This window comes from Microbulbifer pacificus (assembly GCF_002959965.1).
Lineage (GTDB): Bacteria > Pseudomonadota > Gammaproteobacteria > Pseudomonadales > Cellvibrionaceae > Microbulbifer > Microbulbifer pacificus_A.
On record NZ_PREV01000026.1, the window covers coordinates 295,858 to 353,528 of the forward strand.

Here is a 57,671-nt window from a genome sequence, read left to right on the forward strand (position 1 = left end):
CGACTTTTTTACATGGCTGCAGCGCATCACGCCCGGAACCAACAGCAGCGCGCAGCAGGAAGTACTGCCACGCAAGCTCTACCGCTATCTGTATAGAGACTACCTGCAACCCGCGGACCTCCCCCTGACACCCCGACACCACCACGTCATTTAAACGTTCACCGTACCTGCCCATACACCGCCCCGGAGCCAATAAGCCCCGGGAGTTGCCGGTTATCCACCCAAAACAAACTATTGCGCACAAAATAAATAATGGATACCCTTATTTTGCTCTTGCGTACAATATAATCTAAATGCAGCCATAACAATAAACGGGTGAACCACAATGCAATTACCTAAGAAACTTCTTCCCATCGCGATTGCCGCTGCGGCAAGTCACAGCGGATTACTTCACGCCCAGGCTCAGCAAACGCCCACTGGTGATGCGAGTCTGGAGGAAGTCGTGGTGACCGGCTCGCGAATCCAGCGCAGTACCTTTGATACCCCCTCGCCGACGTCTGTCATCGATAAAGAATCCATAAAAATGACCGGGGAACTGAATCTCAATGAGGTGCTATCCACCATGCCGCAGTTTGGCGAGGGATATGATGCGACCTCAGGTAGTTATTCATTCGGTAATTCAGGGTTGAATGCGCTGGATATGCGCGATCTGGGGGTAGTGCGTACATTGTCGCTGGTAAACGGACACCGCCCTGTGCAGATCACCACCGATGGAAATACCATGGTGACCGAGATCGGCATGATCCCCAGCGAACTGGTGGAGCGAGTGGAAGTGCTCACCGGAGGTGCCTCTGCGGTATACGGCGCAGACGCAGTGGCCGGTGTGGTCAATTTCATTCTGAAGGATAACTATGAGGGGATGTCCGTTCGCACGCAGATAGGAACCTCGCAGGAGGGCGGCGGCGAGACCGGGGGTATCACCTTTACGCTTGGTGAGAACTTTGCCAATAACCGCGGCAATGTGGCTTTTTCTCTGGATTACTTTGAACAAAAGCCTCTGCTGTTTCGCGAGCGCGACAGCGCCGCTGGACGCACGCGCTATATCCCGAACCCGGATAATACCGGTCCCGATGACGGCATTTCGGATTTCATCATCCACAACAACATTACCTACCCGGACTTCAACATCGATGGCAATGTGTTCGGTGTATGGAACGAAGAGTATGGAGACCTCGATTGGTATGGCATCGAGGGTAATGGCGTCCAACTCAGAACGCCATCATCGGCACTGTCACAGGGCTGGATGGCGACCGACGGCAGTGGCTTTGATCCAAACGCCTACAATTTTGCCCGCAGTCCATTCGAGCGTCTGAACGGCTACAGCCGTGTCACCTATGAACTTTCTGACACGACACAGCTATCTGCCGACCTGATGTATTCCAATACCAAGTCCTATGACGAAATCGACCCCGACTTTATCTGGGGTACCTGGGTCACCCAGGAAGGACTCGCCGCAAGTGGAATTACTGTTCCCGACGCGGTACAGCAGGTTCTCGCGAACTACGAAGACAATTGGCTGAAAATACCCTATACCTTCACCAGTGCCGGCCCGCGCTGGCACAAGAACGACCGCGAATATCTTGCCGTCAGCGCGACACTTGCTGGTGAATTCAGCAATGGCTGGCACTGGGACACCTATATCAACAGTGGCTACACGGATGCGGTACTCACACGCGGCAACAGCCTGCGTTACGACCGTATTGATACCAGCACATTTACCTTGATAGGCCCCTGTGTCGAAGAGGGAAACTGCCCCGAGTTCTCTCCATTTACCCAGGCATCCGCCGCGGTGAATGATTATCTGATGGTTCACGACGAAACCATCACAAACGTTACCCAACATTCTTTCGCGGCAAACCTTACTGGCGACCTGTTCAAGCTGCCGGCAGGCGTAGTGAAATTCGGCGCGGGATTCGAGTCCCGTTATGAAAACCTCGACTACCAGCCCTCGGAACTCTGGCAATCCGGACTGCTCAGCTCACAGCAAACCCCAATCGACGACAAAAGCCGCACGGTCCACGAAGTCTATAGTGAGTTGCTGGTACCATTACTGGCTGAACTCCCGCTTATGGAGTCTCTGGAATTTGAAACCGCCGTACGCGCCGCGGAATACTCTACCGAAGCGGCCAACTTTACCAGCTGGAAGACCGGCCTGAACTGGACGTTGAACGACAGTATACGGTTCAGAAGCGTTTACTCCCTGGCTGTACGCGCACCGCAACTGGGTGAAATGTTCCTCGGTACCAGTATCGGCTACACCGACCTGACAGACCCGTGTGACTCGGACCAAATCGATGGAGGGCCAGCGGACGGTCGCCGTATGGAGAACTGCGCCGCGCTCGGTATCACCGACGGCTGGGATTCCAATCTGAAAGGTCAGCGCGGCCGGGTAATTTCCGAGGGGAACGACGAACTGCGCGAGGAAGAGGCCACCACCTTTACCGCCGGGTTCGTATTCACCCCCTCCTTTACCGAAAGGCTGAATATTTCCGTCGACTACTACGATATTGACCTTTCGGACATGATCGTACGTTTCGGAGCCGGCAATACTCTCGCCCTGTGTGTCGATTCGGAAAGTATCAACAACAATTTCTGCAGCCAGGTCATCCGCTTGGCGAATGGCGATGTGGCATCCGTAAAAGACACATTCATCAATGCCGATGGTGCACGCAGAACAGGTATTGATATCGAAGCCGACTACCAGTTCAACCTGCAGGATACGCTCGGCCTTGCGGGCGACCTTCACTTCAATCTTGTGACCAACCGGCAGCTCGAAAGCTCCTACACATCCACCAACAATCTTACGGGTGAACTGGAAACAACCGATTATCTGGGAGAATTTGGCGTGCCCGAGTGGAAGGCCGATTTGACAACCACCTACTATGTCGATGACCTCACCCTGCGTCTCACCACCAAATACACACAGGGTGGTCCCATCGATCTGGACGGCCGAAAGGAGCGTTACGAGAACAGCGTTGTTGAGGACTCCCTCTACTTCAACTTATGGTCGGGATACCAGATTACACAGTCAACCCAGCTCTATCTTGGGGTGAACAACCTTACCGGTGAAACCTGGACCAACCACCCCTACACCTCTTACGGATCCGCGAATTACTCCCTGCTGGGTCGCTATCTGTACGCGGGGCTCAAACTGACATTCTGATCCCCGAGAAAACCGTTCTTCTGAGCCTGACCGTCACCCCTGATCTCACAGGATCTTGCCCTTAAAGGGAATTTTCAGAGATTGCTGGACCTCTCTGCTTACTGCGCCGCTCTGCGGCGCTTTTTTTCGGCTTGTTGGACCTTCCCGAGAAGGTCCGTTAAAAAAATCCCGGCTGCAGCCGGGACCTTGAATGTCGGTTAAAGGAGAGTGATACGAAATCCGAATTTATGATGTATCCCTGCTGAGGATGATGTTGCACAACATGCCCGGGGGAAATGAAGGGTAAACAATCTCCCCCGCGGATCTTATTGAAACCGCTTGATACTGAATGGCGAAAGATCAATTTCAGGGGCCTTGCCTTCTAGTTGATCCGCTACCAACTCCGCCGTGATTGCCGCCTGCGTCAGTCCGAGATGTTGGTGGCCAAAAGCGAAGGCCAGCCGGGGGTTCTCCGGAGCAATGCCCAAGACCGGGAGTGAATCCGGCAGTGAGGGACGGAATCCCATCCAACGGGTCGCCCCACGATTCTCAATGCCCGGTAACAGCGATTGCGCGTGCTTGAACAGGATATCTGCTCTGGCGTAATTCGGCTCAGCTTCAAGCCCCGCCAACTCAACGGTTCCAGCAAGACGTAATCCTTCCTCCATAGGTGTCATCACGAACGAACGCTCGAAGGACACCAATGGCCGTGTCAGTTCACAACCGGCGTTCGGCAACATCAGGTGATAACCACGCTCGGTATCCAACGGCACCCGGTACCCCAGCTGTTGCGCAAATTTCTTCGACCAGCTGCCGGTGGCGATGACCAGCCGCTGCGCGGAAATCTTTTTCCCACTCGAAAGGCGGATGTCGACCGAACCACTGGCATTTTCCAGGCCGACCACTTCATCGCGCAGGGTTTCTCCCCCTCCGCACATAAACGACTGGGCAAGGCACGTCACCAATCGATATGGATTAGTGGTATGCGCTGTACGGGGGAAATAGAGCCCCCCCGCAACCGCCGGTCCCAACGCCGGCTCCAGTGCCCGAATTTCGTCCGCGGCAAGTGACTGGATTTCGACACCATATCCCTTAAGCAGATCAACCGTCGACTGGTTCCTGTGCGCGGAGTCCGGACGCTCGTACACCGTCAAGGCTCCGCGCTTGGTCATCAGGTCCGTCAGACCGGTGCGGCCGAGCAAGCGGTCGTAGCTTTCGATGGAGCGACCATTGAGCGCACGCAAATGCTGACAGGATCGTTCTACATTCCCCGGTGCAGCCGCCATCGCAAATCGCATCAGCCACGGCAGGGCTTTGTGAAAGTAGCTCCAGCGGATGGATAGAGGCCCGAGAGGGTCCATCAACAGTTTGGGAACTGACAAAATAGTTTTCATGTTCGCCAGCGGCAACACAACGTCGGTGGCGAAATGTCCGGCATTTCCGTAGGAGCAGCCCCGCCCGGGAGATTCCCGGTCGATAAGAGTAACCTTGTGCCCCCGGTACTGCAGCTGCTCCGCCACGGCAACTCCGACAATTCCCGCACCGATGACCACCATCGGGCGAATCTCATTCAGCACGTTTGCTTCTTGCATACCCTGAACCTCTGGCGATTTTCGGTTTCCTATGCGACCGTTTCTGTACGGCCCATTGTCAAAGTCTCGCTACTCGCCTTTCGCGCCAGAAAGTCAAAAGCCTCTCTGGACTGGTTTTCAATTCGGTCTGCGTGCACCAGCAGACAGTCTTCCACACGTACACCACCGTATTTTTTAAACACGCCAATCTTTTCCCAGTTGACTTTGTAGCTGTGTTTGCTACGGGACAGCTCATCCAGCAGCATATCCATAAAATAGATGCCGGGCTCTATCGTCAACGCCTGCCCCACTTCAATATTTCTTGCCATCCTCAGGTAAGGCGCGCGCGGATCGCGAAGACGCGAACGCTCCCGCGGTGCCATCAGGTAGCCGCCCACATCGTGTACCTGCAGCCCGATGAAATGCCCCAAACCGCAGGGGAAAAAGATCCTGGTGATACCTTCGATCACCATGTCTTCCGGCGACATAGTGACAAAATCAAAGTCCCGCAGAATGCAGGCGATCAGGTAGTGTGCCCGCCAGTGTAGATCGGCAAAATTCTTCCCGATGGCAACTTCCGAAACCAGCGTTTGCTGCGCAACATCCACCGCGTTCAGCAAATCGGCATATTCACCGGCGCGGAATGCGTAGCTGCGGGTAATGTCACTTGCATATCCCAGATATCCCGCACCGGCATCGATAACCAGAGAATGGATTTCCGAGGCGGGCATCTTCTCGCGGTCAGCACCATGATAATGCAGCACTGAACTATGGGCGTTGACCGCGACGATATTGGCGTAAGGCAGTTCCGCTTCCTGAACACCAACCCCGGCCAGGTAAGCGTGGTGAATATCCAGTTCGGTCCCCCCCGCCAGGAATACGTCCCTCGCCGCCAGATGCCCTGCGGCACTCAGGGTGTTGGCGCGGCGCAGGCACTCCGCCTCATAGTCCGTTTTGTACGCGCGATGGTAGTGAAGTTCATCAATCAAAGCCGCCGGGTTCAGCTTCGACTTGGGAAGCTGCGGCAAGCAGGAGGCATCCTCCGCGATCAGTGCACAGTGATCAGTCTCCCCTTCGAGCGCATTAACAACCTCCTCAAATGAGATCGCAAGCTGGATGTCGAACGCGTCGGTCCAGTAACCCTGCGGGTCCGCAGGCGGCGTGTGCCAATAATCCTTCGGCTGAAAATAGATGAGGCGGGGCTTTTCCCCAAGCCGGAAGTCAATCGCGCACTGCGGATGCTCCAGCAGCGGCACCCAATGTTTGAAATGGGGGTTTACCTTGAAGGTGTAGTGATTGTCATCAAGAAATGGCAGCTGCGCCGCGCCGGAATAGATTACCAGCCGGGTATACCCGTGAAATGTCATCGCCCGGGTATGGCGGCGAATGATTTCCTCTATATGAAGTTGGTACAGGTTAGCCAGCGGCATCGGTCAATCTCCAAAATAATGTTGTGATGTCTCGCGGTCTTTCTCTCTGGGTTCCGATACCACGTTGAACTGACCAGAAAGCGAAATTCCGGTTGACAGGTCCCGAAAACTTTACTTATTGTACACAATAACAAATAAACACAAAGTGCTTTTTCTCAGAGCACCTTGAATCCCGTTAGCCCCTCTACACGATGATGAGGAAATCACATGCAAATCAATTGGAGCGGCGTGTTCCCCGCAGCCACCACCCAGTTCAACGCCGACGAAAGCCTGAACATTCCAGCCACCCTGAAGCATCTCGACGTTATGCTGGATGCGGGTATCAATGGCCTCGTGATGCTCGGCACGGTGGGAGAAAATTGCTCTCTCAGTCTGGAGGAGAAAATCGAGGTACTTGCCGCAACCGTCAAACATGTGAACGGGCGAGTGCCGGTGCTTACCGGCGTGTCTGAATACACCACCACCCAGGCCTGTGATTTCGCCCGCGCCGCCAAAGAGGCTGGGGTAGATGGCCTTATGGTGTTGCCACCCATGTCCTACAAAGCCGATGCGAACGAAATCGTCACGCACATTCGCGGTGTCGCCGCGGCAACCGAACTGCCGGTGATGGTTTACAACAATCCCGTATGCTATGGCGTAGATGTTTCTGCCGAAGCCGTGGCAGAACTCTCCAAAGTGAGCAATATCGTCGCCGTCAAAGAAGCGTCCAACGACCCGCGCCGCCTGACAGACATCGCCAATCTCGTGAGCGATGACTTTGTCCTGTTCTGCGGCGTGGACGATCTCGCGCTGGAAAGTGTTGCGCTTGGCGCCCACGGCTGGATCTCAGGACTGGTCAACGCCTTTCCTCAGGAAAACCGCCTGATGTGGGACCTGGCCACCAGCGGCAACTATGCAGAAGCACGCAAGGTATACCGCTGGTACACCCCCCTGCTTCACCTGGACACCAAACCCAAGCTGGTGCAGTACATCAAGCTCGCGGTACAGGAGTGTGGCTTCGGGAGCGAACTCTGCCGCAACCCGCGCCTGTCACTGACAGGTGCTGAGCGAGAGTCAGTGCTGAATATCATTCACACCGCAATTGCCACACGCCCGGTGATCAGGTAACACAATGACTGGAGAATTCGCCCTGTATATAGCCCCCGTACTGATTGCGGATGAGTGGCGACAAGCGGCCGAAACCGGCCGCTTCCAGCCAGACAACCCGTCCACGGCATCGCCTATCGATCGCACGTATCCGATTTCCAGCTGGCGCGACTGTGAAGCCGCGCTGGAAGCATCCTGCCGTGCCGCTAACGCTCTGAGAAGTATTCCGGCGGAGACCCGCGCACGTTTTCTGGAAACATTCGCCGATGCCATTGAAGCAAGCGCAGACGAACTATGTGCGCTGGCACATGAGGAAACCGGCTTGCCGCTGGCACCAAGATTGCGCGATGTTGAACTCCCTCGTACCACCGGGCAGCTCCGCGCAGCCGCCGAAGCGGCCCGCGAGGGATCCTGGGCACAAGCCACCATTGATAGCGCAGCCAATATCCGCAGTGTGCGGGGCCCCATAGGCCCGGTGGCCATCTTCGGTCCGAACAACTTTCCCCTGGCCTTCAACGGTCTGGCTGGCGGCGACTTTGCCGCAGCTATCGCTGCCGGCAACCCCGTCATCGCCAAGGCGCATACCGCACACCCTGGCACCTGCCACAAGCTGGCACAGCTGGCACTGCAGGCGCTGAACAACGTGGGATTGCCTCTGGCCACGGTACAGATGCTCTATGCCATCGGCCGCGAAGACGGCTACAGGCTCATGCAGGATCGGCGCCTGGGTGCCGCGGCATTTACCGGTTCCCGGCACGCGGGGTTAGCCCTGAAGCAGGCGGCAGACAAGGTCGGTATCCCGTTTTATGCGGAGTTATCCAGTATTAACCCGGTTGTGATGCTGCCCGGCGCCCTGCGCGAACGGGGTGCGGAACTTGCGCAGGAATTTGCCGGCAGTTGCCTGATGGGCAGTGGCCAGTTCTGTACAAACCCGGGGCTTGTCATTGTGCCGTCCAATGGCGAGGGTGAGCGGTTTATTGCCCGTTGCGGCGAACTGTTCGACGGCGCCAAGCCCGGCACCCTGCTGAGCGCGGGCACCATGCACGGGTTGCAACAGGCCATTACGCAGTTAACCGCGGCGGGGGCGATTCCTGTCACCACCAGCACAGCGGTGGACGAATCCCGCTTCTGTGTTCCCAATACCCTCCTGCGCGTGCCGGGGGAGAGTTTCCTGCGAGATCCTGCGGCCTTTCAGACCGAAGCATTCGGCAATGCAGCCCTACTGGTTACCAGCGAAAGCACCGAGCAGACAATGGCCATTCTGCGCAGCCTGGAGGGCAACCTCACCGGGTGCATGTACTCGTCCGTCAATGGCGACGACGATGCGGATTACGATTTGCTCGCGCCCGTGCTGCGTGAGAAGGTGGGTCGACTGCTGAATGACAAAATGCCCACCGGTGTTGCGGTATCCCCAGCGATGAACCACGGCGGCCCCTTCCCCGCTTCCGGTCATCCCGGGTTCACCGCCGTGGGGGTACCGGCCTCACTGATCCGCTTCAGCAAACTTGACTGCTATGACAACGTACGCCCCCAGCGCTTGCCGCCACTGCTACAGGACGCCAATCCTCTGGGAGCCTGGCGTTCCGTGGACGGAAACTGGACCAGAGCCCCACTCGGCTGACCCGGCCCACACAATGTGTGCGCGGATAATTTTTGAGTACAAACTATAAGAATGATTAGGAGAGCACTCGTGTACGGTAATCATGAGCATGGCTTAAAAGTGGTGGATTCCCACACGGGCGGTGAGCCCACCCGGGTTGTTGTCAGTGGCGGCCCCGACCTGGGGAATGGCAGTATGGCGGAACGGCTGGCGCTCTTTCAGGAGAAATTTGACTACCTGCGTACCGCGCTGATCCGGGAGCCCCGCGGTTCCGACGTGATGGTCGGCGCGTTGCTCTGCCCGCCGCAGAATCCGGACAATGCCGCCGGTGTAATATTTTTCAATAACGTCGGTTATTTGGGGATGTGCGGTCACGGCACCATCGGCCTCGCTGTCACTCTGGCCCGAATCGGGGCGATTGCCCCCGGCACTCACCGTATTGAAACGCCTGTAGGCGTCGTCACCTTTGTACTTCACAACAACCACCGTGTGAGCGTGGAAAATGTGCCGAGCTATCGCTACCGCAAGGGCGTGCCCGTGTACGTTGATGGGATCGGTGGTTTCAGCGGAGACATCGCATGGGGCGGCAACTGGTTTTTCCTGATCTCCGATCACCGACAACACATCAGTGCCGACAACACCGATCACCTTACTGACTTTTGCTGGCGGGTGCGTCAGGCGTTACGGGAGCAGAGGATTTTCGGCGAGCACGGCGAAGAAATAGACCATATCGAACTGTTCGCACCACCTTCAGACCCGGCCACGGCAGACAGTAAAAATTTTGTGCTGTGCCCGGGCAAGGCATACGACCGCTCACCCTGTGGTACAGGCACCAGTGCAAAACTGGCCTGTCTTCACAGTGATGGTGTCATAAAACCAGGCCAGATCTGGCGCCAGGAAAGCATTATCGGCAGTATTTTTGAGGGCTCCGTGCAACCTTCACCGGATGCGGGATCCGTGCAAAACAGGATTGTTCCCACGATTACCGGAAGTGCATATATCAGCGCGGAAACCAGCGTGATTTTTGATCCGGAAGATCCGTTTGCCCACGGTTTCTGAAGGTAAAAAGGCTTGCCCACGGGCAAGCCTTTTTACCTGCTTCCACCTCGGTTTCCTATCTACGCACGCGTTTTCTGCTGGAGATACTCGATCATTCGCGAAACCGCTTCGCGCTGATCCCGGATATGCAGGCTCAGGGCTTTGCGCGCACCTTTCCAGTCTTTTACCAGCAGGCATTCGACGATTTCACAATGCTCGCGCGCCATCTCCCGCTTTACCTTTTCATCAATGACCGCGTAATTGAACAACGCGTTGTAAAAAGGGCTGTAGCGCTTGAAAAACTCGGAAATATATCGATTTCCGCAGCGTTCAATCCAGTAGTCGTGCAGATCCAGATCCAGTTCAGATTTCGCGTTGCCCCGCGCGGGTTTGTTCGCCTTGAGTAACTTTTCCAGCTCATCGTCGGTGAAATGTCCGCGGGCCAGATCCAGTGCCTTCAGCTCCAGTATTTCGCGAATATCCAGATAGTCGTGCATATCCTGTTCGCTGAACGGGTGCACACGCCACCCGCAGCGGGGCACATGCTCAATCAAACCGGCACCTGCCAGGCGAGAAAAGATCTGCCGCACCACGGTACGGCCAGCCCCATATTGTTCGGCCGTGGCCTGCTCACGAAGGTATTCCGTATCCTGCTTCAAGCTGCGAGTAATCACATCCTGCCGAATGATGTCGTACAGCTTTCGATCGGTCGCATCTTCTTTCGGTGGCTCAAGCACCACTCCCTTGAGCACCTCTGGCTGCGCTTCCAGGCGCCCGTTGTCTTTGCGACGGATCACCCCTTCATCCACCAGCTCGTCCACGGCGTGGCGAACGGGTGTCAAACTGACTTTGTAGTGCTCAGACATGGCACCCAGAGTCAGTTTGTAAGGCAGGCGACCTTCCGCCTGAAGAACAGCCTTCACATCGGATTTGATAAATTCAGTAATCGTCATTTAACCAGCGCTATGGTTGCGGTCACCTCAACGCCTCCGGGCGCCAGGTGAAGCCGTATGCAGGTAAATTTTTTACACAGGGGACGCAGTATCGCTCATGTTAGAAAAGTTGAGCAAGAGTCCCCCTCGCCGATCATTCATTGCATCCAAAAGCAATTATTGTTATTGTCGCCAATAACAATAATTGACGCGCGCAGGACAGCAATGGAAGCGGATTTCTATTCTTCCCACAGGCAGGGCCTGACCCTGGAAATTCCGACGGGGCTTACTCGGGGGTGGACACGGCTCGACACCATTGACATGCATACAGGAGGAGAGCCTCTACGCGTTATTCTGGGCAACACCCTTCCACTGGAAGGGGATAGCGTTCTGGCCAAAAGGCGCTTTGCACAACGCCATCTCGATCACCTGCGGCGGAGACTAATGTGGGAACCGCGCGGGCATCGTGACATGTATGGGGCCATTGTGATTCCACCGAATGATGCCGGTGCCCACTTCGGAGCCCTGTTTCTGCATAACGAAGGCTTCAGCACCATGTGTGGTCACGCGGTGATTGCCCTGGCGAAACTTGCCGTTGAACTGGGCTGGGTTGAGCGCGAAAATTTCGACGCGGATGTATCTGTCACTGAAGCACCGGCACGTGAAGTGCCGGTAACCATTGATGCTCCATGTGGCCGGATTCACGCATTTGCGAAAGTGGATGAGTGCGGCCGCGTGACCTCCACACGATTCCAATGTGTTCCTTCCTTTGTCACCGCACGCGGGCAAACCATCGATGTGCCAGGGCTTGGGAAGATTCAGTATGACATTGCCTATGGCGGAGCCTTTTATGCTTATGTAGACGCCGCGCAACTGCCCTTTACACTGGAGCCTGCAAACACCGAACAAATAATCCGGGCGGGGCGCGCGATCAAATCCGCGCTGCTGAAAGATGGCCCACCGGTTCGGCACCCTGCGGAGTCCGACCTCGGGTTTTTGTACGGAACCATATTCATGGATATGGAGGCGCTCCGGAATCCGCCAGGTACGCAAGGTAAAAGCGCATCATCACTACGCAGCCGCAATGTCTGCGTATTTGCCGATGGAGAACTCGACCGGTCCCCAACGGGTTCTGGTGTTTCCGGCCGGATGGCTCTACATCTGGATCAGGGGCTGATCTCAGAGCAGCAGACGCTCATCGCCGAAAGTATCAGCGGCAGTTGCTTTCTTGGTAAAACCGTCCAGAGGCTCGAATACGCGGGCATTCCCGCCGTAGTACCCGAAATCACAGGTACGGCTTACATCACGGGTAAAAACCACTTTTATATCGATCCAGATGATCCACTGAAAGACGGATTTCTTCTGGGTTAACCACAATCAACCGGAATACTTCGAAAGAGTCCATGAAGTTTATTAACGCCGAAACCATTCGCAAGACCATACATTATCCGCAGCTGATCAACGCACTGCGGGAAGCTTTTCGCAGTCGGAATATTGAGGCACCCCAGCGGCACCATCACCATTTCCAATACTCCCGTGAACATCAACACGAAAATACCCTGCTGCTCATGCCCGCCTGGCAAGCCGACGGTTTTTTGGGCGTAAAAACCGTGATGGTCGCGCCGGACAATCGCGATCTTCCCTCCATTCAGGGACAATATGCACTTTTCGATGCTCGTACCGGAGAGCCACAGGCGATCATGGATGCGGCCAGTATCACCGCCATGCGCACAGCCGCGGCCTCCGCACTCGCGGCGGATTATCTCGCCCCCATCGGCGCCAGCACATTGCTGATGGTAGGGACCGGGACCCTGGCACCAGAGCTGATCCGAGCGCACGCATGCGTGCGCCCTATTGAGAAGGTACTTATCTGGGGCCGCTCGCGTGCCAAGGCGCAACAGCTCGCGGACGCTCTTGCGGGCATGCCATGGACGATATCCCTGTGTGATGACCTGCAGACAGGTATGGCCCAAGCCGATATCGTCAGCTGCGCCACCCTGAGTAAAACGCCACTGCTGTACGGCAAATGGCTCAACGCCGCCCAGCACATTGATCTCGTCGGCGCCTACCGGCCAGATATGAGAGAGGCGGATGATTTACTGATAAAACGTGCCGCCCTGTATGTCGACGTGATGCCACACGCACTCTCGGAAACCGGCGACCTCTGTTTGCCCCTGAAGAGCGGTGTTATTACAGAGGCTTCGGTACTTGGCGACCTTCCCTCCCTGTGTCAATCGCCAGCCCCCGTTGCCCGAAAAGGCGTAACCTGCTTCAAATCCGTCGGCCATGCCCTCGAAGACCTCGTTGCGGCATCCCTTGTTCACGCACAACTCAAAGAGGCCACAGTCTCCGTGGCCGTTTAACAAGATCACGATACCGGCTTGTACCCTTCTTCAGCAGAAGTCCGGCGGAGGCACGACGCTGCCCTGATAAATATGGTGGAACTGGATATACCGTCCCACACCCCTTCAGCGCTCAACGTTGGAGGAAGGCGAGAATGTCGTTATTGATTTCCTCCGCATGGGTGGTCGCCATACCGTGGGAGTATCCCTTGTACACCTTCAGGGTGGCATCCTTGAGGATTTCCGCAGACTTGATTGCGGAGGCTTTGATCGGTACCACCTGATCGTCGTCACCGTGCATTACCAGAGTGGGCACTTCGATTTTCTTCAGGTCTTCGGTGAAGTCGGTTTCCGAAAATGCCTTGATGCCGTGGTAGTGCGCCAGCGCGCTACCCATCATGCCCTGGCGCCACCAGTTGCGTATAGCGCCTTCGGATACCTCCGCGCCATCCCGGTTGAAGCCATAGAAGGGACCGCTGGCCACGTCCAGATAAAACTGTGCGCGATTGGCCGCCAGTTGCTTGCGAAAGTCATCGAATACTTCGAGTGGTGTGCCCTCCGGGTTACTGTCACTTTTCACCATGATGGGAGGCACCGCACCGATAATCACCAGTTTATCCACCCGGCCCTTGCCAAACCGCGCCACGTAACTCGCCGCTTCACCACCGCCGGTGGAGTGCCCCACATGCACCGCGTCGCTCAGCCCAAGATGCTCGGTGACCGCCGCGACGTCCATGGCGTAGTGATCCATATCGTGCCCGCTGTCGATCTGACTGGAACGTCCATGACCACGGCGATCATGTGCAATAACGCGAAATCCCCGCTGTACGAAAAACAGCATCTGCGCGTCCCAGTCATCGCCACTCAACGGCCAGCCGTGGTGAAACACAATGGGCTGTCCACTGCCCCAGTCCCTGTAAAAAATCTCTGCGCCATCCTTGGTGGTAATTGTCGGCATCGTGCACTCCTCGCAGCTCGCGATAGGGTTTTGGTAAGCGTTGGTCGGGAAGGAAGAATTGGCGGCCAGGCCCGGAGGGAATCCGGCTGACCCGATCTAGCCAGACTAGCAGACCCCGGAAACTCCGCCCGCGACGCCCCACCCCGTGTTTCCCGGAGAAAGCATTGGGACAAGAGTGGAGAGTAGCGTAATCTTGCTCCGTTCCCCCCTGAGCAGAGAGTGACTGAAGCGATGAGCAATGACGAGCTGAAAGCGATCCTCGAGTTGGACTGCGAAGCGCGCTATGAATACTTCCTGGATGCCGTTGGCGAAGAGCGGGAGGTGTGGATTCTGGTCAATAGCGAGGAGCATTTCCTCAAGCTGCACGCGGAGGATCTGGGGGAGTTCGAGTATCTGCCCCTGTGGCCGAGCGCCGCATTTGCCGAGAACTACGCCGCGGACGACAGCGATCTGAAGCCCCGCAGTATCCCCCTGCCCCAGTTCCTGAATCGCTGGCTCCCCGGGCTCCACAAGGATGGCATCGAGATCGGCGTGTTTCCCGGTGCGGACAAAAGCGTCTGGATGACCGGATCGGACGATCTCGGCCAGGACCTGCGCGACGAACTCGCGCGATTCTGAGCAAGCGGGCGCAACACCCGCTTGCTTTTTGTGTGAGGCGTCAGCGGGGCAATCAACCAACCGCGCGCTGTAGCATCTGCAGTGCGCTTTCGATAAAGGCCAGGCGCTCCTCCCCGTTCAGGGACTCCGGACGCACACCGATCTTGATGCCCAGGTAGTCCAGCGCTTGCGGGTTAGCGGCCTGCACGCAGCGGCGGAACTCCGTTTCATCGAGCATGGAAACAGGCTCAAAGAATCCCTCACCCGGTGCCCCCGCCGGTGGCATATGGGTATCCGCCCAGGCACCGTAGGGCCCCTCTGCACCGGAGACACCGGAGAACATCAGCCCGCGCAGCAGCCCGGCGGCGCGCGCCGCCTCGATATGTTGCACAGGCCCCTCCACACTGCGTGTTTCCAGCGCCGAGCGTCCCCAGTTGATGCACAGGCCCATGTCACCACCGGTTCTGCGGTTCACTTCGGCAATGGCTTCGATCTCAGCCCCAATGGTCAGAAAACCTTTGGATGGCGCCTGGCCCTCGATAAGGGTGTCGCAGTGCTCGATGACCAGCGCGGCGCCGTCCCAATCCCAGGACACCAATTCCTGCAGTGAAGCCAGCAGCGCCGCCCCATCCGGATGAACGCTCTCTGCCAGGCGCGGAGCGGTGTGAATCATCATCGCCTTTACCGCCTGGCGACCCAGATGGCGATTGAGCTTGAGAACCGCCTGTCGCGCGGACTCATAAAACGCCAGCGCCGCCTGACGCCCCGCTTCCGCGCTGGACGCAATACCAAAACTCGCGTCTTGCCCCAGGCGCCCCATTACCCCGGGGATGCCGGTAAATACGTAGTCCCAACCCGGATCGATATTGGCGAGAAACCAGTCGTCATCCTGCCCGTGCAACGTGCCGGTAAACGGGTGTTCGAGCCCGCGGATACCGGGAATGCCTTTGAGGCCATTGAAATACGCCGTCTGGACCTCTGCGTCCCAGGTAGATGTCACCGGCGCCGTCGCATAGGCACCCACGTAAAATCCCGTCATTGTGTTTCCTTTTTCGCTGTAGGAATGCAAGCCATTGGGGTTGCGGATTCTACCCCGCGGCACAGGCTCAGGCACCGGCCCACTTGCTGCGAAAAATAAAGAACACGGCCCCGAGAATACACAGCCCTGCCCACAGATAGTCCAGTTTCAGCGGCTCTTTCAGGTAGTACACCGCAAACGGCACGAAAACCGAGAGTGTGATCACCTCCTGCAGAATCTTGAGCTGCCCCACGTTCAGCGCCGAGTAGCCTACCCGGTTGGCAGGTACCTGGAACAGGTATTCAAACAGCGCTATACCCCAACTCAACAGCGCCGCGATGATCCAGGGTTTGTGACTCAGCTCCTTGAGGTGGGAGTACCAGGCGAAGGTCATGAATATATTACTGATCACCAGCAATGATGTCGCTGTCAGGATTGGATGCACGATTGGGTACCGAATGGAAACGGAGCAGAGTTGCTCCACAGGCGCGCTTTTTACACCGGAATCCGTCGCCGGCAAAGCGTATTCAGTGACCGCGCGGGTAGCGTGATTGGCGGCCGTCCTTTCCACGACATACAAATCTGGCACATGCGGCCAATCAATCCGGCGCCGCAAGACAAGTCTCATCGGGTGCAAACCTCTAGGATATTCCACAACGCCATCATGTGGGCTGGCTATGCTTGCCGCTGCGGCCTGCGAAAAACAATATAGAGAGAAGATCCATGAGTACACCTCACGCGCCTTCCGACCTTGCCAGTACCCACGCGGTACTCAATCAACCCAGGCCGCTGCAGGGCCACAACCTCTATGCCGGCGATGCCGCGCTCAGGGATGCTGTCGCCCGCAACGGCGGCCACTGGGGAGAGGACGACCTGCAGCGCTACGGCGAGATCTGCGGCCGGCCGGAGTGGATCGACCGGGGATTCCAGGCCAACCACTACAAACCGGAATTTGAACCCCACGACCGCGTGGGCAACCGCATCGACCAGGTCAACTACCACCCCGCCTACCACCAGTTGATGCAACTGGCGCTGAGCGAAGGCCTGCACTCCGCACCCTGGACAGACCCGAAGCCCGGCGCCCATGTCGTGCGCGCCGCCAAATACTACCTGCACAGCCAGGTGGAATCCGGCCACGGCTGCCCGATCACCATGACATTTGCCTCGGTACCCTCCATCAACCTGACACCTGCGCTGGCGAAGGAATGGCTGCCGAAAATCACCGATCGCGGCTACGACCCCAGCAACCGCCCGCACACGGAAAAGTCCGCACTCACCATCGGCATGGGCATGACGGAAAAACAGGGCGGCTCCGATGTGCGCGCCAACACCACCACCGCCACCCCGGTCGGTGATGGCAGCTACGAACTGGTCGGCCACAAGTGGTTCACTTCCGCCCCCATGTGCGACGCTTTCCTGATGCTGGCGCAGACCGAGGTGGGGTTGAGCTGTTTTCTGGTACCACGCTGGCGTCCGGACGGTACAAAAAATCCGATCCAGGTGCAGCGGCTCAAGAACAAGGCCGGCAACGTCTCCAATGCCTCCTCGGAAATCGAATTGCGCGGCGCGCTCGGCTGGCTGGTGGGCGAAGAGGGGCGCGGGGTACCGGCGATCATTGAAATGGTGTCCGCCACCCGCTTCGACTGCATGATCGGCTCCAGTGGCGGCCAGCGCCAGGCGGTGGTGCAGGCGATCTATCACACCAGCCAGCGCAGCGCTTTTGGCAAGAATCTGATCGACCAGCCGCTGATGCAGAATGTCCTCGCGGACCTGCAGCTGGAGGTGGAAGGCTCCGTCGCCATAACCATGCGCATGGCGCAGGCGATGGATCATCTCGACAACGAGCAACAGAAACTGCTGATGCGCCTCGGCACCGCAGTGGGCAAATACTGGATCTGCAAGCGCACCCCGCACCACGCGTACGAAGCCATGGAATGTCTCGGCGGCAACGGCGTGATTGAAAACTTCATTACCGCCCGCCTCTACCGCGATGCACCGATCAACGCCATCTGGGAGGGTTCCGGCAATATCCAGGCGTTAGATGTGCTGCGCGCCATCGCCAAAACCCCGGCCGTGCTCGGCAACTGGTTCGATGAACTGGAACAGAGCAAAGGCAGCGACCTGCGCTACGACCGCGCCATTGCGCAACTGAAAAACCAGCTCGCGAACATGGACGATATCGAATACCGCGCCCGACACATTGTCGACCAGCTGGCACTGACCATGCAGAGCCACCTGCTGATGCAGTCCGGCAACAGCGCGGTCGCCGAAGGGTTTATCACCTCGCGCCTGGGTGCCCAGGGCATCGGCAATACCGGCACCCTGCCGGTGGGCGTGGATGTAAAAGCCATTATCGAGCGCGGTAATCCGCTGAGCGTCTAAACACACCCTGTTTCTGTAGGAGCCTGCCTGCAGGCTCCTACAGAAAACGCCACGTCTCTCACCCCTCCGTTGACTGTCCGGCTTTGAAGGCCAATAGCGACAGATGTTGCACTCATGCGACAATGGTCGCATACTTGCCCCACAAGTCACAAGGCACGTCGCTATGAAACCGCAACCCTCGGCATCCGAGCTGGCAATCCTCAAGGCCCTCTGGCAGCAATCGCCCCTCAGCGCCCGCGAGATTCACCAGCAGATTGAAGAACACCTTGGATGGTCCTACTCCTCTACGCGCAAGACGCTGGACCGCATGCAGGACAAGGACCTGTTACAGGCGTTTGACGTGCACGGGTTGAAGGTTTTCGAAGCCAAGGCGGATAAGGTCCACACCCTGGCGGCGTATGCGAGGGATTTCGCGGAGCGTGTGCTGGAGATCAAGGGACCGGTGCCGGTTTCCTTCTTCGCCGGCAGTGAGCTGCTCAGCAAAGCCGAGTTGATGGAACTGGAAGCGCTACTGGCACAGGAAGGCGAAGCCAAAAAGGCGCAGGACCACGGCGATGATTGAGTGGCTTGCGCAACTGGCCCTGTCCAGCCTCATTTCCCTGGCCGTCGGCGCCCTCGCGTTGGCGACACTGGTACTGCTCTCACGCCGTCTGGACTGGCTCAATCGCTGGCGCGAGCCCTGGCTCGCCGCCGCGGTGCTGACCTTCGCCAGCTTTTGTCTGGGATTCCTGCCCACCGCGGGCAACGCGCCGGCCATTCAACTCAGCCTGCCGGCAATCACCGCGCCAACCCAGGCAGCCGTCCACGCAACACTTTCCACCACCGAAATCCAGGACACCGCCCTTTCCTGGTCCTGGGTGTTCATCGCCTGGGGCTGGATCTGGGCACTGGGCGCAGCCACCAGCCTGGGGCGCCTGGTATTGGGTCAGTGGCGACTGCTCGCGCTGGTGAGGCACGGTAAGCCAATCCCGGCCGAGGGGGAACTGGCGCGGCACCTGGGCGTGGAAGACGCGCCGAAAAAATTGAAACTGGTTCTGGTGCAGCAGCGCATCTCCCCTTTCGCCACCGCCCTGCCGACTCCGACACTGGTATTCAGCCAGTGGATGCTCGACAACCTGTCCCTCGAACAGATTCGCCTGGTCGTCCGCCACGAACTGGAACACCTGGCGCAACGGGATCCGCTGGCGGTGCTGGGCCTGCAATGGATGGCGGCCGTGCTGTGGTTCAACTGGCCGTTGAAAGCACTGGCGAGATTGGCGGTGAACGCCCTGGAACTGGGTTGTGACGAACAGGTACTCAGAAAAGAAAACCCGAAACGGCGGAGGGCCTATGCAGAAGCAATGCTGAAGACCCTCCGCCAAACCGCGACAGCTCACGGCAATGATCCTGTCGCGGCATTCTCAACGCAAAACCAAAGGAGTTTCACCATGAGAATCCGCCATATTCTGGACGGCAAACTGGGCGCCCGCAAGCGTTCCAACAGGGTACTGTGGGCCGCGACCCTCGGCGGCGCCCTGCTGTTGAGCCTGCAGCCGCAGCTGGCACTGGCCGACAAGGTCGCGGAGGTATTCATCCATCCTCTGCCCGACGCGAAAGTGACATCCAGTTTCGGTATGAGGCCCTGGCCGATCAAAGACGCCGAACACAATAAAAAACGCCTGCACAAGGGCGTCGATCTAAGCGCCCCCCGCGGCACCCAGGTACAGGTACCCAAGGCGGGCGTGGTCACCTTCTCCGGTACCAAAGGTGCCAGTGGTGAGGTGATAATAATCGACCATGGCAATGGTACGGAAACCCTCTATGCGCATCTGGACAAGCGCCTGGTAAACAAAGGGGAAAAAGTAGTGCAGGGCCAGGTCCTCGGTCTGGTGGGCAGCACCGGCAAGGCCACGGGACCGCATCTGCACTGGGAACTGCACCAGGACGGCGAGGTGATTGATCCCGCAAGCCAGGTACCCTTTCTTGCGCGGCAGCAGGTGATGGTGCTCGCAAAACACTAGCGCGCAGGTTGCTATGGTGCTGACAGGCAGTTCAGAAAAAAGCCCCGCCGAATGGCGGGGCAAACGAGGAACGATAGGGAGTTTCCAATGCCTGGTTTCTGGAGCCTCGGGGCTCCAGATCCGGACTCAGTAGAAGCTGTAACGCACGCCGAGCTGGCCGCGCACACCGTAGTACTCCACCTGCTTGGGACGGTCTTCACTGCCGATGTAATAGGTCAGAGGTTCGTCGGTGAGGTTGATGGCCTCCGCGAAAATCACCAGGCGATCATTGACGGTGTAATTGGCGCTCAGATCCAGGCTGGTGTATTTGCCATAGAACTGGTCCTCATCCGGATTCCCGCCGTGCTCTTCCACATATTCGCCCTTGTGGTTCTGAGCCAGACGCAGGGAGAAGTCGCCATCGTCGTAGTACATAGCGATGTTGTGCAGCAGGTCCGCCTGGCGGGAAATCGGCACGGTTCCATCGCGGCCTGGAATGGTCATTTCTGAATCCATTACGGTCACGTTGGCAGACACCCCGAGGTTGGCCAGCGCGCCGGGCAGGAAGTCGAGCTTGCGGATCAGGTTGAATTCCAGCCCGTGCAACCAGGCGTCATCACCATTTTCCGGGCGGTAAATATCCACACCGGATTTTCCGTTGTAGTTGCCTTCCTGTACTGCATCGAAAATCGGGTCGGTAATATCTTTGTAAAAATACCCGGCGGAAACCAGGCCCGCGTCACCAAAGTAGTGTTCGTAAATGGCGTCCACATTCCACGAGTAGGTGGGTTCAAGTTCGGCATTGCCGCCGAGGAATTCATTGTCGTGCTCCGCATAATAGCCACCGGGGTTCAGGTCGCCAAAGTTGGGGCGGGCAAACGTGCGGGTCAGGGCCAGGCGCAGGTTGCTGTCTTCTGTCAGGGCATATTTCAGATGCGCGGACGGCAACACCGAGAGGTAGTCTTTCTTGCCGTTGAACGGTTCCAGGTGACCCTCGCCGTTTTCGTCTTCCACATAGACCTGGCTGTCCACTTCGGTGGTAGTCTGCTCCAGGCGAAGGCCCGCCACTACCGTGGTGCGGTCATTCATGTGGTAGGTGGCCATACCGTAGCCAGCCAAATGCTGCTCGGCCAGCTCGAAGTTGCGGCCAAGCGCATTGCCGTTGCTAACCAGTGCAGACTCTCCCTCCACCAGGCGGAACTGATCGCGGTTCTCGTTCCAGAAACGCGTCAGATCCGACATGGACGCCACCTGGGAGAACTGCGAGGCGTAATCCACGTTCACATCATCCAGGTATTCATCGCGGCCGGGTTGATCCGACAGGGCAAAATCGGACAGTAGCACCGGGTTTTCGCCGGTCCACTCATAGAACTCGTCGGAAAATACGGACACGCGTTCCTTATCTCGATACTTCATACCCATTTTCAGTTCCAGTTCACTGGTAAGTTCACTGGTGAAATCAAATGAGGCAACCACCTTGTCTTTCTCGTTGAGATAGACCTTGTACAGCTCCACCCAGGACAGTGCAGCCTGGCTCGGGTCCATGACGAAGCCGTCTGGCAGGTGAGTGGAAATGGCATCGCCCGGATCGGTTCCGCCATCGATGGTGTTGTACGCCAGTCCATCGTCACCAAGACCTTCATAACCAACATTTTTCTGGTCAAAACGCACCACAAAATAGGAGCGGTCTTCGCCGTTGGGAATCGCACCATAGTGAAATTCGTTGTCGTAGCTGGCCAGGCTCCAGTCGAGTCTGGAGGTTTCACTCAGAGCATGTTCGCCGCCGAACTCGAAGCCTTTCATTTCCGTAATCAGTTCATTGCGAATATGTTGCAGCTCAATACGGTCCTTGTCGAAACGCAGGCGGTGCTTGTAGTGGGTTTCATTATCGGCCAGGGTGCCGTAGAGCCCACGCACAAAGACGCGGTCGTCATCGCTGAAGTTGTACTCCGCCCCCAGGTTCATGCCGAGTGTTTCGCGGTTACCGGTGTAGTCACGCAGTTCCAGACGGTAGATGCCATTGCCGTCGCGGCGAGGCTCATAGTTGTCGGTGGCCCAGTCGCGGCTCCAGCCGGTCATGTTGACGATATAACCGAATTTCCCGTCTTCGGTGCGATCGCCGAACAGCAGATTGAGTGACTTGATATCGCCATCGGCTTTGTCGGCGTAACCGCCAGCCACAGAGATATCCAGAGTACGGGACTCCGGCGCGGTGCGGGTTACGAAGTTGACGTTACCACCGATGGAATCCCCCTCCTGATCCGCGGTAACCGCCTTGGTCACTTCGATGCGTTCGATGAGTTCCGATGGAAAAAAATCGAATGCGGTAGCGCGGGAGGTGGTTTCCTCTTCCGCGGAGGGAAGACGGTGTCCGTTCAGGCTCGATGAACTCCATTCGGATGGCAGGCCGCGCACGGCCACAAAGCGCCCTTCGCCCTGATCGCGCTCGATGGAAACACCTGAAACGCGTTGCACCGCTTCCGCCGCATTGCGGTCGGGCAGCTTGCCAATACCATCGGCGGACACCACGTTTACGATCCGGTCGGATGCCCGCTGCAGACCCAGAGCGCGCAGTTCGGTATCAAACATACTGCCCAACACTATGATCTCTTCGATCGCACCTTCCGCCCCGGACTGTTCAGCCGCTTTTGTGACCATTTCCTGTGCGTGTACACCGTGTGCCGCCACCAATGCAATGGCCATCGGCAGTAATTTGAGACGAGTCATCCTCCACCCCTTTATTAGTCAGTTTCAATCAGATTCTGTATCCAGGAATTATTTCGCCCGTGCACATCTGGACTAGACCAGAATGCTAGAGCGATGTTGTGACGCTTTTGTAACAGGATGGTTAATTTTGTTTTCCGGATTTCTTACCGCGCGCAAACGTTTTCTCCCCCGATTCGATGCCGACGAATGTCACCTCGCAGTCACAAAACTGCAACCATCCGCCACTAGCATTTGGTCTAGACCAAAAAATATCGGGGGCCACGTGCACACAGAAAGCCGCAGCAATACCGCAACCGGTGAATCGAAGTCATTCGATGGCCAAAACAGGAGCAGTACCATTGCACTGATCCTGTTTTCCGGGCTCGCCGCCTTCTCGACCTACTTTTGTATGTACGCATTCCGCAAGCCATTCAGTGCCGCGACATTCAGCGAGATCGAAGGCTGGCACTACGCCATGGATTACAAGACCGCTCTGATCATTGCCCAGGTATTGGGCTATGCCCTGTCGAAATTCGCCGGCATCAAAGTGGTGTCGGAAATGCAACCCCAACGTCGCGCGTGGATTCTGATCGGCATGCTGCTGATCAGCCACCTGGCGCTGGTGGGATTCGCCCTGCTGCCAGCGCCGATCAATGTGATCATGCTTTTTATCAATGGCATTCCCCTGGGTATGGTGTGGGGACTGGTATTCAGCTATCTCGAGGGGCGCCGGGTAACGGAGGCGCTGGGAGCGATCCTGTGCGCGGCACTGATCGTATCGTCCGGTGCGGTAAAAGCCGTGGCCGCCTATTTACTGGTGGAATGGCAAGTACCTGAGCTGTGGATGCCAGCCCTCGTGGGCGCGCTGTTTATTCCCCCATTACTGGTTTCTGTGTGGTTGCTGGCGAGAACACCCGCGCCGAATGCGGATGATAGGGTGGCGCGCAAACCGCGGCCGCCAATGAACGGTGCCATGCGCGGCGAGCTGCTGCGCGAGACGGGTATCGGGCTCACCGCACTGGTGGCGGTGTACGTGTTCCTTACCGCGTTTCGCGACTTTACCGATAACTTTGCCGCAGAACTGTGGCTGGCCCTTGGCTATGGCGAAACGCCAGAGGTATTCCTCACCAGCACACTGCCCGTTACTTTCGTGGTGCTGGGCAGCCTTTGGCTGCTGATGTTTATCCGCAGCAATTATCTGGCATTGGTGTGTAATCAGTTGGTTGTCGCAGGCGGTGGCCTGCTGTGCATTGCGGCCACCTACGCCTTTGAAAACCATTGGATCGACGGCGCCAGCTGGATGATCGCGATCAACACCGGCCTGTATATGGGATTTATCCCGTTCAACTGCCTGCTGTTCGAGCGTCTGGTGGCCGCCACACGCTCCATCGCCAACGCAGGCTTTCTGATCTACCTCGCAGATGCCTCCGGCTACGCTGGAAGCATCTGCGTTCTGCTTTACAAAACCTTTGCGCAACCGGATCTGGCATGGCTGCCGTTTACCCTCCAATTCAGCTACGCCACCGGCGCTGCCTGCATGCTGCTCATCGTCGTATCCCTGTTGTATTTCCGCAAACTCGATCCAGGTCTGTCCCATGACCACTCGGCGTCGACACCTGCCGCAACGATATCCACCTGATAAAAGAAAACCATTGTTTAAGTGATGACCTATGAAATTTGATCTCGCCATTGTCGGCGCCGGCGTACTGGGCAGCTTTGCCGCCCTCGAAGCGCTCAAGAGTGGAAAACGCGTTCTGCTGCTGGATGCGGGGCTGAAGGCCCGCGGCGCCACGGTGCGCAACTTCGGACAACTGGTTCCCTCCGGTATGGCGTTGGGGCCGTGGCGGGCACTGGGTATTCGCTCACTGTCCATTTACCGTCAGCTGCAACCCATGGTGGAGGGCGCGCTTTGGCAACAGGGTTCGACCTATATCGCCTCTACCCCGGAAGAAGCCGCGTTGCTGGAAGAGATGCACGCAATCGACCGCGCACAGGATTACCGCTCGCAGCTATTGAGCGTGGAGCAATGCCTGGAAAAAATGCCCGCACTGCGCATGGAGTACTGCCACGGGGGGCTGCACTACCCGGAGGAAATGAGCGCGGAGAGCGGGCAACTGATGCCACGGCTGTGGTCGCTACTCAGCGCCAATCCCGAGCTGACCCTGCGCGCCGGAACGCTGGTAAGGGAAATTCGCGAGCGCGGTGGCATTACGGACATCCTGACCAGCAACAACGAAGTCCTGCACGCGGATCAGGTGCTGATCTGCTGTGGGCATCAGCTGAACCAACTGTATCCGGCTATTACCCAGAATGCGCAGATGAAACTCTGCAAGCTGCAGATGTTGCGCAGCGAACCGGTAATCGGCACGCGCCTGCCGGGCAATCTGCTCACCGGTCTCAGTATCCGGCGCTATGAGGCCTTTCACAGCTGCCCGAGCTATGAAAAATTACCACAGCCGCTGCTGGACCCGCGTTACGGAGAACTCGGGATTCATATGCTGTTCCGCCAGTCCGCGGACGGCAGCATCATCATCGGTGACTCCCATGAATATTTTCCCGCGAACGACGTAACATCCATCGACTATGAAGTGCGCGAAGACATCAATCAACTGATGCTGGAAGAGGCACGCAATATTCTCAAACTGCCGCGCTGGACGATGGCGCGCTGCTGGAATGGCTACTACAGCCAGGACATGTCGGAGCAGAAGGTCTTGATGCGTTCCGTGTCCGAAAAGATTCATCTGGTTACGGGTATCGGCGGCAAGGGCATGACTACAGGCCCGGCGCTGGTGCAAAGCGCGGTACAGCAACTACTGCGCGGCGAAGCGCTGACACTGCCGGATGTTCATAGCCATGCCTGATACCGGCAAGCTAAAGCCTGACAACCACACGGTTGTAGAAGCTATCAGGCACTTGCGCTATCTGTTCCAGCAATTCGGCCATCGGTCACTGGGTGAAAGTTGCAGCCAACTGGAACACGCTCGCCAGTGCGCTGCTCTGGCACAGGCGGAGGGTGCCGCGCCGTCACTTGTTTGCGCCGCATTTCTCCACGATATCGGCCACCTGCAGGCCTGCCACCTGGCACTGCCGGGCACAGATGATGAAGGGCACAGGGATCACGACCGCATTGGCGCGCAGTTGTTGCGCCAGCTGGGGTTTGCCGCATCCGTGTTCGTTCCGGTCGCACGCCACGTGGAGGCCAAACGCTACCTCGCCGCCTGTGACACGGACTACCTCCAGCGCCTGAGCCCCGCAAGCAAACGCTCACTGGAAATACAGGGAGCGGCCATGAGTACCGCAGAACAGCGCCGTTTTCTGGAAGCGTCCCATGCGCAGGACGCCATTGCACTGCGCACCTGGGACGAAGCCGGCAAGCGGGACAATCAGGCGATCCCCGACCTGGACCAATGGCTCTCTCTCTGCGAACGCCTGTTGACCACAAGTGCCGCGCGCGCATCGATCCCCCGCCACGAAATCACCCATTCACTGAAAACCGAAGGATGACAACCACCATGACCCGACAACTGGAAGCCATTATTTTTGACTGGGCCGGCACCCTAGTGGACTTCGGTTCGCGCGCGCCGCTCAGTGCGTTTATGCAAATCTTCGCCGATGCCGGTGTAACCATCAGTGAAATGGAAACCCGCGCGCCCATGGGTACGGAAAAGCAGGAACACATCCGCCGTCTGCTACAGATACCCCGCATTCGCGATGCCTGGCAGGCTGCGCACAATGTGCCGGCCACGGAAGATGACGTCGCCCGCCTATACCACAACCTGGGACCGGTACAGCAGACCGCCATCGATCGCCACTGTGAGGCGGTGCCGGGCGCGGCGGCCGCCTTTGTCATGGCGCGCGAGCGCGGCCTCAAAATCGGCACCACCACCGGCTACAGCCGCAGCATGATCGAAGGCATGCTGGAAGCGGCGGCGCAACAGCAACTGATCCCCGACCGTGTGGTGACCGCCGACGAGGCCCCCGGCGCACGCCCGGGACCGGCTGCGGCACTGCGCACGGTGATCGACCTGGGCATTTCCTCGGTCAGTGCCTGCGTGAAAGTGGACGATACCGCTCCCGGCATCGACGAGGGCCGCAATGCGGGTATGTGGACGGTGGCTGTGGTATGCAGCGGCAACGCCTTGGGCTTGCCACTTGCGCACTGGCGGGAACTGGAGGAGGAAGAAAGGTGCCAGCAGAGAAATCGTGCTTACCGCGCGCTGGAGTCCTGTGGCGCGCATTATCTGATTGATGACGTCTCCGCACTGGAGCCGGTACTGGTCGATATCAACCGCCGCCTCGCCCTCGGTGAAACCCCCTGATCGTTTACCTCTTTTCCATAGCGGCCATATTCCCCGGCATGGGTTAGGATATGGCCGTATCCCCACGATTGAGTGAAGTACCGTGTCTCTCGCCTACGACGATATCAAAACCCATATCAGCGGCCTGATCAGCGGCGGCCGTCTTGCCGCTAATGAGAAATTGCCCTCCGAGCGAGAGCTGGCCGAGCACCTGGGACTGACCCGCATTACCCTGCGTGACGGTTTGAACCGACTGGAAGGTGAAGGGATTATTTATCGGCAAAACCGCCGCGGCTGGTTTGTAGCGCCCCAGCGGTTTGTCATGAAACCGGCGCACAAGGTGGACTTCAATCGCATGGCGGAGGAACAGGGATTCCAACCCAGCACCCGGGTTCTGCAACTGCGTCGCCAGCAGCAGCGCCGGGAAATTTACCAGGCGTTCGGCCTGGAAAAATCCAACCGCTTTTATGCACTGCGCCGGGTGCGCAGCCTGGACGGGCGCGCGGTGATGGTAGAAGACAGCTACATGGCCCTGGAACGCTTTCCCGGTCTGGAACAGCTGGAACTGTCCGCTTCCGTCACCGCGCAGCTGCACGCCCGTTACGGCGTCTCCGTCAGTCGCGAACAGTGCAATATCCAGATGGGACATCTGGAAGAGAGCCATGCAGAACCATTGGGGCTTCACGCCGGTGCCCTCGGCCTCAAAATTCTTCGCCTGCGCTACGACGCACAAGACAGTCTGATCGACTACAACGTCGAACACTGGCTGCCTCACGCCATTGAGATGGAAGTGGCAACCCGCTGATCTCCCTGCCGCCGAATTCCTGAGGCGAGAACCAGCGCACGGTGCGCTGTCGCCTCCCTCTCTGTTTTCTCCATTTAGTCACGTTCGGTTCACGCCAACGTCACCGCGGCTTCATCCATTGCCGCTAACCTGAATTTCTGGTCTAGACCAGAAAACCTAATCATTGACTATTGAGCACCGACAAAAATCATAGCGAGCGGGCGTCGCCGGCACACGCGCAGCCGATTTTTTGAAGTGCCCTAGCGGGAAGAAAAACCATGAAGCATGTAACACAGTTGTGTTTCGCCTTATTGGCCGTTGCCTGCAGCACCCTGGCACAGGCACAAACCAACAATAAAGTATTGCTGGTTGGTGTAGATGGGCTCCAGTACGAGAAACTGGCAACCCTCAACACCCCCAACTTCGATCGCCTGCAGGTAGAAAAGGCATACACCGGCGGGATCGACGGAGCTGCCAGCCAGCAAACCACATACAGCGGTCCCGGCTGGTCTACCATTCTTACCGGCGTCTGGGCGAACAAGCACCGGGTCACATCCAACAGTTCGGGACTTGCCAACAGTGAATTTCCGAGCCTGTTCAAACGTATCAAGGATGCAGACAACACGCACTGGGTAGGCAGTATCGTTAACTGGAGCCCCATCAATACCCAATTTTTTACCCAGGATCTGAGTAACGCCGATCTGGTATTGAACGGTCTTCCCGATGACCAGGTCACCGCCCAGGCCGTTGCCCGAATCAACAGCGGCGAGCCGGACTTTCTGTTTCTGCACCTGGATGAGCCGGATCACGCCGGTCACAGCTACTGCTTCGGCAGCGCCTACAACAACAGTATTACCAGCACCGACGCGCTTCTCGGGCAATTGCTGGATGCCGTAGATGCGCGCAATGCACAGAGCGAAAACTGGCTGGTGCTGGTCACTACCGACCACGGGCGCGACACTCTGGGTTGCAATCACGGCGCGCAGACGAGTAATGAGAAAACCATCTTTATCGCCAGCAATCAGGTCCTGAACCTCGAACACAGCGAAAAGGTCAGTGACATCAGCAATACAGATTTCGGTGGCATCTACGGGCACGCGGCACAGACGGCCATCGCACCGACGGTACTGCGCCATCTCGGGATTGACCTTGATCGCGACTGGAAACTGGATGGCACTCCGCTGCTCGGCACGACCGGCGTACGCAAGCTCCTGCCCGGAAACAACAGCACCGCGGAATGGTATGCACAGAGCTCCGGGCAGGTAGCGGTGTATCGCAACGGCGAACTGGTAGACAGCGTGGATGCCCTGGTGCGCAGCTGGCAGGATCAGAGCAGTTTCCACGTCACCGCTGATTACGTGCTGGTACAGGACCAGACCCCGGTGGCACTGCGCCAGACCCGACTGGATATTACCGCCGCCCTGGACTGGAGTATCGGCCGTGCCTACTACTTCCGCGACGACAGCCAGTATGTCCGCTACAACAAAATCTCGGACAGTGCCGACAGCGGCTATCCCCTGGCGGTGAACAACAACACCTGGCCGGGACTCGGCGATTACGCTGGGCAGATCGTCGCGGCGTTCAAGGCCAGTAGCAGCAAAGGATATTTTTTTCTCGAAGATGGTCGCTATCTGCGCTACGACCTGAACAATGACAGCGTCGACGCCGGTTACCCGAAAAACGTCGACAACAATACCTGGCCGGGGCTCGCTCCCTATGCCACTCAGATCCGCGCTGCGCTGAAATGGCCAAACAGCAAAGTGTATTTTTTCCTCGCCGACGGCAGCTATCTACGTTACGACATGAACAACGACAGCCTCGACGGCGGCTACCCCAAGCCGATCAACAACAGCACCTGGCCGGGAATGGCCGACTACGCCACGGCAATTACCGCGGCTCATCAGTGGAGCAGCAGCCGCGCTTATTTCTTCCTGACCAATCAGCGCTATATCCGCTATAGCATCAGCAGCGATCAGGTCGACAGCGGTTACCCCAAAAGTATCAATGGCGATACCTGGCCCGGACTGCTGAATCCCTGACGGTTGAAACGGACCTTATCTGGTGTAGTCCAGATAAAATTGCTGCGCGGTACGCCCACTGTGGCTGGCGCGCAGCATGGCGAACTGCTTGGCCGCAGTGTGCAGCCCGGTCCTGTCGCCCTCAAAATCCGGAAAATGCTGGTCTACCATCCGCAGGTAGATGTCCCAGTTGGCGGGATAAAAGCTCAGCCACAAACCGAAACGATCCGCCAGCGACAGGGTTTCTTCCACATTGTCGCCGTGGTGCAGCTCGCCGCCGACAATACGCGTGTGCTGATTGTCTTCCGCGCGTTCGGGTATCAGGTGACGGCGGTTGGAGGTGGCGTAGAGCAGAACGTTGTCCGGGGGCAGTTCGAGGGAACCGGCCAGTACGGTTTTCAATTCCTTGTAACGGTCATCGCCAGGTTCAAACGTGAGGTCATCGCAGAACAGAATGAAGCGGTAGCCGCGCGCATCGCCGCTGTCGAGCAGGTCGACGATTTCCGGCAGATCGTCGAGATCACGCAGATTTACCTCCACACAACGCAGACCGGATTCTCCATAGCGGTTCAGCAGCGCCTTGATCAGGCTGGATTTACCGGTGCCGCGGGCTCCCCACAGCAGTGCGTGATTGGCGGGCTGGCCACGCAGAAACTGTTCCGTGTTATCCACCAGCTGCTGCTTCTGCATGTCCACCCCCAGGAGCTGATCAAGCCCGATGGGGTCCAGTCTCCGCACCGGTTTCAGCGCACTGTATTTCGCGCGCCAGATCGCCGCGAGCGTGTTGTTCCAGTCGATCTTCTGCACAACCCTACCCTTCCTGTTTTCCGCTGCACCAATGCAGCCCTGTTGGTCAGGGGCAGGAGTTTACCTTTTCTTCACCACCCGCAACATTGGCTCATCGGAGCGGAAAATCAGCCCGTGAATTTCCGTGGTGTTCTGCCCCTGCAGCAGTTGCTGCAGAAACTGGACAATCTGCGCGGAAATTTCCTGCCCCGGTACCAACACCGGAATGCCCGGCGGATAGGGCACGATTTCGTCGGCACAGGTACGCCCCACCAGCTTTTTCTCGGCCGCCACGCCATTGTCCATCAGCGGAAGCTCTTCGGTATCGGCAAAGTAGGCATCCGCCGGCAGGCAGTTCAGATGGGTGAATTCCGGCAACTGGCGCGAGGCGCTGATATGGCTGCGTCGGCGCGGGCTGCGCGCCAGTTCCTTCAGTGCGTGTACCAGACGCAACAGCTTGCTCTCGGTACTGCCGAGGGTCACCAGCACGGTGACGGTGTTGTAGGTGGTTTTTTCCACCTGAATGCCAAACTGGTCGAACAGTTTTACCTGGATTTCCTTGCCGGAATACCCGCTGTCGCTCACGTCGATGGTGACCTTGGTGGGATCGAGGCGGATGTTGTCATTGGCGAGCGGCGCGGGGATCAGATCTTCGCGGGTGAGCGCGCGGAACACGCCGGTGGCATCCACTTCCCGGCGCAGGGTTTCCACCATCTGCAGGCAGTGGCGCAGGCGGCCGTAGCCTTCCATCACCATCTGTTTGCGGGCCACATCCAGGCTCGCAATCATGGAGTACTGCGGGCTGGTGGAGGCGTACATATTCAGGTTTTCACGGAAGCGGAATTCGTCGAAGTCCGGGTCCTGCACATGGATCATGCTGGCCTGGGAAAAGGCCGACAGCATTTTGTGAGTGCTCTGGGTAACGTAGTCCGCACCGCACTCCAGCGCCGTGGGCCGCAGCTCGGTGTGAAAATAACCGTGCGCGTACCAGGCCTCGTCTATCAGCACCTTCACACCGCGCTCATGGGCGTAGTCGATGATGGGTTTCAGATCGTAACGCAGGCCGTCGTAGGTGCAGGAGGTGATGACCAGCAGTCCCGCATCCGGGTGTTCGTCCAGTGCCGCTTCGATATCCGCACGGCACACCGGGCCGTAGATACCGAACTGTGGGTGCAGGGTGGACTTCAGATACACCGGTTCTACCCGGTTCATGACGATGGCGTGGTGCACCGACTTGTGACACGCCTGATCGACGATGATCTTGCCACCGCCACCGAGAATCTGCTGGATCACCACTTTATTGGCGGTGGAGGTGCCATTGGTGAGAAAGAAGGTGTGCTCCGCGCCAAATGCCTGTGCGGCGAGATCCTGCGCCTCCTGAATCACCGAGTGTGGCTCCAGCAGGCTGTCCAGTACCTGTACCGACACCGAGAGATCGGTATTGAACACATGCTCGCCCATGAAGCGGTAGAAATCCCCTACCCACGGGCTGTTGCGCAGACTGTCGCCGCCGGAATGGCCGGGGGTGTGCCAGGCGTCGCGGGCGGAAAACACGTATTCCTTGAGGGTGTCGGCAAAGGGGGTGGACGCGCGGCGGGCGATGAACGCCTGTACCAGGCGGAACATATGATTGAAGTTGCATTCGCGACGGTCGAACAGCTCGTCGAAGCGCTTGCGCACCGACGCTGGGGCCCCGCCCTGGTCGCTAAGAAAGGAATCATGCGCCACCAGGAACACATTCAGCTGGGCTCGCAGGTTGTGCAGGTGGTCCGCCAGTTGTTCTGCGGCTTTCAGCTCATCATGGCTGCTGCCAGCGTCGATGATCAGCGCCTGCAAGTTGTCCTGCGAGACCAGGAAGGTCTCCAGCGCGCCGAGCGTCACGGCTTCGAAACGCAGTCCGAGGGGGTTTTCGTGTTGCGCGGCAGTGGCATTGAGCGCACTTACCCAGTTGCAACTGAGATCGCGATCACTGCTGACCAGTGCCACTCGACACTCCAGTGGCTGGCGTTGCTCGCTCAGGTTGCCCAGATCAGGCATCGTCACTTCCAGATCCATATCGTTTCTTCTTATCTTTCAGCATAGAAGCTGGATACGAAAGGAGGGAATATGCGCAACAGGACGCCGACCGAGATCTCACCCGCCTTTCCACCAAACCCGCACCATATCGGATTTGTGATCACAAATACAGCGCCAGTCAAAATTTTGCGCTGCGGACCTCACCGTTGAAGTGAAGGCAGTCCTTCACCCGCACATGCTGCACCGGCGTCAAGTCGGTCAATGGAAAATACTCATAGGCGGAGTGTTCAGAAGACAGGCGAATCTCGCCATTGCCCTTGAAGTGGGCGCGGAAAATGAAGACGTGGGAATTGTAGACGCGGTGGTAATAGACGCCACTCAAGTAGTCGATGACGATGTCCCGCCCCAGCTCCTCGCGACACTCCCGGTGCAATGCCTCGTGAATGGTTTCGCCGAGATCCAGCGCGCCGCCGGGCAGGCCCCAGGACTTGTCCGCATAGGTGGCGCGCAACTGCAGCACCTCGCCCACTTCGTTGGTAATCACCGCGTGGGCGCTCAGTTTGTAGGTGTCGTCAAATCCCATCCTTGGACCTTGTAGATACTTTTGTTACGCACCCCTGGGAATCGTCGCGAACGGATGGCCACCAGACGCGCAGGAGATTCTTAGAAGTGCCATTCAGCTTCCGGTGCCCCGGGCCAGCTCGAATCCGATACCCAGGGTCTGCACCGATTCATCGTAGTCGATCAGGCTCTCACCGTACCCGTTGAAATACTTCACGTAACCGCGCACCCGCCGTCCCATGGGGAAGCTCCAGCGCAATTCACCCGCGCCCTTATTGTCCGAGCGCAGGTTGTTGCGCAGCATCAGTGATACCGCGTGTTGCCCCAGCTCCACGCCACCAGTGAGCTCGAAGTGCCCCAGGTAATATTCGAGATCCGGGTTGTCGTCGTCTTCACGTTTTTCCGGTATCCGGTACCAGGGTTTGAAGGCGAGAAAGTAATTGTCTTTTTCAAACACAAAGTTGGCGTAAATCCGGTTCCAGCTGCGGGAAAAAGGCTCGCTGCGCCCATTGGACTGGTGATTGATGGCCAGCTGGTTGGCCACATTCTGGAAACCGAGCACGGTCCAGTCGTTCAGCCAGGTCATGATCAGTTCCGGCTCGTGGTTGGTTTCGCGAAATGGCGCCGAATCGTCGGAGTTGTAGGCCTGCCAGAAGGAGCGGTTGGTGTAGGCGACACTCATGAATGAGGCCTTGCCGAGGAAGCCCCGCCACACCGGTACCTGCACCGAGAGCTGGAACTGCACTTCCATGGAATCCAGGTCAATGAGCTCCCCGTTCTGCATCACCCCTTCGAGCCCCGCTTTGTTGGGATGCGGATTGTAGGTGGCCGGCAGCAGATAGTTGACCTTGTGGGAGGCCAGGGTGAACGGGTTTTCCGCAGCATCGCGAATCGCCTTGGCGCGCTTGCTGAGCAGTACCTCGCCCTCCGAGGGCGGTTCCGCTTCCGGCACTGTGGCGAAGATTGGGGTCTCCGCCTGTGGGTTGTCGCGGATTACCGCGAGTTTGCAGCGGATGCGCATTTCTTCCAGGGTAATGTTGGCCGGTGCCGTGAGCAGTTGCTCGCGCAAACAGTTCTGTTGGCGCTTCTCGTCACTCTGCAGGGAGTCGTCCATTTGCAGCAGCTCGATTTCCTCGTCCGCCCCGGCATCCGGTGGGGCCACCTCTTCCGTACCACGCCCTGCGTCCGGGTCCAGTTCCTCGCGCAGAGGCTCGACATCCGGGGCGACCGCCTGAGACAGAAGCGGCAGGCCACACGCCAGTGACAGCGCAATCATTTTAAGGGGGTTCAGAAAACGCGGACTCAGAGGGAAATAGCGACGGGATACGGACAAAACAGGCGCTCCGGAACAGATGCAGGGCGCCAGTGTACACGGTTTATCAGGCGGCGTTGTGCGATGGGTCAGATCCTGTTCACCACCGACATCAGCACAGGGAAATCAGCTCAGGGGACCACTCCAGATCGCGCAGACGTACCTGCCACAGGCGCCCGGTACTGCTCGGCCAGTCGTAGCCCACCAACAGGCCGCGCCGGTCCACGAAACAGTGCGCATCGCGCTCCGCCTCGTCACCGAGATAGGAGAACACACGGATATCCGGCCCGAGATCATGTACGCCCTGGATATTGGCATCACCGGGCAGAATCTCCGCACGGCGGTGGTTCACCCGCGGCGCCAGCAATTTACCGCGCTGGGATGGGTCTACGATGTCCGGTGCCACGACCTCGACGCCGAACTCCATGTCGCACAGACGCAGCAGCAGCGGCCCCATAAAAATCCGCATCAGCGGAAACAGGAGCCGGTTATCACCGTCAAGAAGACTCTGCTGAAGTCCATTGGGGCCGGCCCACTCCGCCGCAATGGGATCCCCCATAGCGGGCGCCCGCCCATCCGCGGGGGCGAGGCGGTAGTGGGCATTCACCTCACCCATCTCGTCTTTCCAAACCACTCGGCACTCGGTGACCAGGCCCGCGGCCATCAGGGCCTGGACTTCCATCCCATGCCCCTGATCGCCCACCAGCCGGCGGCTGACCAGCATCAGGCCACCCTGCTCATCGCGCCCCAGCTGCCAATCATCCTGTACCGGCATGGTTCTGCCGTCACAGCTGTATTGGTAGCGGCCCTGCGCCAGGTTAGCAGTCATTCGCATAAGATCTTCGTCCGTGATTTCTCTTGATGCTGACAGTGATTTGGTGGGTACAAACGCACAAAATTGATGCATGGTTTAATTGCGCTCTTGCCTGCAAAAAGTATTGCACAGGCGCGCGGATTTGCTGCGAATTTATGACGTTTGCGGGAATTTTTTGTTAGGTGAAAAACTATGGTAAGTGGTCACTCCTGCCCTGCACCTTCCAATGCCTGCTTACTGCAAAATGCCCGCAGAGAGCAGTTTGGGGCATAATCCCCAAATTATTTACTAAAGGTGCATTACACCGGACCTCATCAAGGAGAAAGGCCCGCATGCTCGAATGGCTCAATACACATATCGCCTACTGGCATTGGCTCGTTCTCGGGCTTTTACTGATCACCGCGGAAATATTTGTTTCCGGTTTCATCCTGTTCTGGTTCGGGCTCGCGGCGCTCGCCATGGGCGTGTTGCTGATGCTGGTGGGCATCCCGATTACCGGGCAGTTGCTGTTATGGGCGGCAATGTCGGTCGCGCTGGTTTTTCTGTGGCTGAAATTCATCAAGCCCAACTGGAAAGACCGCACCACATCCGGCATGGCGATGGAGGCGCTTACCGGTCAGGTGGGATCGGTGATCGAATCCAATATCGGCCGCCCGCGCGGCCGCCTGCGCTTCCCGGCCCCCATTCTCGGTGAGGACGAGTGGCAGTTCATGAGCACCAGCGAGGTTGCGATCGGCGAGCGTGTAAAAGTGCTCAACATTTCCGGCAACACTCTGGTGGTCAGCCCGCTCTGATTGCCCGGGCAATCATTTGTTTACACAACGACTGAAAGAACGACTTAGAAATAACGATTTAGAAGTAACGATCAATTCAAAACTGAATTCGGGGGAAATAGAACGTGGAAGGATTATCTGTAGTAGCGGCGCTCGTGGTTCTGGTCATCATCACCATCGGTATGGGTGTGCGCATTGTGCCCCAGGGCTCCAAACATATCGTGCAGCGGCTGGGTAAATACCACAGCACCCTGAACCCGGGCATGAACATCATCATCCCCTACGTAGACCAGGTACCCTACAAAGTGACCACCAAGGATATCGTGCTGGATATTCCATCGCAGGAAGTGATTACCGAAGATAACGCAACCATCATTGCCAACGCGGTGGCGTACATCAACATCGTGTCGCCGGAGAAGGCGGTGTACGGGGTGGAGGATTACGAGATCGCGATCCAGAACCTGGTGCAGACCGCACTGCGTTCCATCGTGGGTGAGATGTCGCTGGACTCGGCGCTGTCTTCCCGCGACATGATCAAGGCCAAATTGAAGGAAGCCATCTCAGACGATATTGCGGACTGGGGTATCAACCTGAAGACGGTGGAGATTCAGGACATCAACCCCTCAGCAACCATGCAGAAAGCAATGGAGGAACAGGCCGCGGCGGAGCGTCAGCGCCGCGCCACGGTGACTCGCGCGGAAGGTGAAAAGCAGGCGGCCATTCTGGAAGCAGACGGCCGCCTGGAGGCGTCAAAACGGGATGCCCAGGCGCAGATTGTTCTGGCCGATGCCAGCCGCGAGGCCATCGAACGCGTGACCCGCGCCATCAGCGACAAGGAACTGCCGGTGATGTACCTGCTGGGCGAGCGCTACATCGGTGCACTGGAAAATCTCTCCTCCTCCGACAACGCCAAGAACATCATCTTCCCGGCAGATCTGCCCAATGCAGTCAAAGGTCTGCTGAATCGCTGAATTTTTCGGGTATTTCGAAGAAGCACCGGTGGCGGTGGCGCTACCGGGTTAAGCCTTGGGGGACACGAGCTAGGCGCCCCCCCTCAACCCATCCATGGGGGCGCGGCAAAAACGTGCCCAGCCACTTCAGCGCGGCGCCTTCGGCCCTGTTTTTGAAGGTCTCCCAAGGCTTAACCCGGTTCGACACCTTCGCATCACGCACTTTGCCCTGCTTCGAACTTCAGAGATAGCGCTGCCAGAATTCCGCCTGCCCATACTCCTCATCCAGTGCATAGGGCCTGAAACCGCATTTGCGGTAGGCGGCACGGGCGGGGTGATTTTTTTCCAACACTTCCAGAGTGATCTTCGCGCAGCCGCGTTCGCGGGCTTCCTGCGCCACCTTTTCCAGCATCAGGGTACACACGCCCTGCCCCCGCGCGGCCTCACTCACCACCACATCGTGAATATTCACCAGCGGTTTGCACAGAAAGGTGGAAAACCCCATAAAACAGTTCGTCAGCCCAAGGGGTTCTTCACCACGATAGGCGATGATCGAAAACGCACCGGGAAAGGCGGCGAGCCGATCGATCAGTTCACGCCGGCAGATATCCGGCAGCGGCTCACCGCCACCATAAGGGTCACGCGCATAGTCATCCAACAGGCACAGCAGATCCGCCGCCTGTTTCCGGTCGCGGTAGTCCACCAACACTACGTCCATCTTTGCCTCTTCCACTGCCGTCAATACTCGCCCTGCCATCGGTCCCATCCGGTTTTTCACTCTTGTTCACCCGTCTGACGCTTGGCCTCCGCCCTTGCAGCGATGTCGCACTGGGCGCGGAAGAAGCGTCGGTAGTTACGCACACGGGCACGTTGCGCCAACAACCAGCGTACCTTCTTGCGCCGACGTGCAAGGGTTGCATTGTGTTTGTTCAAACGGCGCGGGCGGCGAATCACAGTATTGCGAAGACCCATCAGGCCTCTCCTCTTCACTGGCGACGGGGTTGGCTGGCGAACATCCGGCGACGCCGCAGGTTAGCAGATGTACCCGTGGTGTTCGATACGGGATCGGTTATGTCTCTCACTCGCTGCAGCGCCGCATTGGCGCGCCCCGACAAAAACGCTATCCTGCGCGGTCAATGCACAGGACGGAATGATTGCCTTGTCACAGCTACACGATCTGATCCAGAAAAACCGCGAGTGGTCCGAAGCTACCCGCCGGGAAAAACCCGATTTCTTCCTCAAACTCTCCGAACAGCAGTCCCCGGAATATCTGTGGATTGGCTGCGCGGACAGCCGCGTGCCCGCCAATCAGATCGTCGACCTGTTGCCCGGTGAACTCTTTGTACACCGCAACGTGGCCAATGTGGTGGTGCCCTCGGACCTGAACTGTCTGTCAGTGGTGCAGTACGCGGTGGAAGTGCTCAAGGTCAAACACATCATGGTGGTGGGCCACTACGGTTGTGGCGGTGTGCGCGCGGCACTGGAAGACACCCGCCTGGGGCTGATCGAGAGCTGGCTGCGCCATATCAAGGACGTGCGGGACAAACACCACACCCTGATCGAACTCTTCCCGGAAGAGGATCGGGTGGATCTGTTGTGTGAGCTTAACGTGCTGGAGCAGGTGATCCACGTGTGCCAGACCGCCCCGGTGCGCGACGCCTGGGAGCGAGGCCAGGATCTCACCGTACACGGCTGGTGCTATGGTCTGTCCAATGGCCTGGTCAACGATCTGCAGATCACCGTGGAAAACACCGCGCAGATACACGATACCTACCACCGCGCGCTTACCAGTCTCGCCCAGCGCACCAAGGACTGACCGCCTGGCTCCCGCGCATTTGACGTGCGGCTACCGATACGAAGTAGCCGCAAGTTAACTTTCCCCCGGTTTTTCCCTACACTCCCGGCCTCGAGAATTTCACACTTGGCGGGCTGTTGAAAAGCAGCCTGTCAACCGGACCGCGGATGGCCCGGCCGCAAATCTGGCACGCAAGGGCTTGATTTGTTGTGGAGGGTTTGCGGACATGCGCCGCAAACCCGGGTTGAAGTAGGCCGGGATGGCCTTTTTCAACAACCTGCCTAGAAGATAAAAGTGGTATCAGGGGTACTCATGTCCGATTTTCGCGTTTGGGAATGCCAGATTTGTGGCTGGATTTACGACGAGGCCAAGGGCTCGCCGGATGACGGTATTCCCCCGGGCACCCGCTGGGAAGACGTGCCGGACGACTGGTGCTGCCCCGAGTGCGGCGCAACCAAAGACGAATTCCTGATGCTGGCGGTTGTCGGCGACGCCCCGAAGGCTGCCTCCATACCCGCCGCTGCTGCAAGCACTCCCGCAGCCGATGCCAAGCCGCAGGCAGCCGCCGGCCGTATCTGGGAGTGCATGGTGTGCGGCTGGGTGTACGACGAGGCCAAGGGCGCTCCGGAAGAAGGTATTCCCGCCGGCACCCGTTGGGAGGATATCCCCGACGACTGGACCTGCCCGGAATGCGGCGTGGGAAAGGAAGATTTCGACATGGTGCTGGTGAGCCAGCCCGAAGCCGCGCTGCCGCCACCTCCGGCGGCGCCGCGTCTGGACCATATTGATCCCCTGGTCATCATCGGTACCGGCCTCGCCGGCTATCACCTGGCGAAGGAATTCCGCAAGCTGGATCAGCGCACACCGCTGCTGCTGATCAGCGCTGACGACGGCACCTTTTATTCCAAACCACTGCTGTCCGCGTCTCTCGCCCACGGCAAGACCCCGGCGCAACTGGCCACAGCCAGCGCCGGGGATATGGCGCGGGAGCTGAACGCAGAAATTCTGGTGCATACCCACGTGACCGATGTGGACCGGGAGTCCCGCTTGCTGACCCTGGTGTCCGACAACGGCCGCCTCCACTCGGCGTTGCGCTACAGCCGCCTGGTGTTTGCCACCGGTGCCAGCTGCACACCGCTGCCCGCCATTGAAGGCGACGGCCTGTCGCGCCTGTTCCGGGTCAACAGCCTGGAGGACTACCACCGCTTCCGCACCGCGCTGGTCAACCGCAAACGGGTACTGCTGATTGGTGCCGGCCTGATCGGCTGCGAATTTGCCAATGATCTGGTGCAGGCGGGTTTCGCCGTGGATCTGGTGGACCTGCAACCCTGGCCACTCGCCAGCCTGTTACCGGAGGCCGCCGGCCGCGATATCCAGCAGACTCTGGAAGCTGCCGGAGTGAACTTCCACTTTGGCGCGGGCGTCACCTCCATTGCGCGCCGCGCCGATGGTATCTGCGCGCAGCTGGCGGATGGCCGCAGTATTGAGGCGGATATCGCGCTTGCCGCCCTGGGCCTCACTCCGAACACCGGGCTCGCGGAGAAGGCGGGCATCCCGATCAATCGCGGTATCGTCACCGACCGTGAACTGCGCACCAGCGATACCAACGTCTTTGCCCTTGGTGACTGCGCGGAAGTCGATGGCCACAGCCTCTACTTTGTCACCCCTCTCACCCAGAGTGCCCGCGCCCTGGCCCAGACCCTGACCGGCACCCCCACACCGGTGCGCTACGGCAGCCTGCCGGTAGCCGTCAAAACCACCCTGCGTCCAACCGTCGTGTGCCCACCGCAGAGGGGGGGCCATGGCGAATGGCAAGTCACGGCAACCCCGGAAGGCGTGCGTGCGGAGTTCATCGACGACGCCGGCAAGCTGCTGGGCTTTGCCCTCACCGGCAGCGCCATCGCCGACCGCGACACCCTCAGCAAGCGCTGTGCGCCACTGATGGACTGAAGACCGGGCGGTCGTTTCAGCTGCCTGCCGCGCTGCTCTCCGCCTTACAACCGGCGCCGCCAAAGAAAATCACGCAGAGCGGCCATTTTTCCCGTAAAATGGCCGCCAGCACAAAAATTGAACAACTTTTGAACGATATATGACGGCACCCAGTAACTCCGCAGCCCAAGCCAGCATCAGCAGCACTGGCAGTTCCGAGCAGTCCCCGGCGGAGCGCGGCCGCGCGCTGCGCGACACTCTGGGCCAGTTCGCCACCGGTGTTACCGTCGTCACCACCCTCGATACCAGTGGCCAACCGGTGGGCATGACCGTCAACAGTTTCAATTCCGTCTCTCTCGACCCGGCACTGATTCTGTGGAGCATTGACCGCGGCTCTCTGGGCTACGCCGCCTTCACCCAGTGCGAGCGCTTTGTGGTGCATGTACTGAAGGGCGATCAGCAGCACGTCTCCAACCTGTTCGCCGGTCGTGGCGCGGACAAGTTCGGACAGGTGAAGTGGCACTCCGGTCCGGGCAATATCCCGCAACTGGACGACTGTGCCGCCCTGTTCCACTGTCGCCGCGCACAGAACATCGACGGCGGCGACCACACCATTCTGCTCGGCGAAGTGCTGGAGTTCTCCGCCAGCGGCGGTGAACCCCTGATCTTCCACCGCGGCCGCTACCGGGCACTGGCCGGCGAGTAAACCCGAATATTTGACGGGGGCTTGGTGCCCCCGTCATATCACCGTCATACTTCAGGTACATCCTTTGGAGGCCTCCGCAACCGTGGACGTCGAAATGTACAGTACCGACACCCTTTTCTGCTTTGCCCACCGCGGTTATCCCAAGCGGGCCACGGAAAACACCCTACAGGCCATCACCCACGCACTGGAATTCGATATCGACGGCGTCGAGATCGATGTGTGGAATGTGGGCGGGGAGCTGATGGTCAAACACGACCGGCGCCTGGGGCGTCTGCTGGCGGGCCACGAGCTGCTTTCCGATGTGGCTCCCGCGGTGTTGCGTCAGATGTTGCTGCCCGGTGGTGAGCAGGTACCCACACTGCGGGAAGTACTGGAGCTCATCGGCAACCATGTGCAGCTCAATATCGAGCTCAAGGGCCCTGACTGCGCGGCGCTGGCTGCGAAAGAGCTGGAAGCGTATATCCGCGACAGCGGTGCCAGTTACGAGCAATACATTCTCTCGTCCTTCGATCACCGCCAGATTTACGAATGTCTGCAGCGGATTCCACAGGTGCGCCGAGGTGTCCTGATCGACGGTGTCCCCCTGGATCTCGCCGCCTGCACCGAACCGCTGGAAGCCTACTCCCAGCATCTGAGCCTGGATTTTGTGTGCGAGGAAATGGTGGCCGACGGGCGCCGGCGCGGCCTTAAAAGCTACGTCTACACCGTCAATAACCCCCACGACCTGCATCTCGTGGCCGCGATGGGCGTCGACGGTGTATTTACCGATGAGCCGCAACTGGTGATGGATTACAACACCGCCAAAGCGGCCGAGAAGATCGCGCGGCAGGTTGATCAGTTCGGCGACCTGAATCAGACCCGTTGAGATCTCGAATCCGCATCGGCGGGTGCTTTGGTCAATGAGTCCAAAGCACCCCCGAGCTCACGCCTTCTTCACGCCCTGCTCGACCCGATCTCCCAGATCTTTGTCCACCTTGCGCCAGTAGTCGAACGCGCGTTTCAGGACTTCATCGGAAACGCCCGCTTTCAGGTGCCCCACGATATTGGAAACCAGGCGCTCCCGCGCCGCATCCTCCATCACGTCCCGAACCAGTGTCCCCGGCTGGACAAAGTCGTCGTCTTCCGCGTGCGGCGTGTAAGCCGCGTGCATAAACTCGCCACTGGCCTCCCATTTCTCCAGGTAGGTGTGATTGGCACTGGGGCCGCCCTTGGTGTTGGGGGCGTAAACCGGGTCGGATACATTATCCACCCGCATGGCGCCGTCCTTGCTGTAGCTGTGCACCGGACACTTGGGGCGGTTCACCGGGATCTGCTTGTAATTCACACCAATGCGCGCGCGGTGGGCATCGGCATAGGAAAATACCCGCCCCTGCAGCATCTTGTCCGGACTGAGACCAATACCCGGCACCACATTGTTCGGCTCGAACGCCGCCTGCTCGATCTCGGTATGGAAGTCCGTGGGGTTGCGATCCAGCACCAGCTTGCCCACCTCCTGCAGCGGGTAGTCCCCGTGCGGCCATACCTTGGTCAGATCAAACGGGTTGAAACGGTAATTTTTCGCCTCCTCGAACGGCATGATCTGCATCTTCAGGGTCCAGCTCGGGTGATCACCTTTGGCGATGGTATCGAACAGGTCCCGACGGTGGGCGTCTGCATCCATCCCGGCCAGTCTGTCCGCCTCTTCCTGGGTCAGGCACTCGATGCCCTGATCCGTCTTGAAGTGATACTTCACCCAGAAGCGCTCGCCCTTGGCGTTGACCCACAGGTAGGTGTGGGAAGAGAAGCCGTCCATATGGCGGTAGGTTTTGGGGATACCGCGATCGCCCATCAGCCAGGTAACCTGGTGCGCCGACTCCGGCGACAAGGTCCAGAAATCCCACTGCATATCGTGGTCCCGCAGGCCGGAATCCGCACGACGTTTCTGCGAACGGATAAAGTGCTGGAACTTCATCGGGTCGCGGATAAAGAACACCGGTGTGTTGTTGCCCACCAGATCGTAGTTACCCTCGCTGGTGTAGAACTTGAGAGCGAAACCGCGCGGATCGCGCCAGGTATCCGGGCTGCCCTTCTCACCGGCCACAGTGGAAAAGCGGATCAGCACGTCTGTCTTTGTACCGGGCTGGAACACCGCGGCGCGGGTATACGCACTCACATCGTGGGTCACCTTGAAGTAGCCGAAGGCACCGGAGCCCTTGGCATGGGGCTGTCGCTCGGGAATGTGCTCGCGATTGAAATTCGCCATCTGCTCGATCAGGTAGTGGTCCTGCAGCAGGATCGGACCATCGGCACCCACCGTCAGGGAAAATTCATCACTGGCAACGGGAATGCCGGCGTCGGTTGTGGTGCGATTGGACCTGCCGTCTGGCTTGTCTTTGCTCATGCGGATTTTTCCTCCGTTTCTGAATCCTTTTTGCCACTTTGCGCGGATACGCCGCCCGCAGATGCAGGCTGAAACAGAGAAAAACATAGTGCACAACCGGGCAATGCGGATGAAATCCAGAGTGGCCTGCCGGTAAACTTGCGTCATAGTCATCTGCCGGAGTTCTCATGAACCGTTCAACAGCACCTGCCGCCATCCGCCTCACCCAGTACAGCCACGGTGCCGGCTGCGGCTGCAAGATTTCCCCGGCAGTGCTCGACCGGATTCTCGCCGGCAGCGGCTCCCAGGTTGGAGACCCCAGACTGTGGGTGGGCAATACCAGTCGCGACGACGCCGCAGTTTATGGCCTGGACGATGAGCGGGGCATCGTGTCCACCACGGATTTCTTTATGCCGATCGTCGACGACCCATTCGATTTCGGCCGCATCGCCGCCACCAATGCCATCAGTGATATTTATGCCATGGGCGCCGATCCGCTGATGGCCATCGCCATTCTCGGCTGGCCGGTGAATGTGCTGCCGCCGGAAGTGGCGCGGGAGGTCATACGCGGCGGCCGGGCGGTGTGTGACGCGGCCGGGATTCCGCTGGCAGGAGGCCATTCCATTGACGCCCCCGAGCCCATCTTCGGCCTCGCCGTGACCGGCGTCGTGGACAGATGTCGGTTGAAACGCAACGACACGGCCACTGAAGGCTGCCGGCTTTACCTCACCAAGCCGCTGGGTATCGGTGTGCTCACCACCGCGGAAAAGCAGGGCAGGTTGAGAGCGGAAGATGTAGGCGTCGCCCGCGACCTGATGTGCACCCTGAATCGTCCCGGCAGCCGCTTTGCGCGCATCCAAGGGGTCACGGCCATGACCGACGTTACCGGCTTCGGCCTGCTGGGGCATCTTGTGGAAATGGCGGATGGCAGCGGGCTTACTGCGAACCTGGACTTCGACACGGTGCCGCGCATTGCGGGTGTCGAACACTATCTGCAACAGGGCTGCGTCCCCGGGGGTACCGGGCGCAATTTCGACAGCTACGGACACCGGGTGCAGCTGGCAGACGAGAATCAGAAGTTACTGCTCGCGGACCCGCAGACCAGTGGAGGCCTGCTGGTGGCGGTTACCGAAGACGGAGAGCAGGAGTTTCTGGCCGCGGCCACTGAATTTGGCCTGACGCTTACGCCAATAGGAACGCTGGTTGCCAGGCACAAAAGTGAAGCGCCAGCGGTGATCGTGGCATGAGCGAACACGCTTCCAGACCGGACAGCGCAGACTACCGGGAAATTTTTCTGAATGACCTGCCCCTGATCGACACCCGCGCACCGGTGGAATTTCTCAAGGGTTCTTTCCCCTCCGCGGTCAATCTGCCACTGATGACCGACAGCGAGCGCCAGAAAGTGGGCACCTGTTACAAGCAGCAGGGGCAGCAGGCGGCCATTGCCCTGGGCCACCAGCTGGTGGGTGGCAAAGTAAAAGAAACCCGTGTGGCCGCCTGGGCGGAATTTGCCCGTACGCACCCCAGTGGCTACCTGTTCTGTTTTCGCGGTGGCCTGCGCTCCCAGATCAGCCAGCAGTGGCTGCGAGACGCCGGTATTCCCTACCCGCGTATTACCGGCGGCTACAAAGCCATGCGCCAGTTCCTGCTGGAGGAAATCGAAAGTGCCGCACGCGATTGCCGGTTTACCCTCGTGGGAGGAATGACCGGCACCGGCAAAACCGAAGTGCTCGCACAACTGCATAACGCCATAGACCTCGAGGGCCACGCCAATCATCGCGGCTCAAGCTTTGGTAAAAAAGCTTCTCCGCAGCCACCGCAGATCGGTTTTGAAAATACGCTCGCCATCGACTTGCTCAAACAACGCCACAGGGGTAATCACCGGTTAGTACTGGAGGATGAAAGCCGTCTGATCGGCCGTTGCTCGGTGCCTGTATCTCTGTACCGAGCAATGCAGACAAGTCCGCTGGTGTGGCTGGAAGACAGCCGCGAAAGCCGGGTGACGCGGATTCTGAAAGATTACGTGATCGACCTCTGCGCAGATTTCGAAAATACGTTCGGGCGCGAAATCGGCCGGCAAAAATTCGCCGAAGCATTGCGCAGTAATCTCGCCAACATTACCCGACGCCTGGGCGGCGAACGCTATCGGCAACTTGATGCCGTCATGCACGCCGCGTTGTCCCGGCAGTTGCACGACGGCAGCGTCGATCGGCACCGCGAGTGGATCGCAACCCTGTTACATGACTACTACGACCCCATGTACGACTACCAGTTGGAGAAGAAGGACCGTCGTATTTTGTTCCGGGGAAACCAGCAGGAAGTGGTGGCTTTTCTGCGGGAACGTTGCAGAATCTGAAGCCGGTAACAACACCGTGTTAAAAAGAGCAAGTTTATGCCCCCGGTAACCCGAGCCTGGCTCAACGAGTTCTACGCGAACGAGTCCCGCCGTGTGCTCGCCACCCTGATCCGACTGCTCGGCGATTTCGACCTGGCGGAGGAGGCGCTGCACGAAGCCTTTACCGCCGCCCTCACCCAGTGGCCAACCGATGGCGTACCGGAAAACCCCCGCGCCTGGCTGGTATCTACCGGACGCTTCAAGGCTATCGACCAGATTCGCCGCAAGGCGCGTTTTAATGTGTCGTATGAAGATATCGCCGAACAACTGGAATCAGAGCTGACAACGGAGGAGATAGAAGAGCAGGAAATTGAAGACGACCGCCTGCGGCTGATCTTTACCTGCTGTCATCCAGCCATCGCGCCGGAGGCGCAGCTGGCCCTGACCCTGCGGGAAGTGTGCGGTCTGACTACAGAAGAAATCGCCAGCGCCTTTCTCACTTCCACACCCACCCTGGCCCAGCGTATCGTGCGCGCAAAAGCGAAAATCCGCGATGCGGGAATTCCCTACGAAGTGCCCGGACCGGAACAGTTACCCGAGCGGCTGCAGTCCGTCCTGCACGCGATCTACCTGATCTTTAACGAAGGCTATTCGGCGTCCAGTGGCGACCGCCTGCTTCGGCACGATCTGGCAACCGAAGCCATTCGTCTCGCGCGGTTACTGTGCCAGCTGCTGCCGGAACCGGAAGCCGAAGGCCTGCTGGCATTGCTGCTCCTGCAGGACTCCCGCCGTGCCGCCCGTATTTCCACCGAGGGCGATCTGATCCTGCTGGAACAGCAGGATCGCGCCCTGTGGGACCAGCAACAGATTCGCGAGGGCATCGGCCTGGTACTGCGCGCATTGGGCAGTCGTCGCTTTGGAAGCTACTCCCTGCAAGCGGCCATCGCCGCCGTCCATGCCGAAGCTCCCTCCATGGAGGCAACAGACTGGCCACAGATCGTCGGGCTTTACGACGCTCTGCTCGAACGGAATCCATCGCCAGTGGTTGAGCTCAATCGCGCTGTCGCCGTGGCCATGCGCGATGACGCCGAGCAGGGACTGTATCTGATCGACGCCCTGCTTGCCCGCGGTGCGCTCAGCGACTACCACCTGGCACACGCCGCCCGCGCTGACCTGTGCCGGCGCCTCGGACGTGTGGACGAGGCGCGCGTCGCCTACCAGCGTGCCTTGGAGTTGACACAACAGGGGCCCGAGCAACGTTACCTTACCCACCGCCTGGCGGAGCTGGACACATATTGAGCCTGCGATGAAATCAATATTTTGGGGTGCTCCTGTCGAATTCGAGCACCGCGGTTCGACCAGTGTTAGAACCACCGGCAAACATGCGGAAACCTAAACAGAACACAAGGAGCTTTGTATGAAGTATCTGGCACTGGTCTATTACGACGAGAAAGTCATGGAGCGTATGTCCCAACAGGAGTGGGATTCACTGAATCGCGAATGTATGGAGTGTGTGGCCAACCTCAGCGCCAACGGCCACTTCATTACCGGCAGCCCTTTACTGCCCACCAGTACCGCGACCACAGTGCGCGTGCGGGACAATCGCGTTACCACCACAGATGGCCCCTTTGCCGAGACCAAGGAACAACTCGCGGGTTTCTACATGCTTGAGGCCCGGGATCTCAACGAGGCCATTGCCCTGGCGGGCAAAATCCCGCCGGCGCGTTACGGCTCGGTAGAAGTCCGTCCCGCACGTGAGCTACAGGAAGAAGGTAATCAGGCGGGTGGCAATGCAGGCTGAATGAGTACGCGCTGCTAACACAGAACAGTGACGGTGATTGGCGGCCGCGCCGGAGCATGGGCTCCGGCGCAACACTAAACCCACAGATAGTAGAGCCCGGCCAGACCGCCAATAAAAAAGATAAATCCCGAGGCATACCCCGCGGCTGGTCGGTAGTTCCCACTGTGCCAGCGCGGGTTGGCCATCAGAGCACCGACCAGAACGGCCATCCCCAACAGGAAAGAAGCCAGCAGCTTTCCCAGCAGAATGAGAAAACTCACAGATTCCTCAGCGCGTTGCGGGCCTGGCGGTTGGCCTTTTCCATAAGCCTAACCAGTACCATTCTGATCAGGGAACGGGTAATCGCTTCCCGGCTGGCTTCTACCTTCATACCGAATGCATGCAGTAATTTGCGGATCAGTAACTCGACCCAGAGACTGATGTGCTCGGCGAGGTGGAGCCCTTTCTCCAGAATAATAGCGAGTTTGTCTGCGACCGTAAGAACGCCCACAAATGTCGTCTGCAACGAATACGCCACGCTCATGATGAGCTTTTTCAATACGTAACGCAGCGCCGCCTCTGCCCAGTGCCAGAAAGCGGGGCTGTCTGCACTAACCCAGCTTTTCGATTTGAGCCAGTCTTCCACCGCGGACTCAATGAGATACGGTTGATCCGGCACATCCCCCACCTGCTCCCAGGATTTGTTTTTCACGGAGGCAATATATTTCCCCATCTTGTGCGCGGCACCCGTTAGCGCAAGTTCTGACGAATGAATAAAGTAACCAGACGAACCGTAGGGAGCCTGCATAAAAGGATACATTGCGAGCATCGGCACCGGATCTGTCTTGTGGTACACGCGATACATATTCTCCCGCCCAATGGAAACCGTCGTCCGGTTTACGAACCAGTCGGTACCGACACGCGGCGCCCCAAAGGTATATAGGCGTACCGGGTGCGATGTATTTTTCGATATCCAGTCCGCCGCCAGTGAGGCCACCGCACCGCCAAGGCTATGTCCGATACAATGCACCGGGCCGGCAATATTTGCTCCTGCGAGAAAATCACGGATATCCGGGAGCATGCTGTTGAATGTGTGGTTAAAACCGATATGGACAGGCAGGCCCGTTTTGGAGATGGTAATACCGATGCGTGCGTCGGTTACAAAATCAGCCCTATTATTGGCTTCAGTCGTTCCACGAAATATGAGAAATGCGTGCCCCTGGTAATCACCTCCACCTTGCGCACATATCCCGAACCCATCTTTGGCAGCCCGAAGTAACCGACCACCTACCGACGCAGTGAGAACACTGGGTTTGACCTTTTGAGAAAATGCTGAAGCAGACAGGAAAATCTTCAATGCTACAGGATCATTTTTATTGACCGAGTAAACCCCTTCGGCGAGATCAGCTGAGAGAATTGGCGAAACTTCCATTTAATCACCCTTAATTTTAAATAATATTTGATTATTTCCTACTACGCCTTCTTCATCGAGTTCCAACGACAGCGAGTCATAATATTAGGCACACTGGAGTCTCTGCCGTGAACAATGACTTCATCATCAGCCATGTCACAAGTTAACCCCACAACAGGATTTTCAATCTCGGAATTCAATTCTGGAGTTAATTTACTGCTATACCAGATCATGTTTTCATCTGCTTCGCTCGCCACATAAACTGTGGATTTAGCCACAAACTGCGTCATGAAATTCAAGCTCAAGCCCTCTTCATGTACTGGTAATTCAAAGCGTCCATCCGCATCTGTACTGAACGCTTGCAAAAGTCCCTCTTCATTACCATTCCATGTCAACCGCCGCAATAACCGCGTATTCGCCATCGGCTTCCCATCCCGCAACAATACACCGCTCAACGGAGAGGCAATTACATACGTTTCTTCTTTTGTTTTGCTCAACATTTCCTTTTCCTTGACTGAAACCATTGCCGCCCCGGAATCTGCACTACAGTTCCAAATAGATGAAATACCAACCACTAAAAAAAACCATCGAAACAACAAGCTCGCCTCCAATGGTGAGACCTGATCCAGTGATTCAAAAGTGCCATTAAAATGAGATTCGGGAAAGTGCACAGTCATAAACAACAGGAAAACTGGCACCAAATAGAACGCACAAGTGAAACCTTCACTTTTTTTGCCCGAAATTCCAGGCAAAAAAAACGGGCCTCAATTGAGGCCCGTTTTCGAAGTAAATAAGCGGAGGAAATTACCAGCCGGTTACTTCCTTCAGTGCGTCGCCGATCTGCGCCAGGGAGCGTACGGTTTTGACACCGGCGTCTTCCAGAGCAGCAAATTTCTCGTCAGCGGTGCCTTTACCACCGGAGATGATCGCACCGGCGTGGCCCATGCGCTTTCCGGGAGGAGCAGTTACACCAGCGATGTAGGAAACCACCGGCTTGGTGACGTTTGCCTTGATGTAAGCAGCCGCTTCTTCTTCCGCGGAACCGCCGATCTCACCGATCATGACGATCGCTTCGGTCTGCGGGTCGTTCTGGAACATTTCCAGAATGTCGATGAAGTTGGAGCCCGGGATGGGGTCGCCGCCGATGCCCACACAGGTGGACTGGCCGAAGCCGTAGTCGGTGGTCTGCTTGACCGCTTCATAGGTCAGGGTGCCGGAGCGGGAAACGATGCCCACTTTGCCCGGCTTGTGGATGTGACCCGGCATGATGCCGATTTTGCACTCACCGGGAGTGATCACGCCCGGGCAGTTCGGGCCAATCAGGCGCACGCCCAGCTCGTCGCACTTCACCTTGGCATCCAGCATGTCCATGGTAGGAATGCCTTCGGTGATGCACACGATCAGCTTGATGCCGCCGTTTGCCGCTTCCAGGATGGAGTCTTTACAGAACGGCGCCGGAACGTAGATTACGGACGCTTCTGCACCGGTGGCTTCAACCGCTTCTTTTACGGTGTCGAAGACCGGCAGGCCCAGGTGAGTCTGGCCGCCTTTACCCGGAGTTACACCACCAACCATTTTTGTTCCGTACGCAATCGCTTGCTCGGAGTGGAAAGTACCCTGGGAGCCGGTGAAGCCCTGGCAGATGACTTTGGTGTCTTTGTTAATCAATACGGACATGATTATTTACCCTCCGCGGCTTTTACTACCTGCTCTGCAGCATCCGTCAGGCTGGTCGCTGCGATGATGTTCAGGCCGCTTTCGCTCAGTACCTTGGCACCCAGGTCGGCGTTGTTGCCTTCAAGGCGCACAACAACCGGGATTTTAACGCCGACTTCTTTCACTGCGCCGATCACGCCTTCTGCGATCATGTCGCAGCGAACGATACCGCCGAAGATGTTGATCAGAACTGCCTTCACATTTTCGTCAGACAGGATGATTTTGAACGCTTCGATAACGCGCTCTTTGGTCGCGCCGCCGCCAACGTCCAGGAAGTTGGCCGGCTTGCCGCCGTGCAGGTTGACGATGTCCATGGTGCCCATCGCCAGACCGGCACCGTTCACCATGCAGCCGATGTTGCCATCAAGCGCGACGTAGTTCAGGTCCCACTTGGCAGCGTGTGCTTCACGGGCGTCCTCCTGAGACGGATCGTGCATTTCACGCAGGTCCGGGTGACGGTACAGCGCGTTGCTGTCGATCACGATCTTGGCATCCAGACAGTGCAGGTTCTTCTCGGGAGTGATCACCAGCGGGTTGATTTCCAGCAGGGCCAGATCTTTCTCTTTGAACATCTTGGCGAGGCCCAGGAAGATCTTGGTGAACTGCTTGATCTGGTCGCCTTCGAGGCCCAGTTTGAACGCCAGCTCGCGCGCCTGGTAAGGCTGAGCGCCTACCAGCGGATCGACGATGGCTTTCAGGATTTTTTCCGGAGTCTCTTCCGCGACTTTCTCGATCTCAACACCGCCTTCGGTGGAGGCCATGAAAACGATGCGACGGGTAGAACGGTCAACAACCGCGCCCAGGTAAAGTTCCTGTTCGATATCGGTGCAGCTCTCAACCAGAATACGGGAAACCGGCTGGCCTTTTTCGTCTGTCTGATAAGTTACCAGGTTGTTGCCCAGCCACTTCTTGGCGAATTCTTCGATTTCAGCCTTGGAGTCCACCAGCTTGACGCCGCCCGCTTTACCGCGGCCACCGGCGTGTACCTGGGCCTTAACAACCCACTTGTTTCCGCCGATTTCGTCTGCTGCCGCTGCTGCTGCTGCCGGGGTTTCCGCTGCAATGCCTTTGGAAACCGGCAATCCGTATGCTGCAAACAGTTGTTTGCCCTGATACTCATGCAAGTTCATAGTCAATACCAATTCACATTTGAAATGTGTTTACCAATTGCAGATTGCTCTGCACCTTTAGACAGAACCCCGACACTGCCTCTTTACAAAATCCGGGTTCTGAAATGAAACCGGGGCGGACATTGCTGTTTCCGCCCCGACACGCGAGTCGCTGATCAGCGCTTCTTGCGATTCGCCATATGGATGGCGTGACCATTGACCGCGAGAGCCGCTTCCTTGACCGCTTCAGAGAAGGTCGGGTGACCGAATACGGTCATACCGATATCTTCCGCACTGGAGCCAAACTCCATTGCGATCGCTACCTGCTGCACCAGATCGGAGGCACTCGGGCCTACGATGTGGGCGCCCAGTACACGATCGGTTTCCGCGTGCGCGATGATCTTCACCATGCCGCCGGATTCGTTGGCAGCCACTGCGCGGCCAACCGCCAGGAACGGGAACACACCTACGTTGTAGGGTTCGCCGTCGGCTTTTACCTGTTCTTCGGTACGGCCAACCGCAGCGATTTCCGGGTGGGTGTAGATTACGTTCGGAATCACGTCGTAGTTCATCATCGGCTTCTGGCCGGCGATACGTTCGGCTACCACCACACCTTCTTCAGACGCTTTGTGAGCCAGCATCGGGCCGCGCACTACGTCGCCGATCGCCCACACGCCCGGTGCAGAAGTCATGCACAGGTCGTTGACGTAGATGAATCCGCGCTCGTCCAGCTTCACGCCGGCATCTTCAGACAGCAGGCCTTCGGTGTAGGGACGACGGCCCACGCACACGATCAGCTTGTCGAAGGTTTCCTGTTGCTCGTTGCCGTCTTTGTCCTGGTAGGTGACGACAACTTCTTTGCCTTTCACTTCGCTGCCGGTTACGCGGCAGGACAGGCGGATATCCAGGCCCTGCTTTTTCAGGATCTTCTGGGATTCCTTGGCAATCTGCTGGTCCATGATGGCGAGGAAGCTGTCGAGGGCTTCCAGCACAACCACGTCGGAACCCAGCCGGTTCCACACGGAGCCCAGCTCCAGGCCGATCACACCGGCACCAATCACGCCGAGGCGCTTCGGTACATCGGTGAATTCCAGAGCACCGGTGGAGTCCACGATAATCTTGTTGTCTACCGGTGCCGGCGGAATATTCACCGGGACAGAGCCGGAAGCCAGGATTACGTTGTCCGCTTCGTAGGTGGTGGTCTTGCCGTCTTTATCGGTCACTTCCACTTTCTTGCCAGCCAGCAGTTTGCCGGTACCCTGGATGGAGGTCACCTTGTTGGCCATGAACAGACCGGAGATACCACCGGACATCTGCTTGACCACACCTTCCTTGCGCTCGATCATTTTTTTCACGTCGATCTTCACCTTGCCGGTTTCGATGCCGTGAACTTCGAGGGAATCTTTTGCTTCGTGGTATTTCCAGGAGCTGTCCAGCAGCGCCTTGGAGGGGATACAGCCCACGTTCAGACAGGTACCACCGTTGATGGTCTTGCCTTCTTTGTTCACCCATTTTTCAACACAGGCAGTTTTCAGACCCAGCTGCGCTGCACGAATTGCGGCCACATAACCACCGGGGCCAGAGCCGATTACAATTACGTCAAATTTTTCTGACATGGTCTGTTCCAAATTTGAGTGGATTCAACGTATGCGGATTCATATCCGCATTACCGGGATCAGCCCGGTTTTCCCTGAGGCGGTCTTGCTGCCGCTGATGCCTGCGGGATGCACAGGCTCATAATGTTTCGGGCGGCCGTGCGAAACGCACAGGGCCGCCCTATCTCCAAGAATCGTACTGCTTACACTTCCAGCAGGATACGCGCCGGATCTTCGATCATTTCCTTGATCGCCACCAGGAAGCCTACCGCTTCCTTGCCGTCGATCAGGCGGTGGTCGTAGGACAGCGCCAGATACATCATCGGCAGGATTTCTACCTTGCCGTTAACCGCCATCGGGCGATCCTGGATTTTGTGCATGCCGAGGATGGCGGTTTGCGGCGGGTTCAGAATCGGCGTGGACAACAGGGAACCGAACACACCACCGTTGGTGATGGTGAAGGTACCGCCGGTCATCTCTTCGATGGACAGCTTGCCGTCGCGGGCGCGCAGGCCCATGTCGCGGATGTTGTTTTCAATATCCGCCAGGCCCATGTTCTCGGCGCTGCGCAGGATCGGTACCACAAGGCCTTTCGGCGAGGAAACCGCTACACCGATGTCCTGGTAGCCGTGGTAGACGATATCGTCGCCATCGATGGACGCGTTCACCGCGGAGTAACGCTTCAGCGCTTCTACCGCTGCTTTTACGAAGAAGCCCATGAAGCCCAGGCGGGTACCGTTGTGGGTCTTCTCGAACAGGTCTTTGTAGTTCGCGCGCAGGTCCATGATCGGCTTCATGTTCACTTCGTTGAAGGTCGTGAGCATGGCGGTAGACTGGGAAGCATCGAGAAGACGCTCGGCGATGCGCTTGCGCATACGGGTCATCGGCACACGCTTTTCAACGCGCTCACCCGGGGCAACCGCCACCTGCGCGGCAGCCGCAACCGGTGCAGCAGCTGCTGCCGGCGCGGAGCCCGCCTTCATCACGTCTTCTTTCAATACGCGACCGCCTTTGCCACTGCCTTCGACAGAAGCGAGGTCAACACCCTTCTCCGCCGCCATTTTCTTGGCGGAGGGCATCGCGATTTTTTCAGCACTGGCGGCCGGGGCCGGTGCAGCAGCTTTTTCTTCCGCCGCCGGAGCCGGCGCTGCGGCAGTGGTACCAGCGGCGCCTTCGGTCAGAATCGCAATCACTTCATTGGAGAGGATGGTCTCACCCTCGCCCTTGACGATTTCACTGAGGACGCCGTCCGCCGGCGCAACAACTTCCAGCACCACTTTGTCGGTTTCAATATCCACGATCAGTTCATCGCGGGACACAGCTTCGCCAGCTTGTTTGTGCCAGGTGGCAACGGTGCCATCCTGAACGGACTCGGGGAAGGTTGGCGCTTTAATCTCGATGGTCATTGGTCCTGTTTCCTGAGATTTTCTTGGATGGCCGGAAAAACGTTTTCCATTTTTCGCGGCCCCCTGCTCTTCGTTGTACTGCTGCCTTAGTTGACAGTCAGCGCCTCATTGATGAACGTGTTCTGTTCTTCCAAGTGCGTGGACATATAGCCCGCTGCCGGTGCAGCAGATGCCGCGCGACCGACGTATTCCAGTTCCAGAGTCGGGTGCGCCTCTTTCAGGAGACGGCGCAGATGGTGCTGACTGGAGTACCAGGCGCCCTGGTTCATCGGTTCTTCCTGACACCAGGCCACACTCTGGAGGTTCTTGAATGCGGAAACCGCGGCCAGGAATTCGTCGTCCGGGAATGGGTACAACTGCTCGATACGAACGAATGCCACGTCCTCCTGTTCGCGCTCAATACGCGCTTCCAGCAGATGGTAGTAAACCTTGCCGGAACACAGGATCAGTCGCTTCACCTTGGCGGGATCGACGCCCTGATCTTGAATAACGTTGTGGAATTTGCCGTTGGCCAGCTCGTCCAGGGTGGAGGTCGCAAGCTTGTGACGCAGGATCCACTTCGGGCTCATGATCACCAGCGGGCGACGCATCGGGCGGATCGCCTGGCGACGCAGCAGATGGAAGATCTGTGCCGGGGTAGTAGCGTTACATACCTGGATATTGTGTTCTGCACACAGCTGCATGAAGCGTTCGAGGCGCGCAGAGGAGTGCTCCGGGCCCTGGCCTTCGTAGCCGTGCGGCAGCAACATCACCAGGCCGCACATACGGCCCCACTTGTGCTCACCGGAAGTGATGAACTGGTCGATGACGACCTGGGCGCCGTTGGCGAAGTCACCGAACTGGGCTTCCCACACCACCAGGGATTTCGGGGTGGTGGTGGCATAACCGTATTCGAAGGCCAGTACCGCTTCTTCAGACAGCAGCGAATCGTACATATCGAAACGCGGCTGCCCCTCGTACATGTGCTTCAGCGGAATGTAAGTCTGGCCATCTTTCTGGCTGTGCAGTACCGCGTGGCGGTGAGAGAAGGTACCGCGACCCACGTCTTCACCGGTGAAGCGGATCATGTAGCCCTGCTCCAGCAATGTGCCGTAGGCGAGGGTTTCCGCCATGCCCCAGTTCAGTTCCAGACCACCGCCGGCCATCTTGCGACGGTCTTCGTAAATCTTGGCCACCTGGCGCTGCATCACGATGCCGTCCGGCACGGTGGTCATACGGTTGGCCACGTCTTTCAGCTTGGTCAGCGGGAAACTGGTGTCACCTTCCGCGGTCCACTCGTGGTTCAGGTACGGAGACCAGTCCACGAACATGGAGGAGTCCGGCTCTTTTACCAGACCGGTGGCCACATCTTCGCCACGATCCAGTTTCTCACGGTAATCATTGGCCAGTGCGTCCGCTGCATCTTTGCTCAGCACACCTTCCGCTACCAGCTTCTCCGCGTACAGGGTACGGGTGGTCTTCTGCTTGCGAATGGCCTGGTACATCAGCGGCTGAGTACCGGAGGGATCGTCGGTCTCATTGTGGCCGCGACGGCGGTAACACACGAGGTCGATGACGATGTCTTTCTTGAATTCGTAGCGATAGTCGACCGCCAGCAGGCCAGCCAGCACCACGGCTTCCGGATCGTCACCGTTTACGTGCAGTACCGGAGCGTCGATCATCTTCGCCACATCGGTACAGTACTCGGTGGAGCGGGCGTCTTCGCGCTTGCTGGTGGTAAAGCCCACCTGGTTGTTCAGCACCAGGTGAATACTGCCGCCGGTGTAGTAACCACGGGTCTGGGACATCTGCAGGGTTTCCTGCACCACGCCCTGGCCGGCAAAGGCCGCATCGCCGTGGATGTTGATCGGCATCACCTTCTCACCGGTGGCATCACCGCGGCGATCCTGGCGCGCACGCACGGAGCCAACCACTACCGGGGCACAGATTTCCAGGTGCGAGGGGTTGAAGGCCAGCGCCAAATGCACTTCGCCACCGGGGGTCATCACGTTGGAGGAGAAGCCCTGGTGGTACTTGACATCACCGGAGGTATCGAGGGTCTTCTTGCCTTCGAACTCCTCGAACAGGTCCGCCGGGTTTTTCCCCAGAATGTTGACCAGGGTGTTCAGGCGACCGCGGTGGGCCATACCGATCACCACTTCCTTCACCCCGTAGGTGCCGGAACGGCGAATCAGTGCATCCATCAGCGGGATCAGGCTCTCACCACCTTCCACACCAAAACGCTTGGTACCCGGGTATTTGGAGTCCAGGTGACGCTCCAGGCCTTCGGCCGCGGACAGGCGCTGCAGAATCTCTACGCGGATGTCGTTGCCGAAGCTGGGCTTGGACAGACTGCGCTCAAGGCGCTGCTGGAACCACTGCTGCTCGTCGAGATTCGACAGGTGCATGATTTCCGCGCCCAGGGTACCGCAGTAGGTCTTTTCCAGTCCGTGCACAA

General features: G+C 58.2%; 50 protein-coding genes (2 of these 50 only partly in view). 27 read left to right on the forward strand and 23 right to left on the reverse strand.

The features are described 5' to 3' along the window. Positions 1-154, forward strand: the final stretch of a protein-coding gene (locus tag C3938_RS01805) for a collagenase (RefSeq protein WP_105101565.1). 1,661 nt of this gene lie to the left of the window's left edge; only the last 154 of its 1,815 coding nucleotides appear in the window; the start codon falls outside the window, past its left edge; it ends in the stop codon at positions 152-154. 171 nt (positions 155-325) lie between these two features. Further along, positions 326-3,163: a TonB-dependent receptor plug domain-containing protein gene (locus tag C3938_RS01810; protein WP_105101566.1), complete on the forward strand. Its 2,838-nt coding sequence runs from the start codon at positions 326-328 to the stop codon at positions 3,161-3,163. Between the two features lie 305 nt (positions 3,164-3,468). On the opposite strand, the gene C3938_RS01815 is transcribed toward C3938_RS01810, so the two are convergent. Together C3938_RS01815 and pepQ are read right to left on the reverse strand one after the other, a co-directional pair. Further along, on the reverse strand, positions 3,469-4,734 hold the full coding sequence (locus C3938_RS01815) for an NAD(P)/FAD-dependent oxidoreductase (protein WP_105101567.1): 1,266 nt from the start codon (positions 4,732-4,734) through the stop codon (positions 3,469-3,471). A gap of 29 nt (positions 4,735-4,763) precedes the next feature. Beyond that, positions 4,764-6,143: a Xaa-Pro dipeptidase gene (gene pepQ, locus C3938_RS01820; RefSeq protein ID WP_105101568.1), complete on the reverse strand. Its 1,380-nt coding sequence runs from the start codon at positions 6,141-6,143 to the stop codon at positions 4,764-4,766. 207 nt (positions 6,144-6,350) lie between these two features. Between pepQ and C3938_RS01825 the strand changes: the two genes are divergently transcribed. From C3938_RS01825 to C3938_RS01835, 3 genes are all read left to right on the forward strand, one after another. After that, a complete protein-coding gene (locus C3938_RS01825; RefSeq protein WP_105101569.1) occupies positions 6,351-7,250 on the forward strand; it encodes a dihydrodipicolinate synthase family protein in 900 nt (299 codons plus the stop codon). 4 nt (positions 7,251-7,254) lie between these two features. Further along, the gene (locus C3938_RS01830) at positions 7,255-8,850 is read left to right on the forward strand and encodes an aldehyde dehydrogenase (NADP(+)) (RefSeq protein WP_105101570.1); all 1,596 of its coding nucleotides are present in this window, start codon (positions 7,255-7,257) and stop codon (positions 8,848-8,850) included. 69 nt (positions 8,851-8,919) lie between these two features. Further along, entirely contained in the window at positions 8,920-9,888 is a 969-nt protein-coding gene (locus tag C3938_RS01835) for a proline racemase family protein (RefSeq protein ID WP_199775467.1), read from the forward strand. Positions 9,889-9,947: 59 nt separating this feature from the next. Here the strand turns inward: C3938_RS01835 and C3938_RS01840 are convergent, their stop codons facing one another. Continuing rightward, complete coding sequence (locus C3938_RS01840; RefSeq protein WP_105101572.1) at positions 9,948-10,820, reverse strand: GntR family transcriptional regulator; 873 nt, start codon at positions 10,818-10,820, stop codon at positions 9,948-9,950. Between the two features lie 57 nt (positions 10,821-10,877). Here C3938_RS01840 and C3938_RS01845 point away from each other — a divergent pair, with 57 nt between their 5' ends. Together C3938_RS01845 and C3938_RS01850 are read left to right on the forward strand one after the other, a co-directional pair. Further along, a complete protein-coding gene (locus tag C3938_RS01845; RefSeq protein ID WP_233998595.1) occupies positions 10,878-12,170 on the forward strand; it encodes a proline racemase family protein in 1,293 nt (430 codons plus the stop codon). A gap of 32 nt (positions 12,171-12,202) precedes the next feature. Then, positions 12,203-13,162, forward strand: coding sequence for an ornithine cyclodeaminase family protein (locus C3938_RS01850; protein WP_105101574.1), 960 nt, complete (start codon positions 12,203-12,205; stop codon positions 13,160-13,162). A 112-nt stretch (positions 13,163-13,274) separates the two neighbouring features. Here C3938_RS01850 and C3938_RS01855 read toward each other — a convergent pair whose 3' ends face one another. Continuing rightward, complete coding sequence (locus C3938_RS01855; protein ID WP_105101575.1) at positions 13,275-14,099, reverse strand: alpha/beta fold hydrolase; 825 nt, start codon at positions 14,097-14,099, stop codon at positions 13,275-13,277. A 219-nt stretch (positions 14,100-14,318) separates the two neighbouring features. On the opposite strand from C3938_RS01855, the gene C3938_RS01860 reads away from it, so the two are divergent. Further along, positions 14,319-14,717, forward strand: coding sequence for a DUF2750 domain-containing protein (locus C3938_RS01860; protein ID WP_233998597.1), 399 nt, complete (start codon positions 14,319-14,321; stop codon positions 14,715-14,717). Between the two features lie 52 nt (positions 14,718-14,769). Here C3938_RS01860 and C3938_RS01865 read toward each other — a convergent pair whose 3' ends face one another. Further along, on the reverse strand, positions 14,770-15,735 hold the full coding sequence (locus C3938_RS01865; RefSeq protein WP_105101577.1) for a DUF4862 family protein: 966 nt from the start codon (positions 15,733-15,735) through the stop codon (positions 14,770-14,772). Between the two features lie 67 nt (positions 15,736-15,802). Beyond that, a complete protein-coding gene (locus tag C3938_RS01870) occupies positions 15,803-16,285 on the reverse strand; it encodes a DMT family protein (RefSeq protein WP_418903559.1) in 483 nt (160 codons plus the stop codon). Between the two features lie 152 nt (positions 16,286-16,437). On the opposite strand from C3938_RS01870, the gene C3938_RS01875 reads away from it, so the two are divergent. The 3 genes from C3938_RS01875 (at position 16,438) to C3938_RS01885 (ending at position 20,096) form a co-directional block, all read left to right on the forward strand. Next, the gene (locus C3938_RS01875; protein WP_105101578.1) at positions 16,438-18,096 is read left to right on the forward strand and encodes an acyl-CoA dehydrogenase family protein; all 1,659 of its coding nucleotides are present in this window, start codon (positions 16,438-16,440) and stop codon (positions 18,094-18,096) included. Between the two features lie 163 nt (positions 18,097-18,259). Next, positions 18,260-18,658, forward strand: a complete 399-nt coding sequence (locus C3938_RS01880; protein WP_105101579.1) for a BlaI/MecI/CopY family transcriptional regulator — start codon at positions 18,260-18,262, stop codon at positions 18,656-18,658. Then, on the forward strand, positions 18,651-20,096 hold the full coding sequence (locus C3938_RS01885; protein WP_105101580.1) for a M23/M56 family metallopeptidase: 1,446 nt from the start codon (positions 18,651-18,653) through the stop codon (positions 20,094-20,096). The genes C3938_RS01880 and C3938_RS01885 overlap by 8 nt, the downstream gene beginning before the upstream one ends. A 126-nt stretch (positions 20,097-20,222) precedes the next feature. Here C3938_RS01885 and C3938_RS01890 read toward each other — a convergent pair whose 3' ends face one another. Further along, a complete protein-coding gene (locus C3938_RS01890; RefSeq protein ID WP_105101581.1) occupies positions 20,223-22,802 on the reverse strand; it encodes a TonB-dependent receptor in 2,580 nt (859 codons plus the stop codon). 262 nt (positions 22,803-23,064) lie between these two features. On the opposite strand from C3938_RS01890, the gene C3938_RS01895 reads away from it, so the two are divergent. The 6 genes from C3938_RS01895 to C3938_RS01920 all read left to right on the forward strand — a co-directional run bounded on the left by C3938_RS01895 (position 23,065) and on the right by C3938_RS01920 (position 29,902). Continuing rightward, entirely contained in the window at positions 23,065-24,420 is a 1,356-nt protein-coding gene (locus tag C3938_RS01895) for a DUF5690 family protein (RefSeq protein ID WP_105101582.1), read from the forward strand. 31 nt (positions 24,421-24,451) lie between these two features. Beyond that, positions 24,452-25,642: a TIGR03364 family FAD-dependent oxidoreductase gene (locus tag C3938_RS01900; protein WP_105101583.1), complete on the forward strand. Its 1,191-nt coding sequence runs from the start codon at positions 24,452-24,454 to the stop codon at positions 25,640-25,642. Further along, on the forward strand, positions 25,635-26,285 hold the full coding sequence (locus C3938_RS01905) for an HD domain-containing protein (RefSeq protein WP_158681519.1): 651 nt from the start codon (positions 25,635-25,637) through the stop codon (positions 26,283-26,285). Before C3938_RS01900 ends, C3938_RS01905 begins: the two co-directional genes overlap by 8 nt. Positions 26,286-26,293: 8 nt before the next feature. Then, positions 26,294-27,100: a phosphonoacetaldehyde hydrolase gene (gene phnX / locus C3938_RS01910; protein ID WP_158681520.1), complete on the forward strand. Its 807-nt coding sequence runs from the start codon at positions 26,294-26,296 to the stop codon at positions 27,098-27,100. An 82-nt stretch (positions 27,101-27,182) separates the two neighbouring features. Continuing rightward, positions 27,183-27,884, forward strand: a complete 702-nt coding sequence (locus C3938_RS01915; RefSeq protein ID WP_105101585.1) for a UTRA domain-containing protein — start codon at positions 27,183-27,185, stop codon at positions 27,882-27,884. 257 nt (positions 27,885-28,141) lie between these two features. Further along, entirely contained in the window at positions 28,142-29,902 is a 1,761-nt protein-coding gene (locus C3938_RS01920; RefSeq protein ID WP_105101586.1) for an alkaline phosphatase family protein, read from the forward strand. 15 nt (positions 29,903-29,917) lie between these two features. On the opposite strand, the gene C3938_RS01925 is transcribed toward C3938_RS01920, so the two are convergent. The 5 genes from C3938_RS01925 to C3938_RS01945 all read right to left on the reverse strand — a co-directional run bounded on the left by C3938_RS01925 (position 29,918) and on the right by C3938_RS01945 (position 35,391). Beyond that, the gene (locus tag C3938_RS01925; RefSeq protein ID WP_105101587.1) at positions 29,918-30,688 is read right to left on the reverse strand and encodes an ATP-binding protein; all 771 of its coding nucleotides are present in this window, start codon (positions 30,686-30,688) and stop codon (positions 29,918-29,920) included. A gap of 60 nt (positions 30,689-30,748) precedes the next feature. Beyond that, on the reverse strand, positions 30,749-32,722 hold the full coding sequence (locus tag C3938_RS01930) for an aminotransferase class I/II-fold pyridoxal phosphate-dependent enzyme (protein WP_105101588.1): 1,974 nt from the start codon (positions 32,720-32,722) through the stop codon (positions 30,749-30,751). A 139-nt stretch (positions 32,723-32,861) separates the two neighbouring features. Beyond that, the gene (locus C3938_RS01935; protein WP_105101589.1) at positions 32,862-33,266 is read right to left on the reverse strand and encodes an NUDIX hydrolase; all 405 of its coding nucleotides are present in this window, start codon (positions 33,264-33,266) and stop codon (positions 32,862-32,864) included. Between the two features lie 93 nt (positions 33,267-33,359). Further along, positions 33,360-34,577, reverse strand: coding sequence for a phospholipase A (locus tag C3938_RS01940; protein ID WP_233998599.1), 1,218 nt, complete (start codon positions 34,575-34,577; stop codon positions 33,360-33,362). Between the two features lie 91 nt (positions 34,578-34,668). Beyond that, complete coding sequence (locus tag C3938_RS01945; RefSeq protein ID WP_233998601.1) at positions 34,669-35,391, reverse strand: hypothetical protein; 723 nt, start codon at positions 35,389-35,391, stop codon at positions 34,669-34,671. 311 nt (positions 35,392-35,702) lie between these two features. Here C3938_RS01945 and C3938_RS01950 point away from each other — a divergent pair, with 311 nt between their 5' ends. Both C3938_RS01950 and C3938_RS01955 read left to right on the forward strand, forming a co-directional pair. Beyond that, a complete protein-coding gene (locus C3938_RS01950) occupies positions 35,703-36,164 on the forward strand; it encodes an NfeD family protein (protein WP_105101590.1) in 462 nt (153 codons plus the stop codon). 104 nt (positions 36,165-36,268) lie between these two features. Then, entirely contained in the window at positions 36,269-37,114 is an 846-nt protein-coding gene (locus C3938_RS01955; protein WP_105101591.1) for an SPFH domain-containing protein, read from the forward strand. A 220-nt stretch (positions 37,115-37,334) separates the two neighbouring features. On the opposite strand, the gene C3938_RS01960 is transcribed toward C3938_RS01955, so the two are convergent. Together C3938_RS01960 and C3938_RS17730 are read right to left on the reverse strand one after the other, a co-directional pair. Next, positions 37,335-37,811 carry a GNAT family N-acetyltransferase gene (locus C3938_RS01960; protein WP_233998603.1) on the reverse strand — a complete coding sequence of 159 codons (477 nt, stop codon included), beginning with the start codon at positions 37,809-37,811 and terminating at the stop codon, positions 37,335-37,337. Positions 37,812-37,867: 56 nt separating this feature from the next. Beyond that, entirely contained in the window at positions 37,868-38,065 is a 198-nt protein-coding gene (locus C3938_RS17730) for a hypothetical protein (RefSeq protein ID WP_158681521.1), read from the reverse strand. 187 nt (positions 38,066-38,252) lie between these two features. On the opposite strand from C3938_RS17730, the gene can reads away from it, so the two are divergent. The 4 genes from can (at position 38,253) to C3938_RS01980 (ending at position 42,388) form a co-directional block, all read left to right on the forward strand. Continuing rightward, complete coding sequence (gene can, locus C3938_RS01965) at positions 38,253-38,909, forward strand: carbonate dehydratase (protein ID WP_199775468.1); 657 nt, start codon at positions 38,253-38,255, stop codon at positions 38,907-38,909. A 291-nt stretch (positions 38,910-39,200) separates the two neighbouring features. Next, positions 39,201-40,838 carry an FAD-dependent oxidoreductase gene (locus tag C3938_RS01970; RefSeq protein ID WP_105101593.1) on the forward strand — a complete coding sequence of 546 codons (1,638 nt, stop codon included), beginning with the start codon at positions 39,201-39,203 and terminating at the stop codon, positions 40,836-40,838. Positions 40,839-40,977: 139 nt separating this feature from the next. After that, on the forward strand, positions 40,978-41,523 hold the full coding sequence (locus C3938_RS01975; protein WP_105101594.1) for a flavin reductase family protein: 546 nt from the start codon (positions 40,978-40,980) through the stop codon (positions 41,521-41,523). Positions 41,524-41,605: 82 nt separating this feature from the next. Continuing rightward, entirely contained in the window at positions 41,606-42,388 is a 783-nt protein-coding gene (locus C3938_RS01980) for a glycerophosphodiester phosphodiesterase (RefSeq protein ID WP_105103166.1), read from the forward strand. Between the two features lie 57 nt (positions 42,389-42,445). On the opposite strand, the gene C3938_RS01985 is transcribed toward C3938_RS01980, so the two are convergent. Beyond that, positions 42,446-43,903 carry a catalase gene (locus C3938_RS01985; RefSeq protein ID WP_105101595.1) on the reverse strand — a complete coding sequence of 486 codons (1,458 nt, stop codon included), beginning with the start codon at positions 43,901-43,903 and terminating at the stop codon, positions 42,446-42,448. Between the two features lie 167 nt (positions 43,904-44,070). Here C3938_RS01985 and selD point away from each other — a divergent pair, with 167 nt between their 5' ends. The 4 genes from selD (at position 44,071) to C3938_RS02005 (ending at position 48,018) form a co-directional block, all read left to right on the forward strand. After that, on the forward strand, positions 44,071-45,129 hold the full coding sequence (selD, locus tag C3938_RS01990) for a selenide, water dikinase SelD (protein WP_105101596.1): 1,059 nt from the start codon (positions 44,071-44,073) through the stop codon (positions 45,127-45,129). Continuing rightward, positions 45,126-46,238 (forward strand): tRNA 2-selenouridine(34) synthase MnmH, encoded by a 1,113-nt coding sequence (gene mnmH / locus C3938_RS01995; RefSeq protein ID WP_105101597.1) that lies wholly within the window; start codon positions 45,126-45,128, stop codon positions 46,236-46,238. Before selD ends, mnmH begins: the two co-directional genes overlap by 4 nt. A gap of 36 nt (positions 46,239-46,274) precedes the next feature. Beyond that, positions 46,275-47,516: an RNA polymerase sigma factor gene (locus C3938_RS02000; RefSeq protein ID WP_105101598.1), complete on the forward strand. Its 1,242-nt coding sequence runs from the start codon at positions 46,275-46,277 to the stop codon at positions 47,514-47,516. Positions 47,517-47,634: 118 nt separating this feature from the next. Next, a complete protein-coding gene (locus tag C3938_RS02005; RefSeq protein WP_105101599.1) occupies positions 47,635-48,018 on the forward strand; it encodes a YciI family protein in 384 nt (127 codons plus the stop codon). A 74-nt stretch (positions 48,019-48,092) separates the two neighbouring features. Here C3938_RS02005 and C3938_RS02010 read toward each other — a convergent pair whose 3' ends face one another. From C3938_RS02010 to C3938_RS02045, 8 genes are all read right to left on the reverse strand, one after another. Continuing rightward, on the reverse strand, positions 48,093-48,278 hold the full coding sequence (locus C3938_RS02010; RefSeq protein WP_105101600.1) for a hypothetical protein: 186 nt from the start codon (positions 48,276-48,278) through the stop codon (positions 48,093-48,095). Then, the gene (locus C3938_RS02015; RefSeq protein ID WP_105101601.1) at positions 48,275-49,429 is read right to left on the reverse strand and encodes a lipase family protein; all 1,155 of its coding nucleotides are present in this window, start codon (positions 49,427-49,429) and stop codon (positions 48,275-48,277) included. The genes C3938_RS02010 and C3938_RS02015 overlap by 4 nt, the downstream gene beginning before the upstream one ends. Before the next feature lie 41 nt (positions 49,430-49,470). Then, positions 49,471-50,160 carry a DUF6795 domain-containing protein gene (locus C3938_RS02020; RefSeq protein ID WP_158681522.1) on the reverse strand — a complete coding sequence of 230 codons (690 nt, stop codon included), beginning with the start codon at positions 50,158-50,160 and terminating at the stop codon, positions 49,471-49,473. A gap of 52 nt (positions 50,161-50,212) precedes the next feature. After that, complete coding sequence (sucD, locus tag C3938_RS02025; protein WP_105101603.1) at positions 50,213-51,085, reverse strand: succinate--CoA ligase subunit alpha; 873 nt, start codon at positions 51,083-51,085, stop codon at positions 50,213-50,215. A gap of 2 nt (positions 51,086-51,087) precedes the next feature. Then, positions 51,088-52,254, reverse strand: coding sequence for an ADP-forming succinate--CoA ligase subunit beta (gene sucC, locus C3938_RS02030; protein ID WP_105103167.1), 1,167 nt, complete (start codon positions 52,252-52,254; stop codon positions 51,088-51,090). A 155-nt stretch (positions 52,255-52,409) separates the two neighbouring features. Further along, complete coding sequence (lpdA, locus tag C3938_RS02035; RefSeq protein WP_105103168.1) at positions 52,410-53,849, reverse strand: dihydrolipoyl dehydrogenase; 1,440 nt, start codon at positions 53,847-53,849, stop codon at positions 52,410-52,412. Between the two features lie 182 nt (positions 53,850-54,031). After that, positions 54,032-55,234, reverse strand: a complete 1,203-nt coding sequence (gene odhB, locus C3938_RS02040; RefSeq protein ID WP_105101604.1) for a 2-oxoglutarate dehydrogenase complex dihydrolipoyllysine-residue succinyltransferase — start codon at positions 55,232-55,234, stop codon at positions 54,032-54,034. 86 nt (positions 55,235-55,320) lie between these two features. After that, positions 55,321-57,671: the 3' portion of a 2-oxoglutarate dehydrogenase E1 component gene (locus C3938_RS02045; protein ID WP_105101605.1), read on the reverse strand. Its footprint extends 475 nt past the window's final position; the window shows 2,351 of its 2,826 coding nt (coding positions 476-2,826); the start codon falls outside the window, past its right edge; it ends in the stop codon at positions 55,321-55,323.

What these genes read in the sequence shown, in the direction of transcription:
- C3938_RS01810 (WP_105101566.1), top strand. Translation starts at nt 326, where the DNA reads ATGCAATTACCTAAGAAACTTCTTCCCATCGCGATTGCCGCTGCGGCA.
- C3938_RS01815 (WP_105101567.1), bottom strand. Translation starts at nt 4,734, where the DNA reads ATGCAAGAAGCAAACGTGCTGAATGAGATTCGCCCGATGGTGGTCATC.
- pepQ (WP_105101568.1), bottom strand. Translation starts at nt 6,143, where the DNA reads ATGCCGCTGGCTAACCTGTACCAACTTCATATAGAGGAAATCATTCGC.
- C3938_RS01825 (WP_105101569.1), top strand. Translation starts at nt 6,351, where the DNA reads ATGCAAATCAATTGGAGCGGCGTGTTCCCCGCAGCCACCACCCAGTTC.
- C3938_RS01830 (WP_105101570.1), top strand. Translation starts at nt 7,255, where the DNA reads ATGACTGGAGAATTCGCCCTGTATATAGCCCCCGTACTGATTGCGGAT.
- C3938_RS01840 (WP_105101572.1), bottom strand. Translation starts at nt 10,820, where the DNA reads ATGACGATTACTGAATTTATCAAATCCGATGTGAAGGCTGTTCTTCAG.
- C3938_RS01845 (WP_233998595.1), top strand. Translation starts at nt 10,878, where the DNA reads ATGCAGGTAAATTTTTTACACAGGGGACGCAGTATCGCTCATGTTAGA.
- C3938_RS01850 (WP_105101574.1), top strand. Translation starts at nt 12,203, where the DNA reads ATGAAGTTTATTAACGCCGAAACCATTCGCAAGACCATACATTATCCG.
- C3938_RS01855 (WP_105101575.1), bottom strand. Translation starts at nt 14,099, where the DNA reads ATGCCGACAATTACCACCAAGGATGGCGCAGAGATTTTTTACAGGGAC.
- C3938_RS01865 (WP_105101577.1), bottom strand. Translation starts at nt 15,735, where the DNA reads ATGACGGGATTTTACGTGGGTGCCTATGCGACGGCGCCGGTGACATCT.
- C3938_RS01875 (WP_105101578.1), top strand. Translation starts at nt 16,438, where the DNA reads ATGAGTACACCTCACGCGCCTTCCGACCTTGCCAGTACCCACGCGGTA.
- C3938_RS01880 (WP_105101579.1), top strand. Translation starts at nt 18,260, where the DNA reads ATGAAACCGCAACCCTCGGCATCCGAGCTGGCAATCCTCAAGGCCCTC.
- C3938_RS01885 (WP_105101580.1), top strand. Translation starts at nt 18,651, where the DNA reads ATGATTGAGTGGCTTGCGCAACTGGCCCTGTCCAGCCTCATTTCCCTG.
- C3938_RS01890 (WP_105101581.1), bottom strand. Translation starts at nt 22,802, where the DNA reads ATGACTCGTCTCAAATTACTGCCGATGGCCATTGCATTGGTGGCGGCA.
- C3938_RS01900 (WP_105101583.1), top strand. Translation starts at nt 24,452, where the DNA reads ATGAAATTTGATCTCGCCATTGTCGGCGCCGGCGTACTGGGCAGCTTT.
- C3938_RS01905 (WP_158681519.1), top strand. Translation starts at nt 25,635, where the DNA reads ATGCCTGATACCGGCAAGCTAAAGCCTGACAACCACACGGTTGTAGAA.
- phnX (WP_158681520.1), top strand. Translation starts at nt 26,294, where the DNA reads ATGACCCGACAACTGGAAGCCATTATTTTTGACTGGGCCGGCACCCTA.
- C3938_RS01920 (WP_105101586.1), top strand. Translation starts at nt 28,142, where the DNA reads ATGAAGCATGTAACACAGTTGTGTTTCGCCTTATTGGCCGTTGCCTGC.
- C3938_RS01930 (WP_105101588.1), bottom strand. Translation starts at nt 32,722, where the DNA reads ATGGATCTGGAAGTGACGATGCCTGATCTGGGCAACCTGAGCGAGCAA.
- C3938_RS01935 (WP_105101589.1), bottom strand. Translation starts at nt 33,266, where the DNA reads ATGGGATTTGACGACACCTACAAACTGAGCGCCCACGCGGTGATTACC.
- C3938_RS01945 (WP_233998601.1), bottom strand. Translation starts at nt 35,391, where the DNA reads ATGCGAATGACTGCTAACCTGGCGCAGGGCCGCTACCAATACAGCTGT.
- C3938_RS01950 (WP_105101590.1), top strand. Translation starts at nt 35,703, where the DNA reads ATGCTCGAATGGCTCAATACACATATCGCCTACTGGCATTGGCTCGTT.
- C3938_RS01960 (WP_233998603.1), bottom strand. Translation starts at nt 37,811, where the DNA reads ATGGACGTAGTGTTGGTGGACTACCGCGACCGGAAACAGGCGGCGGAT.
- C3938_RS17730 (WP_158681521.1), bottom strand. Translation starts at nt 38,065, where the DNA reads ATGGGTCTTCGCAATACTGTGATTCGCCGCCCGCGCCGTTTGAACAAA.
- C3938_RS01970 (WP_105101593.1), top strand. Translation starts at nt 39,201, where the DNA reads ATGTCCGATTTTCGCGTTTGGGAATGCCAGATTTGTGGCTGGATTTAC.
- C3938_RS01975 (WP_105101594.1), top strand. Translation starts at nt 40,978, where the DNA reads ATGACGGCACCCAGTAACTCCGCAGCCCAAGCCAGCATCAGCAGCACT.
- C3938_RS01985 (WP_105101595.1), bottom strand. Translation starts at nt 43,903, where the DNA reads ATGAGCAAAGACAAGCCAGACGGCAGGTCCAATCGCACCACAACCGAC.
- selD (WP_105101596.1), top strand. Translation starts at nt 44,071, where the DNA reads ATGAACCGTTCAACAGCACCTGCCGCCATCCGCCTCACCCAGTACAGC.
- mnmH (WP_105101597.1), top strand. Translation starts at nt 45,126, where the DNA reads ATGAGCGAACACGCTTCCAGACCGGACAGCGCAGACTACCGGGAAATT.
- C3938_RS02000 (WP_105101598.1), top strand. Translation starts at nt 46,275, where the DNA reads ATGCCCCCGGTAACCCGAGCCTGGCTCAACGAGTTCTACGCGAACGAG.
- C3938_RS02005 (WP_105101599.1), top strand. Translation starts at nt 47,635, where the DNA reads ATGAAGTATCTGGCACTGGTCTATTACGACGAGAAAGTCATGGAGCGT.
- C3938_RS02015 (WP_105101601.1), bottom strand. Translation starts at nt 49,429, where the DNA reads ATGGAAGTTTCGCCAATTCTCTCAGCTGATCTCGCCGAAGGGGTTTAC.
- sucD (WP_105101603.1), bottom strand. Translation starts at nt 51,085, where the DNA reads ATGTCCGTATTGATTAACAAAGACACCAAAGTCATCTGCCAGGGCTTC.
- sucC (WP_105103167.1), bottom strand. Translation starts at nt 52,254, where the DNA reads ATGAACTTGCATGAGTATCAGGGCAAACAACTGTTTGCAGCATACGGA.
- lpdA (WP_105103168.1), bottom strand. Translation starts at nt 53,849, where the DNA reads ATGTCAGAAAAATTTGACGTAATTGTAATCGGCTCTGGCCCCGGTGGT.
- odhB (WP_105101604.1), bottom strand. Translation starts at nt 55,234, where the DNA reads ATGACCATCGAGATTAAAGCGCCAACCTTCCCCGAGTCCGTTCAGGAT.